Origin of the sequence: Microbispora sp. NPDC046973, from assembly GCF_040644495.1 — a bacterium.
GTDB lineage: Bacteria > Actinomycetota > Actinomycetes > Streptosporangiales > Streptosporangiaceae > Microbispora.
In genome coordinates, this window is the sequence record NZ_JBEYWQ010000005.1 from 8,373 (window position 1) to 63,835 (window position 55,463).

A 55,463-nucleotide genomic window follows, 5' to 3' on the forward strand; every position below is an offset into this window, starting at 1 on the left:
CGCATTACGATGAAGCGCTGGCCATTCTTCGTACTCTTGTGGCCGCTGATCCCGCCAAATATGGTCCCGCATTTCTTGCGTGGGTGCACGATCCCGTCGGCTGGCAACTTCGTGGTGCCGGGCAGAATGTCAAAGCGGAAGCGCTCGCGAATGAGGCGGTCGCCATCGCCCGTGGGCTGGGTGATCGATATCAAGAGGCCAATGCGCAGTTGAACATCGGCGCCGCCTTATGGGGGATCGCGGAGCGGCGTGCTGAGGCGTTCGCGCATTACGATGAAGCGCTGGCCATTCTTCGTACTCTTGTGGCCGCTGATCCCGCCAAATACGGTCCCACATTTCTTGCCTGGGTGCACGATCCCATCGGCTGGCAACTCCGAGGGGCCGGGCAGAACGCCAAGGCTGACGCTTTGGCGGCAGAAGCTGCTGCAATGGCAGGGGGAACTCCACTAGGCGCCCGAGACTCGGGAGGGGCCTGACCCTCGCTCACTATGGAAAAGCCCGGCGCCGAATTACAGATCAGCGCCGGGCTCCCCGATCTCGCCCCCGCCTCCAGGGGCGAGGTGCAGGCTACGTGCCGCGCCTGTCCCGGCCGCCCTCGGTTCCGGTGGTTCGCCGGCTTCCCGTCGGGTTGGTCTCGTCGTGCTCCGGCGGGTCCTCGTCCGCCGGGATTCTGCCTCTGGGGCTGTCCTCGGCCTCCGGGATTCTGCCTCTCCCGCCCACGTCGTGTCCCCCGTGGTGAGGTCGAAAGTGCATGCGCTTGCATCGAGTCTCCTCATGCTGCATAGTTGGTTTGGCACAACCAACTATTGGAAATGGTGCGGGGATGGAGCAAGTGTCGGCCGGCAAGGACGGCGTGTCTCGCCCACAGCGTGAGGCCGTCGACGGAGTGGCGGCAGCGCTGGCCACGGTGGGCAACTGGATGTTCTCTCCGGCCACGCGTCGTAAGATCATGGCGTCCTCCGGGCTGGAGCTGTCATTGGGGGACTACACCCTGCTGGCCCAGGTGTCGCTGCACGCGCCGGTGCGGCTGTCGGTCCTGGCTGAGCTGATGGAGGTGGACAAGTCCACCCTGTCACCTCCGGCCAAACGCCTTGAGTCACGCGGATTCATCGAACGTCGGCCCGATCCGGCCGATGCCCGCGCGCAACTGGTGAGTGTCACACGGGCTGGGAAGCTGGCTATCGGCAAGCTCTGGAAGGCGCGTGCGGCCGCCGTCGCAGCCTTGCTGGCGGACTGGGAGGCGGCCGACATCGAGCAACTGGCCACGAGCCTCAGCGCGCTCAGCGAAGCGATCAAGAAAGGGCAATGAGCCCATCACGGGTTTTTCCGTCCGCACCGGGACGTAGAACTGCGGCCACCTAGAAGTCCGGTGCCACTACTGCTCTACACCCTTGCGGCTCGTGGCATCGTGCTGCCGCACGCTGCCTGCCGGCCTCGATACCTTGCTGCGCTTCCATCCGCGGCGGCTGACCTTCATCGCCCCGGGCCAGGGCTGCCGTAGTCCCTGCTGGTCCCGGTTCTTGCGCCCCGAACGCGGCGCGGCCGTCTGCACGTCCCCGTCGTCGCGCACACCCAACACTGCAAGGAAGTGATGTCACATGCGTGCCGTTTTGCTGCACGAATTCGGGCCACCGGCCCACCTGCGGGTCGCGGACGTGCCCGCACCGAGGCCGACGGCAGGCGAGGTCGCGGTGCAGGTGGCCGCGGTCGGCGTCCAGTTCATGGAGACGCAGATCCGAGCGGGGACGATGCGCGGCGCGCTCGGCGGCGCGCCTCTGCCGGTGATCCTCGGCAAGGAGATCGCCGGACTGGTCGCCGAGGTCGGTCCTGGCGGCGATACCGCCCTGATCGGCGCGCGGGTCCTGGCCAGCACCACGGGCTTGGGCGGGTACGCCGAGACCGCCGTAGTCCCCGTCGGCACCCTCGTCCCGGTCGACGACGGCATCGGCCTGCCCGAGGCCGTCGCCCTCTACCGGTACGGAGTCACGGCCCAGGGTCTGATCAGGGCGGCCCGCGTGACCGCCGGTGACCGGGTCCTGGTGCTGGCGGCCGCTGGTGCCGTCGGCACAGTCCTGGTGCAGTTGCTCAAGCGGGCCGGGGCGACGGTCGTCGCGGCGGCGCGCGGGGAGCACAAGCTCGCCCTGCTCGGCAAGCTGCGTGCCGACCACGTGGTGGACTACACGCTCCCCGGCTGGACGGGCCGGGTTCGCGACGCCGTAGGCGGTTCGATGGACGTGGTCTTCGACCATGTCGGCGGAGCGCTCGGACGCGAATCGTTCGAACTGCTCACACCGGGCGCCGGGCGCCAGATCGCCTTCGGCTTCTCCAGCGGCACGCCGCTGGAGGTCCGGCCCATGGAACTGGTCGGCCGGAGCCTGACCCTGACCGGCTTCAGCGCGGGCCTCACCTGGAGCAGGCCCGCCCTCGCCCGCGACCTGGTGACCGAGGTCCTGGAACTGGCCGCGGCCGGACAGCTCATGCCGGTGATCGGCCAACGCCTCCCTCTGGAACGGGCGGCCGACGCGCATGCCGCCATCGAAGCGCGCGACACCGTCGGCAAGACCCTGCTCATCCCCTGACCGAATCCCGAAACGCCCCCGCAGTTCCGTCACGGGACCTACGGGTGAACGTCCAACTCATCCGGCAAGGAGTCCACACACATGTCCTCTTTCCCCAAGATCTTTGTGGCCGGTGCCACCGGACTACTCGGTGGTCAGATCGTCCGAGCCCTTCTCGACCAGGGCGTCCCCGTGCGGGCCCTGGTGCGGCCCGGCACCAGCGAGGAGAAGAAGAGTTCCCTGACCGCCCTGCGGACCGGCGGCTTGGAACTGGTCGAGGGCGACATCACCGATCCGGCCGAGCAACTGGCCGAGGCCGTCGGCGACGCCACGACCGTGATCTCGGCCGTCCAGGGCGGCCCCGAGGTGATCGTGGACGGGCAGGCCAACCTCCTGCGCGCCGCAGAGAAGGCCGGCGCCCAGCGGTTCATCCCGTCAGACTTCGCCATCGATGTGACCAAGCTGGACGACGGCGACAACTTCATGATCGACTGGCGTCGGCAGGCCGCCGCCGCGTGCGCCGGCACCCGCCTTGAGGTGGTCTCCGTGCTCAACGGCGCCTTCTACGAGGTGATGACCGGCTTCATGGGGCTCATTGACTGGGAGCAGGGCACCCTGTCCCACTGGGGAGACCCCGACCAGCCGCTCGACCTGACCTCGGTGGCCGACACCGCCGCCTACACCGCCGCCGTCGCCCTCGACCCGGCCGTCAGCGGCACACTGCGCTTCGCCGGTGAGGTCATGTCGATGCGCCAGTTCCACGATGCGGTCCAGCGTGGCTCCGGCCGCACCCTGCGACTGCGCCACCTCGGCACCGCCGACGACCTGCGTGCGGAGATCACCCGTCAGGCGGCGCTCACTCACAACCCGTTCGACTACGTGGCGCTGCAGTACCAGTGGTGCATGGTGAGCGGCAAGGCCAAGTTCGACAGCCTGGACAACGCCAGGTACCCGCAGGTCACGCCCCTATCGTTGACCGACTTCGTGCGCGTCACCGCACCTGCGCTCTGACGCGCCGTCCGATAGTCCCGGTACGCGGTCACAGCCTGCGGCGGAAGACCGCGTACCGGCTTGCCTATCGGCCGGCACATCGAACTCCGAGTGACACAGAATTCCGCATTCTCCGTCGTACAGCCGATGACTTACCTCGCCCGGCCTACTGCCGCAGTCAGGAGTGGCCGACCACCGACCCGGCCGGCATCTGGAACGGCGCAAGGCCACCCACCGCCTGTACCTGCACCGGATGGCGTGGTTCTTGCACTTCAAGGAGATCGCCAAGCAGGTCACTGTGCAGGGGACACCCTCTATGTCGTGGTGCCGACGCTGGGCACCTCGGCCCGTAAGCGGGCGTTCGAGGCCGCCATCAGGGAGGTGTGCGAGGACCACGCGCCGTCACGCCGCGACGTGGTGGTCTGCCACTGGGACTCCTGCACGAGCAGCGGGCTGTTCGGACAGTACTGCGCGGTGATCGCCAGGCAATCTTCTGCGGAGGCGTGACGGCCTCAGCGGGGAGGACTTCGGCCCGGGTGCTGCATCCGTCGTGGTCGGCGTCGATCCAGTGTTTGAACGAGCTGCGCTTGTACCCGGTGCGGTCTTCGCCGGACAGGGGCAGGGAAGCGATGGCGTCCCACAGCAGGGGCGCGGGCCGCTGAGGTCTGTCCGGCGCGGACGCTGAGGTACGGGCGGCAGGGGTTGTGGCCATCGCGCAGCGCGACGGGCTGGATCAGGCGAGCAACCGGTCGACCAGCCCGTCGAGGTAGTCAGGGGTGAGCGGGACCGCGCCGAACAGGACGCGCATGTAGATCGGCGCCAGGAGATGGTCCAGCACCTCCAGTGCCTCAGGCGGGTCCTCGCCGCGTTCGCGGGCGCGGGCGAGCATGGCCTGCAACTGCCTGGTGCGGTCGGCCAGGAGCTCGTCGCGCGCCTGAAGGCCCTGCTGACCCTCGCCTGTCAGCGCGATGGTCAGCCGCACCAACGCCAGGCCGTCGGGTCCGGTGACCTCGCGGGCCACGATGGCGGCGTAGGTGCGCAGGTCGCCGGCCAGGCTGCCGGTGTCGGGCATCGGCGCCTGCGCGTTGAGCCGGGTCAGCAGCACATCGCTGAGCAGGGCTTGGAGGTTGCCCCACCGGCGGTAGAGGCTGGTGTCGGCCACGCCCGCGCGGGCCGCGATGTCGCCGACGGTGAAGTTTCCGTAGCCGCGCTCGCTGACCAGGTCGGTAACGGCCTGGTGCACTGCCGCGCGGACCCGGGCGCTGCGCCCGCCGGGCCGCCTGGCCCGCCCCTGCTCATCCATACCCCAACCTTAACGCAGTCCAGACTTGCGTTAGAGTCTCCCTAAACGCAGTCATCAACTGCTTTTAGGAAGGATGTACGTGAAAGCGTTGCTCACCCTGACCTGCGCAGGTCAGTTCATGGTGCTGCTCGACAACACGATCGTCGGCGCCGCCCTGCCCGACATGCAGCAGCGGCTCCACACCGGGCTGACCGGCCTGCAATGGATCGTCGACGCCTACGTGCTGCTGGTGGCCATGCTGCTGCTGTCGGGCGGTGTCTTCGCCGACCGGTTCGGCCGCAGGCGGGTGTTCCTGGCCGGGGTGGTGGTGTTCACGGCCGCGTCGGTGGTGTGTTCGCTCGCGCCCTCGATCGGCTGGCTGATCGCCGGGCGGGTGCTGCAGGGCGTTGGGGCCGCGGCGCTGAGCCCCGCCTCGCTGGCGCTGCTCGCCGCCGCGTATCCCGCCCCGAGGGAGCGCGTCAGAGCAATCGGGTTGTGGGCCGGGTTCAGCGGCATCGGCCTGGCCGTCGGACCGCTGGCTGGCGGGATCCTGGTGGAGGCCTTCGGCTGGCCCGCCATCTTCCTGGTCAACGTGCCCATTGGGGCGGTCCTGCTGCTGGCCGGGCTGCGCGTGCTGGGGGAGTCCCGCAACCCGAGCGCGCCGCCGATCGACGTCCCCGGCACGGTCCTGTCCGTCGCGGGCGTGGGCGCCGTGACCTACGGCCTGGTCGAGGGCGGTTCCCGAGGCTGGACCTCGCCGGTGATCCTGGGCGGCTTCGCCGCCGGGCTGGTGCTCCTGGCCGCGTTCGTCGTGGTCGAGGGTCGTGTGTCGGCGCCGATGCTGCCGCTGCGGCTGTTCCGTCAGCGGCTGTTCACGGTGTCCAACACGGCGATGGTCGTGGTCGGATTCGCGCTGATGGGGTCGTCGTTCTTCTTCTCCCAGTTCTTCGTCTACGTCCAGGGCACTTCGATCCTGGTCGCCGGGCTGCGGACCCTGCCCGCCTCGCTGGCCATGGTGATCGTCAGCCCGTACGCGGGCCGGTTCGCGGCCAGGTACGGCTTCCGCGTCGTCGTCGGCATCGGCCTGGCGCTGGCCGGGCTGGGGCTGCTGGCGCTGGGCTTGGTCCACGCCGATACCGGCTACGGGAACGTGTGGTGGCGCCTGGCGGTCGTCGGTATCGGGTTCGCTCTCACCATGTCGCCGCTGACCGGGGCCGCCATCCAGGCGGTCAGCCCGCAGGAGGGCGGCCTCGCCTCCGGCGTCAGCAGCACCACCCGGCAGATCGGCGCGGTGCTCGGCGTGGCGGTGCTCGGGGCGATCGTCCACACGCGGCAGTCCGGCGGCGCCTCTTTCGAATCCGGCCTCAACAGCGCCTTCCTCGCGGCGGGTGCCGTGACGCTGGCCTGCGCCGTATTCACCGGCCTGTGGCTGACCGGCTTCCGGGCGCCGAGGGACGTCCGGGCGGAACAGTCAGGAGGCCAAGCAGTCAGCGCAGTTAGTGGGCCGCCGCTGACAGCTCCTCCCAGTCGGCCCACGTCTTGAGCCGCTCGACGTAGGCCTGCTTGGTCATCCGCAGCCCTTCGGTGCCGAAGAACACCCGCAGCGGCGAGCGAGCCGCCGGTTATGGGCGAAGAGGACGTGGGACTCGAGGTCGAGCCGGGTGGTGGGGTTGGTGGCCGGCGGGTCAGGTTGACGATCCAGTTGCCGAACCGGCGGATGACGGGGTGATGTAGGGCGAGATGCGACCACCGCCGCTCTCGCCCATGGTCTCAGCTGCGAGGACGACGGCGCGCGAGGCATCGCGGTCGACGCGCTGCTGGTCCACGCGGCCCGCGGCGACCCGAACGGTGACGACCTCGGAGTATTCCTGTCCGTGCTCGTCGCGGCGGACATGGTCAGGCTCGGGTGCGTCGTCACCGCGCTCGCGGACGCCCTGGCGGCCGGTGCGCACACCCAGGTCTGGGGCACCGCGGCGCGCATGCTCGCCGAGCACCTCCCCCAAGCGCGGGAGCGACCTCGCGCAGCGTGTGGCCGAGCGCAGGCCCGCGCGCGTGGCGGCGCGCAGCGCCGCCCTTGATCCTCTACGAGCGCAATCCGGCAGAGGAGGATGCCGAAATCATCAACCAGACAGAACCTCATTCTGTCTGCTCACAAAGCTGATCACCTTCCCTTTACCGATCATCATGAAGCCCACCACGGCTAAGAGCTGGTAACGCAACAAGCTGAGGCGGCCCCAGCTGCCTGGCGGCCTGCGGGGTGCCGAGCCCAAGGCCGAAGGCGATCTCCTGCCACGTCATGCCGCGCCTCCGCGCCATCTGGAGGAGCGCGGCCTCCAACTCGTCCATCTCGGCCCGGGCCTGAGGGACGAGAGTCAAGGCGGTCGTGATGTCGGCCTGGTCCACCTCCGGCTCGCCGTCATCGAGCTGCGCGGCCCCGCTCAGCAGGAACGACACGAGCCTGACGGCTTCGTGGGGTCCCATCACGGAGGGGGTCCAAACCTGCGGACGTAGGCTCTTTGCGCAGACGGGTGGCCGACATGACCTGTGGCGAGCACCGACCGAGTCCGGGTGACACCCCGACGCTGCCCAGCAGAATCGACCGGAAAATTATCGACCGGAGTTGTCGTATCTCGGCCGCGTCGTTCGTAGCCAGGGTGAACGGTCGCCCACGAGGGCGCTGTCACGACCAGCTGTCACGACCAAGGGAGATGCCGACCGATGCAGCAGCACCCACAGGCCAAGGTCCACCGCATGTTCGAGCTCGTCGAGCCGATCGCCACCGTCACCTTCTCCGAGGTGGCGAACGAGGCGTTCCTGGCCGTCGGCATGCGCAATTACTGGGACGGATACTTCGCGGGCCGGGCCGCACCGCTGGGGCTGGCACCGGCCGAGGTGGTACACGCGGTCTTCTACAACTTCGCCGACGGCGAGGTGGCACGCCACATCCCCTGGGTGTGGGGAAAGATCACCCCGCAGGAGGCAATCGCCGTGCGCGAACGGGGCAGCACCGCCGCCCTGCGGCAAATAATCGGAGAGCTCGCCGACTCGCCCGGTCTGGTGCGGGCCGCCGACCTCGCCACCAGAGCAGCGGTCAGCGCGCCGATCGAGGGCCGACCACTGTACGCCGGGCTGCGGGCGCTCGACGTGCCCGAGGAGCCGGTGGCCAGGCTCTGGCACGCGGCGACGCTGCTGCGAGAGCACCGCGGGGACGGCCACAACGCCGCCCTTCTCGCCCACGGCATCGGCGGCACCGAGGCCCACGTCCTCATGGCTGTTTCCCTCGGAATGAGGGCGGAGGAGTTCGGCCGGATCCACCACCTGCCCAAGGCACGGCTGACCGCCGTGGTCGACGGGCTGCGCGGTCGCGGCCTCGTGGACGCCGCCGGCGGGTTCACCGACGTCGGCCGGGAGACCAGGCAGCGGATCGAGGCGCTCACCGACGAGCTGGCAGCCCCGGCGTACGACGTGCTCAGTGCGGACGAGCTCGACGAACTGGCCGCGGGGCTCGAGCCGATCGCCGCCGCAGTATGGGCCTTCGGCAACTGAGCGGGCGCATCACGCTGCTGGGTCGGCCACGATCCCAGCCCGGCCACCGAGGTGAGCAGGTCGTTGCGCGGGATCACCCGCCTGGCGTAATCGAAGGCGCCGCCGCCAAGCGGCGCGAGGCCGCCGACGCCTGGCTGCCCGGCAAGAAGAAGACCGACCTGGCGGGTCACCTACAAGAAGACCAGCGACACGGCCGCCAGGTTCGCCCCGGCCGCCGGCGAACTGCGCACAGCGGCCCCGGCCGCCGCGCAGGGTCATCGCGAGTTCATGGCGAAATGGGGGGCTCACCGGTGTGCGGCGCCTTTCCCGACCTCGCCGCCGCCCTGGCCGAGCTGGTCGAGACCTACCCGACCGAGGACCCGACCGCCCCGGCCTACCCACTCACGCTGACCAACCCGCAGACCGGCCGTGCCCGGACGATCCTGTTGCAGCCCAGGCACGTCGCGTGGCTGACCACGCTTGTACAGGCCGAGCTGACCGCGTGCCGCATTTCGGCCCGCTGAGCCCCTACAGCAAGCTCCTCGTGAGTGGCTACAACAGCGAGGAGGCAGAGGCACAGGTGGACATCGTCGCGGCGTGCCTAGCCGTCATTGATGTGGAAAGCGGCGTGCGTCTAAATCAGGAATTGATGGACGGGCCCCGATTTAGTAGTGTCGATTTCCCTCTAGACTGTCCGGCCTGGGCCCGGGAGCGGCAGGAGAAGGAATCGAACCCGCGCTGTCAGCTTGGGAATAGGCTACTGATCATGCCGTGCTGAGCTGCGAAAACAGGGGTGCAGGTCAGGGTTGGCCGAGTAACCCTGAGTTCCCGCGATTCACCGCTGATCGCCGTCCGTTCTGGCACGCGATCAAGGCTCAACCGTCGTACTAGAAAGACGTGCCGGCACGCGATAAAGGAAGGCCGACGATCTGGGAAATGTCTAACCTGTCGGCGTGGGTACATATATCTACGGCTTCATCGAGGCTCGTCACCCGTGCGCTGACGAGGACTGGTACGAGTGGGATGCATGGGTGGTGTCCATGCCTCTCTCCCCGCTCTACGAGTCGTTCGGCTGTCTCTTCGGTGTTCGTAACCGGCTCGGATGGAATCCGGTCGCGGCCGCCCGTGGTCTCCCTGCCGACGTGTCGGAACTTGTCCGTGCCAGGTATGAGGAACACGTGCGGATCGACGCCGCCATGCATGGCTGTACGTGGGTTACATGGGCGGAGTTGCGTGATCTGGATATGACTGTCCGTCCCGCCGCCCGGGGGGTGCTTGATGTTCAGTCACGACATGGCTCCTCGATCAGCCGGTATCGGGTCGATGACCAGTGGCCCGAGGATGTCGTGGAGGAGTACGGCATGCCGCCGTTGGGCGCCTCGCCCGTCGAGGCTCCGATGGGACGCTGGGACGTATCTGGAGTGACGCTCGAGTATCGCCCCATGACACGACTGGACGCACTTGGACCCGGCACCGGATGGGAGCACGTCTTCGGGGTGATGCAGGCATTGGCGAGGCGGTTCGGGCCCGAAGGCGTGCGCTTGGTCGTCTGGTTCGACTGACGGCACGGTCGTGTCGACCGGTGGCGATACATCACGACCCAGGTAAGGGACGATCACCTGACCTGGGCCTTCGTGTGTGGAGCGGGTGACGGGAATCGAACCCGCGCTGTCAGCTTGGGAATTGCATGGATCACGGCCCGTAGGGGCGTTGACCTGCGTGTGCAACCGGTCATGAGTGACCGTGGTTGCTTCTCGTTCCCCTGGCTGATTGCACGCTGATTGCACGACGATCAAGAATGTGACCTCGTGGAGGACTACCAGCGAGCGCTGATCGGCCGCATGGTCGAACTCCTCGACCTGTACGCCTCGGGCCGGACATCGCTGCCCAAGCTGGTTGAAGATCTCTGGGCACTGTTTGCGGCATCGGACCCTCGCGAGCTTGAGATCAGAGACTCGTTCCATTGGCTGTGGTCCGATCTCGATGGGGAGTGTGAGTTGCGGACTCAGCCCTGGGCGCCGGCCGGGGTGGCTGACGATGACCGCTTGGCCGGCGTCATCGGTGAACTGCGCTTGTGGGCTGTGCAAGTAGCTGCGGGCGAACTTCCCGCGCGCCCGCGCACACCTCCGCCTTCCTGATCACCCCGTCTGCCTCGACCCGCCGCGAAGCGGCAGCGGGCCGGAGACGGACGCCGCTGCGGCGGGACGGGTACGGCCCCGTTCTTGGCGCTCCGTCGATCAAGAAGGTGCCCCTCCACGAGGACGATCAGACGCTCACCACCGAGTTCATCGGGGCTCAGACCACTGGGCCTTGCGGCGCGGACTACACCGCCCGAGCCGTTGAGTCTGCGCATGTGGCCTTGATCGTGGTGGAGGAGCATCCACACGAGAGGGGAAGTACCTGGGATTGCCTGGATGTGGGATACCGCAGGCAGGTGATCGTACGGCTCAGCCGTCCCCTGGGTGAGCGTGCGGTGCTGGAGGCTATGCGCGGGATGCCCGTTCTTGTCGATCTCATGAGGTGACGCGGGGCCGATCGCGCCAGCCCGTAGCGGTGGTCGGCCGGGCGATCGTACGGCGCCGAGCGGGCGCAGCGCCGCCCTTGATGGACGTCCCCCTGTGGGCGATCCGGCCCGAGGCCCCTGGATGGTTTGCTGTGGCTCGCCCCGGAATCGGCGCGCGGCGCAGGCCGGGGCGCGTCCCCATTCGCCGGCCGCATTCCCGCGTGGTGACCGCGGCCCCAGGGGCGGGGAGCGTGCTGTCTCGGGCGTGATCGCCCGAGTGATCGCGTGGGGACCAGATCACTGACGGTCCGGAGACGGGCTGTCCCATGACGTGCGCTGCCGGACGCGACCAGATGGGAAAACGACGAAGCCCCGGCCGAGGCCGGGGCTTGTGTGGCTGGTGGACGATACTGGGATTGAACCAGTGACCTCTTCCGTGTCAGGGAAGCGCTCTCCCGCTGAGCTAATCGTCCGTGCCCGAATGTCGTCCGGGCTCCGAGCGGAAGACGGGATTCGAACCCGCGACCCTCACCTTGGCAAGGTGATGCTCTACCACTGAGCCACTTCCGCAGCCATCGCTCGGGGTTCTTCCCGGCGACGCGTGAACAACTCTAGCGGATCCCGGAGGGTGCCGGTGCCAACTGCCTTCAATCCCCTGGCGGGCACGCGGCACGTGACCCAAGCCGGGCGAGACGTTGACCTGCGGGGGAGGCCGCGCGCAGGATGAGGCGGCAACCGTACGCACGAGGGGGTTACGCGATGGCGAAGGTGCTCATCATCACCGGCGACGCGGCCGAGGACCTGGAGGTGATGTACCCGTACCAGCGGCTTCTCGAGGAGGGCTACGAGGCGCACATCGCGGCCCCGTCCGCCAAGAAGCTGCAGTTCGTGGTGCACGACTTCGTCGAGGGCTTCGACACCTACACCGAGAAGCCGGGCCACACCTGGGCGGCCGACGTCGCCTTCTCCGAGGTGAACCCGGACGAGTACGCCGCGCTGGTGGTCCCCGGCGGTCGCGCTCCCGAATACATCCGCGGCGACCGCGACGTCCAGGAGATCGTCCGCCACTTCGCCGACGCCGGCAAGCCGATCGCCGCGCTCTGCCACGGGCCGCTGGTGCTCGCGGCGGCCGGGGTGCTGAAGGGCCGCGAGAGCAGCGCGTACCCCGCCTGCGCGACCGACGTCGAGAGCGGTGGCGGCACGTGGGTCGACAGCGAGGCGCACGTCGACCAGAACCTCGTGACCGGACGGGCCTGGCCGGACCACCCGGCGTGGATGCGCGAGTTCATGAAGGTGCTGCGCGCCGCCGCTCCGGCGACCTGAGCGCCCGCGCGACCTGACCGCCCGCGCCGGCCCGCGGGGGGCGGCTGTCCGGGACCCGCCCCCCGATCGCCCGCGACCCGCGCGCGCGACCCGTCCGGCGGTCGGCGCGGCGTGGGCCGAGGCACTAGAGTCACCCGCCATGACCGAATCCGCCCCCTATCTCACCGCGACGGCGGAGGCGTACGACGCCGTCGCCGTCCTCTACGCCGAGCTCTTCCGAGACTCGCTCGACCGTCTGCCACTGGACCGCGCGGCGCTCGCCGCGTTCGCCGAGTCCGTGCGGGCCGACGGCGCCGGGCCCGTCGCCGAACTCGGCTGCGGCCCGGGCTATGTGACGGCGCACCTGCGGGGCCTGGGGCTGGACGCCTTCGGCATCGACCTGTCGCCCACGATGATCGAGCTCGCCCGTGAGGCGTATCCGGACCTGCGTTTCGAGATCGGTTCCATGCACGCTCTGGACCTCGCGGACGGCGAGCTGAGCGGCATCGTCTCGTGGTACTCCCTCATCCACACGCCGCCGGCTGAACTGCCGCCGTACTTCGCAGAGTTCCGCCGCGTGCTCGCTCCGGGCGGCCACCTCCTGCTCGGTTTCTACGAATCCGAGGGGGACGCCGTGTCGGCGTTCGACCACAAGGTGACGACGGCGTACCGATGGCCGATCGACGACCTCGCCGAGCTGGCGCGCGAGGCGGACTTCGTCGAAGTGGGACGGATGCTGCGCGAGCCTCTCGAAGGTGAGCGGTTCCGCCAGGGCCGTCTGCTGATGCGCAGGCGGTAGATCCCCGCGGGGGCCCGCCGCCGATCCTTCACGGCGGGCCCGCCACGGTGCGGCTACCACTCGCGCGCCGAGGCGAGCAGCACCTCCCGGACGAGGGAGACATGGGGGCGCTCCGGCGCGCCCGCGCGGCGGGCGAGGAACGGGGTGTTGATGGGCGGGTCGCCGGGGTCGAGGAGCGGCACGACCTCACCCGCACGCAGCTCACGAAGGCACAGGTAGCGGGGGAGGACGCTGATCCCGGCACCGGCGGCGACCGCGGCCAGCACGCCGCGAAGGTCCGGCACGACCACGGCCGGTGACATCGGCGGGCGCGTGCGGAACACGTGCCTCCAGTACCGGCGGATGATGGGCAGGTCCTCGGCGTAGGCGACCAGCGGGGCATCGCGCAGGGGGCCGGGATCGTCGCAGCCGACGGGACCGATCCGCGCGGCCCAGGACGGCGCTGCCACCAGCACGAACTCCTCGTCCATGAGCGGTTCGGCGACGACCGATCGCCCTCGCGGACGTACGGCGGACAGGACCAGGTCGAAGCGCCCGGCGCGCAGGCCGTCGAGCAGGTCGTTGGCGAGGCCGCTGGTCACCCGCAGCCGCACGCCCCGATCCACCAGCGGTGCCAGGGCGGGCAGCGCCCGTACGCACAACAGTTCGGCGGGACCGCCCAGATGCACCGGCTCGGAGGAATCGCTTCCCGGCAGGCCCCGTTCCGCGACCGCGGCCAGCGCGTCGAGAGGCCCGGCGACCTGTGCGGCCAGTTCGTCGGCCACCGGGGTGGGCGCCACCCCTCGGGGCAACCGTTCGAACAGCTGACGCTCCAGTTGCTGTTCGAGACTGCGTATCTGGGCGGTCACGGTCGGCTGGGACAGCCCCAGCAACTGCGCCCCGCCGGTGAGGGAACCGGCCCGGTGCACGGCGAGGAACGTGCGCAGCAGCGTGAGGTCCAGCGGGCCCCGATCGGAGACCTGCCCATCGGAATCCCTATGGGTCATAGTGGAAAAGCTATTGGTACTCCGATGGCAGGGCGACTTACTGTCCGACTGTCGTCGTCGGCGAGGCCGCCGACTCACCCGCGCCTCGTGCACAGGCCGAGGCCCGTCGAGAGAGTCACAGCAATGGCACAGATCCTTTTCGTCATGACCGGCGCCGGCCAGCTGAGGCTGGCCGACGGCACCTCGCACCCCACCGGCTACTGGGCGGAGGAGTTCCTCGCGCCGTACCGCGCGTTCGCGGAGGCGGGGTACGAGGTCGTCGTCGCGACCCCGGGCGGTGTCGTGCCGCCGGTCGACCGGGCCAGCTTGGCGCCGGAGTTCAACGGCGGGCAGGAGGGCGCGGACGCCGTCGCCGCGGCGCTGGAGGCCGCCGTGGAACTTCGCCGTCCGATCCCACTGGAGAAGGCCGGCCCGGGCGAGTACGCGGCCGTGTTCTACCCGGGTGGGCACGGGCCGATGGAGGACCTCGCGTCCGACGCCGACTCGGCCCGGTTGCTCGTCGCGGCGATCGAGTCCGGCACGCCGCTCGGCCTCGTCTGCCACGGTGTGGCCGCTCTGGCCGGCGCCGCGGACGCTGACGGGACCTCGCCGTTCGCCGGCTACCGTGTGACCGGCTTCACCAGGGCGGAGGAGGAGCAGGCCGGCCTCGCCGACCGGATGGAGTGGGTGCTGGAGGACCGGCTGGTGGCGCTGGGCCTGCGCTTCTCCGCCGGCGAGCCGTGGGCGCCGCACGTCGTCGTCGATCGCACCCTCCACACCGGGCAGAACCCGGCGTCGTCCGCCCCGCTGGCCGCCGCGCTGCTGAAGACGCTGAACTGACCCCCGCCCGGTCCCGCAGCCGACGTTGTGGGAAATCCAAATTTCCCGAATTCGCCGCCATCCGGGACTCCTGATTGTTCGGCGGCGTTGCGACGGGGGTAACACCGGCCGCGCCGAGCCCCGCGCCCGGCGCGGCTCCGCAACCGGCGACTCCACCGCTGGCGCGACTTTCGACCAAAGGACTCAGACGCTCCTTCACGCGGTGCGACCGCGATCCGTTCCCGATTGCTCGGCGGACCGGGTGTTCGACGTCATGCGGCGGGACTCGGGTGAGCCCGCCCTCCGCGTCTGCCTTGCACGGACATGACGCCGCTCCTCTTCGGTGCTCGCCGAAGGGCGCGACGTCATGCGGGGCGATCTCGGGACTGATCCTGCCCGAAAACGGGCAGGAAACTTGTTAGTCGGCATCAGTGCTGCGTTAGGGTCCTGCTCTGTGTCCACGGCACGGCATCCCTTCGAGGATCTGATCGGCCACCTCACCCGGACCACCTCACTGGGGCCGGGGGAGGCGGCTCGCGTGGTGGCCGACGTCCTGGCGTACTTCGGCGAGCCCGCGGAAGAGTACGTGCGGCGCCGCCACGGCGAACTCAAGTCGAGGGGGCTGACCAACGACCAGATCTTCCCCAGAATCTCCGCCGAGCTCGCGGGAAGACGTGTCGCGGCACCGGAGCTGACCCTGCGCCAGCTCCGGCGGATCGTTTACGGATAGGAGCGGTTATGTGCGGAATCGTCGCTTATGTCGGGCCGAAGGATGCGGCACCCATCCTGCTCGAAGGTCTCCAGCGATTGGAGTACCGGGGCTACGACTCGGCCGGCCTCGCCGTCGTGAACGCCAAGAGCCTCAGGACGCGCAAGGTCAAGGGCCGGGTCGCCGACCTGGCGGCGGCGGTACCCGCGAAGTTCAAGGGCACGATCGGCATCGGCCACACCCGGTGGGCCACGCACGGCGCGCCCAGCGACGTGAACGCCCACCCGCACCTCGACCAGGAGCAGCGGATCGCCGTCGTGCACAACGGCATCATCGAGAACGCCGACGAGCTGCGCCGCCGCCTGGAGGGCGAGGGCGTGAAGTTCGAGAGCGAGACCGACAGCGAGGTGCTCTCGCAGCTCATCGGGCGCTTGGTCAAGGACACCGACTCGCTGCGGGAGGCCGTCCTGCGGGCGCTGAAGAGCGTGGTCGGCACGTACGGCATCGCCGTCGTCGACGCGCAGCGGCCCGGCGAGATCGTGGTGGCCCGCAACGGCAGCCCGATCGTGCTCGGCCTCGGCGAGAAGGAGATGTTCGCCGCCTCCGACGTCGCCGCGCTCATCCGCTACACGCGCCAGGTCGTCCACCTGGAGGACGGCGAGCTCGCGGTCATCAAGGCCGACGGCTTCAACACCTTCACCAGCGACGCCAGGGAGACGGCCAAGGAGCCGTTCACGGTCGACTGGGACGCCGGCCACTACGACAACGGCGGCTACGAGCACTACCTGCTCAAGGAGATCTCCGAGCAGCCCGACACCGTCGCCCGCACGCTGCGCGGCCGGATCGACGACCGGTTCCACATCGCCCACCTCGGCGGCCTCAACATGGACGCCCGCGAGACCCGCTCGTTCCGGCGCGTGAAGATCATCGGCTGCGGCTCCGCGTACTACTCGGGGCAGATCGGCGCGCAGCTCATCGAGGAGCTGGCCCGCATCCCCGCCGACGCCGAGCCCGCGTCGGAGTTCCGCTACCGCAGCCCCGTCGTCGAGTCCGACACGCTGTACGTCGCGATCAGCCAGTCGGGGGAGACGTACGACACGCTGGCCGCCGTGCAGGAGCTCAAGCGCAAGGGCGGCCGGGTGCTCGGCATCGTCAACACCGTGGGCAGCGCCATCGCCCGGGAGACCGACGGCGGCATCTACCTGCACGCCGGTCCCGAGGTCTCGGTGGCCTCCACCAAGGCGTTCACCTCCACGGCCGTGGCGTTCGCGCTGCTCGCCCTGCACCTCGGCCGCGTACGCGACCTGTCGCCGGCCGACGGGCGCAGGATCTGCGAGGGCCTGCGCCGGCTGCCCGAGCAGATCAAGGAGATCCTCACGCTGGAGGACCGGATCAAGGAGCTGGCGAAGAAGTACGCCGACTCGCCGGGCATGATGTTCGTCGGCCGGGTGCGCGGCTACCCGGTGGCCCGCGAGGGCGCCCAGAAGCTCAAGGAGATCTCCTACGTCCACGCCGAGGCGTACCCGGCGAGCGAGCTCAAGCACGGCCCGCTCGCGCTGATCAGCCCCGAGCTGCCCACGGTCGCGATCGTCCCCGACGACGAGCTGCTGGACAAGAACCTCACCACGCTGGGCGAGATCCGGGCCCGGCACGGGCGCATCCTCATGGTCGGCCACCGCACCTCCGAGGCGGCCGACGACTGCATCGTGGTGCCCAAGAACGAGGTCGAGCTCGACCCCATCCTGCTGACGATCCCGCTGCAGCTGTTCGCCTACCACGCCGCCGTCGCCCTGGACCGCGACGTCGACCGCCCGCGCAACCTCGCCAAGAGCGTGACGGTCGAATAACCCCGTGCACGCCGTACGGCCCGCGCCCGCCGGTGCGGGCCGTACGGCGTCGCGGGCGCTCTCGCCGCCCCCGGTCCTGGTCCATGCAGGGGTCGTCCGGGCGACGCCGGTGGTCAGACCGAGGACGCCGTGCGCGACCGGGTGGCGGCGACGACCTCGCTCGTGTCCAGGCAGGCGATGCCCATGCCGGTCATCTCGCGGTCGGCGTCGGTGGTCCAGCCGGACAGCGCGTCGCGGACGGCGACGGCGCGCAGGTCGCGTTCTGTCGCGTCGACGAGCGTGGATCGCGGGCAGTTCGGGTAGTTGCAGCCGGCGACGACCACCGTGCTCACCGCGCGTTCGGCGAGGTGTTCCAGCAGCCGGGTGCGGAAGAAGGCGCTCCAGCGCGGTTTGTACAGGATGTGCTCGTCCGGCCCGATCTCCTGCGCCTGTCCCGCCAGGAGCAGGTCCGGGTCGAGCTCGCTTCCGGGCGCCAGTCCGTCGGCGAGCTGGGAACCCGGCGAGTGCGGGTTGACCGTGCCGCGCAGCGTTCGCCGGCACAGGTCGGCGTTGCTGCCGTCGGGCAGGTAGAGGCGCACGACATGCACGATGGGCCGCCCCGCTTGACGGAACGCGTGCGTCAGGCGCCGGACCGCGGGCAGCACCTCGGCGGTGCCGGCGATGCCGGCGACGAAGTCGCGTTGCAGGTCGATGGTGAGCAGAGCGCCGCGGGAGAACTCGGGGCTGGTGTATTCGTCCACGCCGGCCACGCTAGGCGGGCGAGCCGCGCCGGTCTTGTACGTCGTTGCGCGCGAACCGGCCCGGGGTGGCCGCGAACGTGCGGCGGAAGTGGCGGTGCAGATGTGCCTGGTCGTAGAAGCCGCTGTCGGCGGCGGCGCGCGCGACGGTGTGCCCGGCGGTCAGGAGCTGCTGGGCGCAGCGCAGGCGTAGCTGGAGCAGGTAGCCGTGCGGGGTGACGCCGGTTTCGCGGCGGAAGGCGCGCAGCAGCTGGAACCGGGGCAGGCCCGCCACCTCCGCGAGCTCGTCCAGGGCCGGGGTGCGCCGGAGGTCTGCGGCCAGGTGCCGCTGCACCTTCGAGACGGGCGCCGGTGGGGCCGCGGCGATCCCGCGGCGGGTGTAGCGGGCGAGGATCTCGGTGCACAGCGCCTCGAATTCCTCCTGCGCCGCCAGGGAGTTCTGGTCCCGGCGGCGGTGCAGCCGGATCAGGCGGGCGGCCAGACGCGGGTCGTGCGGAGTCGGTGAGGGAAAGGTGGGCCGGTGCCCGGCGAGTTCCGCCAGCAGCGCCGGCGGCAGGTAGAAGACCCGGTAGTCCCAGCCTTCGGCGATGCCGGGGCGGCCGGCGTGGATGGTGTCGGCGTCGAGAAGGAGCAGGCTGCCGGCGCACGCGTGCTCGGTGGCGCCGCGGTAGCGGACAGCCTCCACGCCGCGCTCGATCGCCGCGACGGCGTACTCGCTGTGCGCGTGAGGGACGAAGCGATGCGTACGGAAGGACGCTTTCACCAGCCGCATGTCGTCCCGGCCGTAACGGTGCTCGACGAGGTCCTCCATGGCTCCTTTGTATCGGACCGCCGGCATCGATCGCCGCAGCCGTAACGTCCGTTATGTGGTGACATGGTGTAGTTACTCATAGTCTGTGCGTGTAAGGGACTCTTCGGGTAGGAGGGTGCCGACATGCGACGCCGTACGGTCCTCGCGCTGGGAGTCCTGGCACTCGCAGGCGCGTGCGGCGCCCAGGCGCCGCCGCGCCGCGGAGAGCTCTCCCTGGCCGTTCCCGGCCCGCCCGGAGGATGCGGGGACGACGTCGCCGCCGGGTTCAAGTCGCTCATCGAGGGGCGTGGCTGGGCCCGGGCCGTACGGATCAGGCGAGAGGCCGGCGACGGCGGGACGGCTCTCGCCCGGGCGGGCGGGCCGCGGACCGATCTGGTGATCGCCGATCCCGCGCTGCTCGCCGCCTGCGCGCTGGGCCGCGACCCGCTCCTGGTCGCCAGGGCCGTCCCGCTCGCGCGGCTGGCGGGGGAGTGGGAGGTGCTCGTCGCCTCGCCCGACTCGGGCTACCGCACGTTCGAGCAGTTCGCCGCCGCGCTGCTGCGCGACCCCGGAGGGCCCAGAGTGGCGGGCGGCGCCGACCGCGGTCCGGAGCACCTGCTGCTCGGCATGACCGCGCAGGGCCTGGGAGCCGATCCCCGCCTGCTCGACTACGTCGCGTTCGACAGCAGGGCGCAGGCCGTCGCCGCGGTCCTCGACGGACGGCTCGCGCTCGGATTCGGCAGCAGGCGCGAGGTCGCCCCCCACATCCGCGCCGGACGTCTGCGGCCGCTCGCCGTCTCCTCCGCCGAGCGGCTGCCCGGGGTGGACGCGCCGACGCTGTCGGAGTCGGGCGTGCGGGTCGTGTACGCCGACTGGACGGGGCTGATCGCCCCGCGCGGCACGCCCGAGCGGGACTCCCTTCTCGACCTGTGCCGGGCCGTCGCCGACACTCCGGGCTGGCGGAGCCTGTGCGACCGCAACGGCTGGACGCCGATGTGGCTCGACGGCGACGACTTCCGCCAATGGCTCGCGGGCGAGGCGCGCCGTACGGCCCTGCTCCTCAATGATCTCGGACTCCGCTGAAAAACACAACTTGTGGGGCCGGTTGCGAGAAGGGCCACAAGATGTAGGATCCATCGCGTTGCTGGTTCACCTCAGGTGAGGCAAGAGGGAACCCGGTGCGAATCCGGGACTGCCCCGCAGCGGTGAGCGGGAACGACCGCCGTCACACGGCACCGACCGTGCTGTGACTCCAAGCACTGGGCGCGAGCGCGCCCGGGAAGCGACGGCCAGTAGGACCGGCGGGCGCGAGCCCGTCCGGACGCCCGCGAGTCCGAAGACCTGCCAGTGACGCGTGCGCACAAGCGCGCCCCGCGCCGGGTCCCGAGGGAGGGCTCGCCGCACCGTCACCGCACGGGGTCGGTCATCCGGCCCTCTCGTGCGTGTGCGCCGCGGCATGCCTGTCCTCCGGTCCGGCCGGGACACGAGACGACGAGGAGAGGGCATCCGATGACCATCACCGACCCGGTCTCCGCGTCCGCGGACCCCGCGTCAGGGGAACGCGGCAGGCCGCGGGCCGCAGCGGGAGACCCCGGACCCGACGCGCCGCCCGGCTCCGTCCCCGCCGCCGGCTCCGTACGGCGGGCCCCGGCTCGCGCGGACGGCGCGTCGGACGCGGCGGGCGTCTGGCAGGCCATCGAGGCGGCGGCGGCCGGGGTCATCGCCGACCCGGAGAACTCGCGGCGGGCGGCGCGGCTGCTGAGCGGCCTGATCGCGGAGGAGGCGGCGGCCGAGGGGGTGCGCGCGTTCTCCGAGTCGGTCGCCGCCGCCCACGCCGCCGGGCTGCTGGGCGACGCCGTCGCCGCGTTCGTGGCCGGCGAGGCCGAGGCGCTCGACGCGCTGATCGACCCGGCGGCCGACGACCGGTTCGAGTACTTCGGGCTGCGCACGGTCTACGACCGCTACCTGCTGCGCCATCCGGTCACCCGGCGCGTGCTCGAGCGTCCGCAGCACTTCCTGCTGCGGGTCGCCTGCGGCCTGTCGGCCACGGTGGCCGAGGCGGCCGAGCTGTACGGCCTGATGTCCACGCTGGCCTACCTGCCCAGCTCGCCGACGCTGTTCAACTCGGGTGCGCGCCGGCCGCAGCTGTCGTCGTGCTTCCTGCTCGACTCGCCCGGGGACGAGCTGGAGAGCATCTACGAGCGGTACGGCCAGGTGGCGCGGCTGTCGAAGTACTCCGGCGGCATCGGCATCGCCTGGACGCGGGTGCGCTCGCGCGGCTCGCTGATCCGGGGCACCAACGGCCTGTCCAACGGCATCGTCCCCTGGCTGCGCACGCTCGACGCGTCGGTGGCGGCCGTCAACCAGGGCGGCAGGCGCAAGGGCGCGGCCTGCGTCTACCTGGAGACCTGGCACGCCGACATCGAGGAGTTCCTGGAGCTTCGCGACAACACGGGCGAGGAGTCGCGCCGCACGCACAACCTCAACCTGGCCAACTGGGTGCCCGACGAGTTCATGCGCCGGGTCGAGGCGGACGGCACGTGGTCGCTGTTCGACCCCAAGGAGGCCCCCGAGCTGACCGACCTGTGGGGCGAGGCGTTCGACGCCCGCTATCGCGAGCTGGAGGCCGCCGGGCGATACGTGCGGCGGGTGCCGGCCCGCGCCCTGTACGCCCGGATGATGCGCACGCTCGCCCAGACCGGCAACGGCTGGATGACGTTCAAGGACGCCGCCAACCGCGCCTCCAACCAGACGGCGCGGCCCGGCAACGTCATCCACCTGTCCAACCTGTGCACCGAGATCCTGGAGGTCACCAGCGACGGCGAGACCGCCGTGTGCAACCTCGGCTCGGTCAACCTCGCCGCGCACCTGACCCCCGGGGGCGACGCCGTCGACTTCGGCAGGCTGCGCGCCACCGTCCGCACCGCCGTACGGTTCCTGGACCGGACGATCGACCTCGGCTTCTACCCGACGCCGGAGGCGGAGGCGGCCAACCGGAAGTGGCGGCCCGTGGGGCTCGGCGTCATGGGCCTCGCCGACGTGTTCTTCGCGCTGCGCCTGCCGTTCGACTCGCCGGAGGCGCTCGCGCTGTCGACCCGCATCGCCGAGGAGATCGCGCTCGCGGCGTATGGCACCTCGGCCGACCTGGCCGTCGAACGCGGGCGTCACCCGGCGTACGAGGAGACGCGGGCGGCGGACGGCGTCCTGCACCTCGACCACTTTCCGTGCGCCCCGGTCCACCCGGAGGAGTGGGCCGCGCTGCGGGCCAGGATCGCGGAGACCGGGCTGCGCAACAGCCTGATCGTCGCGATCGCGCCGACGGCCACGATCGCCTCGATCGCGGGCTGCTACGAGTGCGTCGAGCCGCAGGTGTCGAACGTCTTCAAGCGCGAGACGCTGTCGGGGGAGTTCCTCCAGGTCAACCGGTATCTCGTGCGGGACCTCCAGGCTCTCGGCCTGTGGACCGGGCCGATGCGCGACGCGATCAAGCTCAACGACGGCTCGATCCAGGACATCGCCGCCATCCCGGACGAGCTCAAGGCGCTCTACCGCACCGCCTGGGAGCTGCCGCAGAAGGCGCTCATCGACCTGGCCGCCGCGCGGCAGCCGTACGTCGACCAGTCGCAGTCGCTCAACCTCTTCATGGCCGCACCCACCATCGGCAAGCTCTCCTCGATGTACGCCTACGCCTGGCGGTCGGGCCTGAAGACCACCTACTACCTGCGCTCCCGCCCGGCGACGAGGATCGCCCAGACGACCGTGCCGGCCGTCGCCCCCGTTGAGGCGGTCGCCTGCTCCCTTGAGAACCCCGAAATCTGCGAGGCATGCCAATGAGAACGATGCTGCTCGACCCCGGCATGGACCTGACCCTGCGCCCGATGCGCTACCCGGGGTTCTACGAGAGGTACCGCGCGGCGATCAGGAACACCTGGACGGTCGAGGAGGTCGATCTCGCCTCCGACCTCGCCGACCTCGCGACCCTCGACGAGGGGGAGCGGCACCTGATCAACCGGCTCGTGGCGTTCTTCGCGACCGGCGACTCGATCGTGGCCAACAACCTGGTGCTGAACCTCTACCAGCACGTGAACGCCCCCGAGGCGCGGCTGTACCTGAGCCGCCAGTTGTTCGAGGAGGCGGTGCACGTCCAGTTCTACCTGACCCTGCTGGACACCTACCTGCCCGACCACGACGAGCGGGCCAAGGCGTTCGCCGCCGTCGAGCACATCCCGTCGATCCGCGCCAAGGCAGAGTTCTGCTTCCGCTGGATCGACTCCATCAGCGAGCTGAACCGGCTGGAGACCCGCGAGGACCGGCGGGCCTTCCTGCTCAACCTCGTCTGCTTCGCCGCCTGCATCGAGGGACTGTTCTTCTACGGCGCCTTCGCGTACGTCTACTGGTTCCGCTCGCGCGGCCTGCTCGGCGGCCTCGCGACCGGCACCAACTGGGTGTTCCGCGACGAGTCGATGCACATGGAGTTCGCCTTCGAGGTGGTGGACACCGTACGCCGCGAGGAGCCGGACCTGTTCGACGACGAGTTCGGGGCCCAGGTGACGCGGATGATGGAGGAGGCGGTCGCGGCCGAGCTCGCCTTCGCCCGCGACCTGTGCGGCGACGGGCACGGCGTCATGAGCGCCGGCAACATGCGGCGCTACCTGGAGTACGTCGCCGACCGCAGGCTCACCCGGCTCGGCCTGCCCGTGCGGTACGGCACGGACAACCCCTTCCCGTTCATGGAGTTCCAGGACGTGCAGGAGCTGGCGAACTTCTTCGAGCGACGGGTCTCGGCCTACCAGGTGGCCGTCGAGGGAGACGTCAGCTTCGACGAAGCCTTCTGACCGATCCGGTTTTCGGCGTACCCATAAAGGGCAAAGGGAACGCCATGACGACGACAGGGGGCGCCGTCACAGCGGCAGCGTGGAACTGGGCGACCTTGGCGATCGCCGTGGCCGCCGCGATCGTCGCGGTGGAACTGGTCCGGCGGGTGCTGAAATCGCGCCTGATAGGGGAGCGGTGGGCGCTCGCCGGGCCGTTCGTGCGCCGGTGCACCTGGCCGGGCTTCGCCTCGGCCGTGACGGGCACCGTCAAGGCGGCCTACGACCCCGACATGCCCGGATCGGACTCCCACGGCTTCCAGCGGCTGCTCTCGCTGCTGCTGATCGCCTGCGTGACCTGGCTGCTGATCCAGGCGGCGTACGCGGTGACCGACGTCGTCCTCGACCGGCTCACGCGGGTCGAGGGCGAGCGCAACCGCCGCGCCCGGCGCATCCGCACCCAGATCGCACTGGTGCGCCGGGTGTCGGCGGCGGTCGTCGTGGTGCTCGCGCTGGGGGCGATGCTGTTCACCTTCCCGCAGGTGCGGGCGCTCGGCGCGGGACTGCTCGCCTCCGCAGGGATCGCGGGCGTGGTGGGCGGCATCGCGGCCCAGTCCACCCTCGGCAACATGCTGGCCGGGCTGCAGCTCGCCTTCAGCGACGCGCTGCGGCTCGACGACGTGGTCGTGGTGGAGGACGAGTGGGGCCGCATCGAGGAGCTGACCCTCACCTACGTGGCGCTGCGCCTGTGGGACGAGCGGCGGCTCATCCTGCCCGTGTCCTACTTCACCGGCAACCCCTTCGAGAACTGGACCCGCCACGAGAGCCGCATCCTCGGCAGCGTGTACCTCCGCGTGGACTGGTCGATCCCGGTCGAGGAGGTGCGCACCGAGCTCTACCGGGCGCTGCGCGAGAACCCGCTGTGGGACCAGAAGGACTGGACGCTGCAGGTCACCGACATCACCCCGCAGGGGCTGGTCGAGCTGCGCGCCCTGATGAGCGCGGCCGACTCGGCGAGCGCCTTCGACCTGCGCTGCGACATCCGCGAGCACCTGGTGACGTTCATCCGCGAGAAGTACCCCGAGAGCCTCCCGCGCCTGCGCGTCGAGACCTGGGCACGCTGAGCGCCTCAGCCGCCCCCCAAACCAGGTCGTCGGAGCGGCGACGGCGTCACGGGGCGTTGGACGGCCGCAGCAGCCTGCTCGCGCCGGCGATGAGCGCGGTGGCGAGGATCCAGCCCGCGGCGATCAGGCCGTTCGCCAGCCACTGGGTCCATCCGGCCGGCTCCCAGGCGCCCCGCTGCTCGAACACGCTCACCGGCACGAGCAGGTCGAGCGTGTAGACGAAGGCGTTGAAGTGGCGCGACTCGTCCAGCCCGATCTGGTGCGGCGGCCACTGGGTGAAGATCGCCGTGCCCGTCGCGAGGAGCAGCGCGGCCCACAGACCGGCGAGCCAGGGCCGGTAGCCGTACCCGACGAGCCCGTCGAGCAGCCGGCCCCACAGCCGCCCGGGCAGCCGCAGCGTCCGCCGCCGCGCCCGCTGCCTGGCCAGCAGCACCCGGCGCGCGTCCGGCTCGTGCCCGATGCGCCGGCAGTAGGCGGCCAGCTGCTCGTACGGCTGAGGGAGGTAACCTCCGGGGTCGCGCCGCAGCCAGGACAGCCGGTCGGCCAGCGACGCGGGCCCGCGCAGCGACTCGTACGTCAGCCCGTTGAGCCGCACGTCGCCCGGGTAGCTCTCGGGACGGTCGAACAGCACGCCGAAGCGGGAGTAGCCGAGGTTGACCTCACCCTCGATCGACTCGGGCAGCAGGATGAGCTCGTCCGCCTGCATGTGGCTCAGGTGCAGGGCCCGGCCCTGCGCCCGCAGCACCGCCCGGTGGAACGACAGGACCCCGCCGATGCGCGCGCCGCGCAGCCGTACGGTGCCGTGGGCGGTGAAACCCGCGCCGAGTTCGGCCGCGGCGGCCTGCAGGTGGTCGGCGTGCACTGCGGGGGTGCCGTCCGCGGTGACGACGGCGCCCTGGAGGTAGAGCCCGCTGGAGAAGCGGGCGCCGATCAGCCGCAGGCCGCCGGTGGCCCGCATGTCGCGTAAGAAGGCGCTGCCGTCCACCACGAGGCCGCCGGCCCACAGCGCGACCGACTCCCAGGTGCGCGGCTCCTCCGATCCCTCGGGCCCGTTCCAGGAGCTCGCTCCCAATGGGGCCGCCCCCGGTTCCCGGTACGGCGCCTCACCGGGGGTGCCCAGCCGCGTGCCGGAGAGCCGGAGCTGCCCGGTCACGTGGGCGTTGTCCAGGCGCACCCCGGCATGGACGACCGATCCGTCGAGGTCGAGGAGCCCGTCGACCGTGGCCCGGCTGGCCCGGAAGCGGAAGATGTCGCAGCGCCGCAGCCGCACGCCCCTGGTCCTGGCGTCGTTGAACGAGACCGTTCCGGCGATGTGACAGCCGAGCAGGTGGACCTTCGCCTCGATGGTGGCGTCGGACAGGTTGAGGTCGCCGACGATCCGGGCTCCGGCGAGCCGGACGCCCGGCACCCGGGCCGATCCGCCGGTGCCCCGGTCGAGCACCAGGGCGGAGATCACCTCCGCCCGGACGATCCGGGAGCGGCCCCACAAGCCCCCCGAGGCGGCGGAGGAGGAGTCCGCCTCCCGGCCCTGGCGCAGGTCGACCCAGGCGCCGGAGGGGTAGGCGTCCCAGAGCCGTCGCTCGGCGGGGGTGAGCCGGCGGAAAGGGGGCCGCGATCTTCCCATGGGGCGACGATATCGCCGATCTTCGAAGGGGCCGGCGCTCCGGCGGACCGGCCCGCGTATCGGGCAGAGCGTGACACCGACAAGAGGAACGTCATGGACAACCATCTGAACCGGCGCGTACGGGCGCGCTCGCTGGGCCTCGTCGTCGGCGCGTCGCCGACCGGGCCGTTGAACGCGATCACCGACGTCGAAGGGGTCCTGGTGGGCCACACCACGATCGACGACGGCGCCGATCTCCACACCGGGGTCACCGCCGTCGTCCCCCGGCAGCTGGTCGCCGGACGGCGGGCGCTGCCCGCGGCCGTCCACGCCGGCAACGGGTACGGCAAGCTGGTCGGCTCGACCCAGGTGGACGAACTCGGCGTCCTGGAGTCACCCGTCGTCCTGACCGCCACGCTGTCGGTGTTCCGGGCCGCCGACGCGCTGCTCACCTACCTGATGGACCGCCGCCCGGACGGACTGTCCTTCAACCCCCTGGTGGGCGAGACCAACGACGGCTTCCTGTCCGACATCCGGCGCCGCCCCATCTCCGAGCGGCACGTCCTCGACGCGCTGGAGGGAGCGTCCGGCGGGCTGCCCGGGGAGGGATGCGTGGGGGCGGGGACCGGGACGACGGCCCTGGGGTTCAAGGCGGGCATCGGCACCTCCTCCCGGCGGCAGGTGGTGGACGGGCTTCCGGTCACGGTCGGTGTGCTCGTCCAGGCCAACTTCGGCGGCGTGCTGACCGTCCGCGGCGTCCCGATGCCGGCCGGCGAGCTCGTCCCGGAGGCCGGACGTCACGAGCAGGCCGGCGGCTCCTGCATGATCGTGGTGGCCACCGACGCGCCGCTCGACGCGCGCCGGCTCGGCCGCCTCGCCCGCCGGGCGATCTTCGCGATGGGCCGGGTGGGCGCGTCGTACTCCACCGGCAGCGGCGACTACGCGATCGCCTTCACCACGGCGCCGCCGCGGCTCCCGCTCCTGCCCGACGAGGAGCTGAACCCCGTCTTCGCCGCGGTCATGGACGCGGTCGAGGAGGCGCTGCTCAACTCCCTGTTCACCGCGACGACCACCACGGGTTTCCGCGGCCGCACGAGCCACGCGGTCCCCTACGACCGGCTTCCGGGCGCGGACGGCAGGCCCGCGCCCGGGTGAGCGCCGCCGGGCCCTGAACGCCGGGGAGCGGTGCCAGGGGCCGACGGCAGGGCGCCTCAGGGGCCCGGCCTCACGAGCCGCAGTCGCAGCAGCAGCCGTCCCCGCAGCAGCCGTCGCCCGAGCAGCAGTCGGAGCACGACGAGCAGCAGTCGCAACAGTCGCAGCAGCCCGAGCAGTCGGGGCAGTCGCAGCTGTCGCAGAAGCAGCGCTCGGTCCACGGCGCGTTCCGGTGCTCGCTCCACGGCGGGCGGTAGAGCCCGCAGGTCAGGAAGACCGCCACCCCGGCCGCCGCCGCGAGCCCGAGCCCCGGAGGCCCGGCCGGCGGCTCCCCGAGAGGCCCCGGCGGCCCCTCGGGCGGCGCGGGGGAGGTTACCTCGGAGTGGGCACGGCGCGTCGTGCAGGCGGCGCCGCGGGCGCGCGGCCCGAACGCCCGGTCGACGGCGCGGCGGGTTTCCCCGCACAGCAGCGCCTCGACCAGGTGCCGCTCCTCCAGGTCGAGGTCGCGTACGGCCAGGCGCAGCCCGTGCAGCGCCTCCTCACACACGCGCCGGGCATCGGCGGGCGAGGTGCCCGTCGCGTCCAGCGGGTTGTACGCCCCGCGGGCCCGGTCCTCGGCGAGGTCCTCGACCGCGTCGATCAAGTGCGCGATCCGGCCGAAGAAGCGGCCGGCCTCGCGCAGGCTCTCGGCGTTGCCCGGACGGCCCGCGAGCGTGGCGGTGTGCGCGAAAGCCGCGGCCACGGCGGTCTCGGTGGGCTCGGTGACGTCGAGCAGACCGCGTCCGGGGGACGCCTCGAGCAGCGCCTGACGGGCGGAGACCTCGGTCAGGACGGCCGTGTCGAAGCCGATCGACTCCGCGCCGCGCCGGGCGGCCGAGGCCCAGGCGGCGGCCGTGGCGCGCATCGGGACGCCGGCCACCCGCCGGGCCGCGATCCCGTCGCCGTCGGACGCGTGGTCGCGGATCTTGCCCGAGGCGAGGGCCAGCGAGACCACGGCGGCCAGGCGGGCGCCCCGGTCGTCCGACCGCACCACCTCCGCCGACCGGAAGCCGCGCAGCGCGCAGGGCCCCGCGGTCCGCCGGTTCGACGCGGCCCCTGCCTCTGATTGGGCCTCTGATTGGGCCTTTGATCGGGCCGCTGACTGGGCCTCGGTCAGGACGGACAGGATGAGGCCGTCGTAGTTGGTCGCCATGCGGGCCAGATGTCCGTGCCGGTCCCGCAACGTCAGGCAGAGCCCGCACAGGTGCGCGCGCCAGGCCTCGTGGACGGACGGGCAGGAGTGGCGGGCACACGGCCGGAGGATCCCGAACACCCAGAGACTCCTAGGGGGTCATGCGTACGGGATCATCCCGTTGCGCGGCGATTATGCCATCACGCGTCCGGACCCTGCCGGAGCAGCCGGATGGGCGACCTGGAGAATCGAGAGATGGAAGTTACCGACGGGTTCGAACTGACCCTCGACGAGCACGTCGCCACCCTCACCCTCAACCGCCCCGCCAAGCGCAACGCCGTGACCGCCGCCATGTGGCGGGCGCTGCCGGGCATCCTCGCGGATCTCGCCGCCGATCCGAAGGTACGCGTCCTCATCCTTACCGGAGCGGGCGGAACTTTCTGCTCCGGTGCTGATATTTCAGAAATTCATGAGCTTGGCGATAACGAGGATGACACCGGTCTTACCGTTGTCGCGGAGCGCGCACTCGTGACCTTTCCCAAACCCGTGATCTCGATGATCGAGGGATACTGCGTCGGCGGCGGATGCCAGCTCGCGCTCGCCTGCGATCTGCGCGTCGCGGCGGCCGGGGCCCGCTTCGGCGTCACTCCGGCCAAGCTCGGGATCGTCTACCCGCTCAGCTCCACGCGGCGGCTCGTGGAGATCGCCGGGCCCGCCACCGCGAAGCTCCTGCTCTTCTCGGCCGAGCTCATCACCGCAGATCACGCACTGCGCACCGGTCTCGTCGACGAGGTCTGCCCGCCGGAGGACCTGCGCGAGCGTGTCTACGGCCTGGCGGCCACGATGGCCGGCAGGTCCCGGCTGACGCTGGCGGCCGCCAAGCAGATCATCGACGGCCGGGCCGGGGAGGCCGAGGTGCGCGCCTGGCAGCGGGAAGCCAGGGAGAGCGGCGAAATGGCCGAAGGTGTCCGGGCATATCGGGAGGGGCGTTCCCCTGGATTCTCTTGGGATGCAAAATAGGCATAAACGGGACTCGCAGTGGTAATGACCCTGTGAGGTGTGAGATGTCGCAGAATCTATTCGCCAGGTTCGCCCGATGGCTGGGCCTTGACAGGAATCCGCTTCGGCGCCGGTGCGACCGGGTCGAAGCGGTGGTCCGGCTTGCCGCGGTGCTGGGAGTCGTTGCCGCCGTCGTGTTCGGCGTGATGCTCGGCATGCGCGAGTACGGCAACGGCCTGAGGACCGAGGCCCAGCAGGCGCACAGCCGGCATCAGGTCGTCGCCACGCTGTCGGGTGACGTGACGACGCCCCGGCTGTCGGTGGCCGGAGCGGCGGTCGGGCATGCCCAGGCCGCCTGGGTGGCCCCCGACGGCACGGCGAGGGCCGGTGTCATAGAGGTCTCGCCCAGCAGGCACGCGGGCGAGACCGTGCGCATCTGGACCGACGACAGAGGCATGATCACGCCTCGGCCGCAGGACCGGGAGACCACGGTGGTCGCCGCGCTGACCGTCGGCACGGGGGTCCCGCTGGCCGCCGCCGCGATCCTCGCGCTGCTGGTGACCTGCACCCGCCTGGTCAACCAGCGCAGGGCCCGCCGGGTGTGGGAGGCCCAGTGGACCGTGGTCGAGCCCATGTGGCGGATCAACGGCCGCTGAGCCGCCCCGAGCGGTCCGACTCAGCGATCGACGATCTCGTTCTTCCCGATCACGACCACCCCGCTGCGGGTCACCGCGAATCGCTGGCGGTCGTACTCCGGGTCGAAGCCGATCCGGGCGCCGTCGGGGATGATCACGTTCTTGTCGATGATGGCCTTGCGGACGATCGCGCCCCTGCCGATCTTGACCGAGCCCATCAGCACCGAGTCCTCGACGTGCGAGTGCGAGTGCAGCACCACGCCGGGGGACAGGATCGAGCGCAGCGCGGTGCCGCCCGACACGATGACCCCGGGCGACACGAGCGACTCCAGCGCATGCCCCACCCGGTCGCCCTCGTTGTGCACGAACTTGGCCGGCGGCAGCGGATCGTTGCCGGTGTAGATCGGCCACCGGTCGTTGTAGAGATTGAAGACCGGCTGCACCGAGATGAGGTCCATGTTGGCCTCGTAGTAGGCGTCGAGCGTCCCCACGTCGCGCCAGTAGCCGCGGTCGCGCTCGGTGGAGCCGGGCACCACGTTGTTCGCGAAGTCGTACACCTCGGCGCCGCCGCTCTTGACGAACATCGGAATGATGTTGCCGCCGAGGTCGTGCTTGCTGCTGGGGTCGAGGGCGTCCTCGCGCAGGGCCTCGATGAGGGCCTGGGTCTTGAAGACGTAGTTGCCCATCGAGGCGAAGATCTGGTCGGGCGCGTCGGGCAGGCCCACCGCGTCCTTCGGCTTCTCGCGGAACGCGACGATCCGGCGGCCCGAGGGGTCCGCCTCGATGACCCCGAACTGGTCGGCCAGTTCGAGGGGCTGGCGGATCGCGGCGACGGTCACGTCCGCGCCCGAGTCGATGTGCTGGTCGACCATCTGGCGGGGATCCATCCGGTAGATGTGGTCCGCGCCGAAGACGATCACGTGGTCGGGCATCTCGTCGTAGATCAGGTTGAGGTTCTGGAACAGCGCGTCGGCCGATCCGGCGAACCAGCGCGGCCCGAGCCGCTGCTGCGCGGGCACCGGGGTCACGTAGTTGCCCAGCATCGACGACAGCCGCCACGTCCGGGAGATGTGCCGGTCCAGGCTGTGGTTCTTGTACTGCGTCAGCACCACGATCTGCCAGTAGTGCGCGTTCGCCAGATTCGACAGAACGAAGTCGATGAGCCGGTAGATGCCGCCGAAGGGCACGGCGGGCTTGGCCCGGTCCGCGGTCAGCGGCATGAGCCGCTTGCCCTCTCCACCCGCGAGCACGATCGCCAGGACCTTCATAGGCAGGACCTTAACCCGCGAAATGGCTAACAAACACCAGGGACACCGGCAAACAGTGCGGATCGGGGACTCTAAGCTCACTCGTATGCGTGTCGATCTGCTGAGCCGTGAGTATCCGCCCGAGGTGTACGGCGGCGCCGGAGTCCATGTCGAGTACCTCGCGCGGGAGCTTCGCCGGCTGGCCGACGTGCGGGTTCGCTGCTTCGGGGCCCCGCGCGAGGAGACCGGCGTGCGGGCCTACCCGGTCCCCGGGGGACTGTCCGGCGCGAACGCGGCCCTGCAGGTGCTCGGCGTCGACGTCGAGATGGCGGCCGGCTGCGAGGGCGCCGACGTCGTGCACAGCCACACCTGGTACGCGAACTTCGCCGGCCACGTCGCCAAGATGCTGTACGGCGTGCCGCACGTGATGACCACGCACAGCCTGGAGCCGCTGCGCCCGTGGAAGGCCGAGCAGCTCGGCGGCGGCTACACGCTCTCGTCGTGGGCGGAGCGGACCGCGCTCCACGCGGCCGACGCGGTCATCGCCGTGTCCGAGGGCATGCGGCGCGACGTGCTCACGGCCTACCCGGAGGTCCCCGCCGAGCGCGTACGGGTGATCCACAACGGCATCGACACCGAGGAGTACGCGCCGTCCCGGGGCACCGAGGCCCTGGTCAGGCACGGCATCGACCCGGCCGTGCCGTACGTCGTCTTCGTGGGCCGCATCACCCGGCAGAAGGGCCTGGTGCACCTGCTCCACGCGGCCCGGTCGTTCGACCCGGCGGCGCAGCTCGTGCTGTGCGCGGGCGCGCCCGACACGCCGGAGATCGCCGAGGAGGTCACGGCGCTCGTGCGCGAGCTGTCGGCCTCCCGCAAGGGCGTGGTGTGGATCTCCGAGATGCTGCCCAGGCCCGAGGTGATCCAGATCCTCACGCACGCCACCGTGTTCGTGTGCCCCTCGGTGTACGAGCCGATGGGCATCGTGAACCTGGAGGCGATGGCGTGCGAGACCGCCGTCGTGGCGACCGCGACCGGAGGCATCCCCGAGGTCGTCGCCGACGGCGAGACGGGCCTGCTCGTCCCGATCGACCAGGGCCGGGACGGCGAGCCGCACGACCCGGAGGCGTTCGCCGCGGCGCTGGCCGAGCGGGTGAACACGGTGCTCGCGGACCCGCGCCTGGCCGCCGCGATGGGCGAGGCCGGGCGCGTGCGCGCGATCGACCACTTCTCCTGGCGGCGGATCGCCGAGCGCACCCACGAGCTCTACGCGTCGCTCACCGGCCAGGGATGATCATGGTGACGCCCGGGTGCGCGCCCGGCCGGGTCAGCGCGTCCGGCGCGTCGTCCAGGCCGACGGTGCGGGTGACCAGCAGGTCGGGGCGGAGAACGCCCGCCGCGATCAGCTCCAGCATCGGGGGATAGGCATGGGCGGCCATGCCGTGGCTGCCCGCGATCTCCAGCTCGTGCGCGATCACCGGGCCCATCGGCAGGGCCGTCTGCCCGGGAAGCAGGCCCACCTGCACGTGGCGGCCCCGCCTGCGCAGGCTGCCGATCGACGCGGCGCAGGTGGCGGCGCCGCCCAGCGCGTCGAGGGAGACGTCGGCGCCGCCGCCGGCCGCCGCTCTGACCCTGGCGGCCGACTCTTCGGGAGCGTCGCCCTCGCCGGCCAGGACGCACTCGGCCGCGCCGAACCGCCGGGCCAGGTCGAGCGCGGCGGGCGACACGTCCACCGCGACGACCCGCGCCCCCACGGCGGCGCCGATCATCACGGCCGACAGCCCGACCCCGCCGCAGCCGTGGACGGCGAGCCACTGGCCCGCCCGCACCCGCCCCTGCTCGACCACGGCGCGGAACGCGGTGGCGAAGCGGCAGCCCAGGCTCGCCGCCGTGGCGAACGCCATGCCGTCCGGCAGCCGCACGAGGTTCACGTCGGCGTGGTCGATCGCCACCAGCTCGGCGAACGATCCCCAGTGGGTGAACCCGGGCTGGGTCTGCCGCTCGCACACCTGCTGGTTGCCGGTCGTGCACTCGCGGCAGCTTCCGCAGGCGCAGATGAACGGCACCATCACCCGGTCGCCCGGCCGCCAGCGGCGCACTTCCGGGCCGGCCGAGTCGACCACACCCGCCAGCTCGTGCCCGGGCACGTGGGGCAGGACCGTGATGTCCGCGTCGTGGCCCATCCACCCGTGCCAGTCGCTGCGGCACGCCCCGGTCGCCTCGACCCTGATCACGACGCCGTCCGGCGGCGCCACCGGGTCCACCACCTCGCGCACCTCGGCCCGCCCGCCGAACTCCTCGTACACAACCGCGCGCATGTCACGCTCCTTTCCCAGGCCGTACGCTAATCGGGTGATTGCGATCGACCGGGTGCGGATGGCCTTCACCGACAGGAACGGCGGCGTGAGCGCCGGGCCGTACGGCACGCGCAACCTCGGCGGGGCGGTGGGGGACGACCCGGCGGCGGTCGCCGAGAACCGGGCGAAGACGGCCGCGGAGTTCGGGCTCGACCGGGTGGTCTTCATGCGCCAGGTCCACGGGACCGACGTCGCCCACGTGGAGGAGCCGTTCGGGGACGACCCGCCCGCGCTGGACGGCGTGTTCACCGGTCGTCCCGGGCTCGGCCTGGCCGTCCTGGTCGCCGACTGCGCGCCCGTGCTGGTGGCCGATCCGGTGGCCGGCCTGGTCGGCGGCGCGCACTCGGGGCGGCCGGGCACGGAGGCGGGCGTGGTCCCCGCCCTGGTCGAGGCGATGGCCGCGCGGGGCGCACGGCCGGAGCGGATGGTGGCCGTGATCGGGCCGTCGGCCTGCGGGCTGTGCTACGAGGTGCCGGAGGACCTGCGCGAGCGCGTCGCCGCCCGCGTGCCCGAGACCTGGGCGCAGACCCGGCACGGCACGCCCGCGCTCGACATCCGGGCCGGGATCGCGGCCCAGCTCGCCCGGGCCGGCGTGGCCGACGTCCGGCACGACGACCGCTGCACGATCGAGACGGCCGACCTCTACTCCTACCGCCGTGAGCAGCGCACCGGGCGCTTCGCCGGTTACGTCTGGCTCACCGGCGCCTGAGGCCGCTCCGCCGCCCGATTCCGCGCCCGGACGGGGACGGCCGCCGGAGGTCTCTCAGGCCCGTGCCCGCGGCTCCAGCCCGGCGTACGCCTTCCGGAGCAGCGCGTGCAGGGTCTTCCGCTCGTCCTCGTCCAGTGCGGCCAGCAGGTCGTCACGCACCTCGTCCGCCTCGCGCAGGGCGGCCTCCAGCGTGGCCCGGCCGGCGGGGCTGAGGGCGACCCGGTATCGCCGCCGGTCCTCGGGGTCGCGCTCGCGTTCCACGAGGCCGAGCGGCACGAGCGTGTCCATCACCGCCACGAGGTCGCTGGGGTCGATGCCCAGCCGCGCGCCGAGCTGGCGCTGGGACGCCGGGCCGAAGTCGCGCAGCGCGGCCAGCACGGCCATGTCCCACAGGCCGATGCCGTGCCCGCGCAGCCGGTCGCCCATGCGGCGTCGCCCGGCGATGCCCACCTTCGACAGCAGGAACGCGGTGATCCCGAGCAGGGACGGGGGGAGTTGCGGCACGTCGGTCACGGGAGCAGGATAGGGCACAACCAATAGTTGGTTCCTACCAAGGGATTTCCATGGACGCTCTCTATCCCCGCGTGCTCGCCTCCCGTTTCGCCGAGTGTTTCCGCTTCTACGACGGCCTGCTCACCGCGGTGGCGGGTGCGCACCTCGTCAAGGGCGCGGAGACGGGGCCGTACGCCAACTGGGACCGGGACGCGGAGGCGGTGCTGGCTCTGCTCGACCGCGAGATGCTCGCGAAGGTCACCGGTGTGGACCTCGGCGACGGCCGCGACGGGACGATGCTGGTCCTGACCGTGGACGACGTCGACCGTGCCGCCTCCGTGGCGGCCGCCCACGGAGGCCGGCTCGTGGCGCCGCCGAGCGCCCGGCCCGAATGGGGGCCGACCTGCCGCACCGCCCACCTGCGCGACCCCGACGGCAACCTGCTGGAGCTCCAGTCCTACTGAGCGCCGCCGCCCCGCCCACGCAGCGCGGCCAGGAGGCCGAGGGTCCGCGTCCGCTCGCGCGCGTCTCCGAAGGGACTCACCACGAGTTCGGTCGCGCCCGCCTCGGCATAGGCCCGCACGGCGCGCTCGACCGCCGACTCGTCCCCGGCCACGACCGTCTCCTCCACCCCAGACCTGCCCTGGCGGTCCAGGATCGCCCGGTAGCTGGGCAGGTCGCTCGCGGGCCCGAGGGACTCCGCGATCCGCCGCCGTACGCCCTCGGGGTCCGCGGTCACGCTCATGATCACACCGGCGACGACGCGCGGCCGTGGCCGTCCTGCGGCCGTGGCGGCGCGGGTGACCGTCGGCGTCACGTGGTCGGCGATCGTCTCCGGGCCGGTCCAGACGGTGACCACGCCGTCGGCGAGTTCGCCGGCCGTGCGCAGCATGACCGGCCCGAGGGCGGCCAGCAGGACCTGCGGCGGCTCGGCGCCGGGCACCTCGACCCTCCCCGCGGCCGTCAGCGTCTCCCCGCGGTAGTCGACCTGCTCGCCCCGCAGCAGCGGCACCAGCGCGGACAGGTATTCGCGCACGTGCCGGGCCGGTCGCTCGTACGACAGGCCGAAGTGCGTCTCGATGAGCGGCCCGTGGCTCGGCCCGATGCCGAGCGTGAAGCGGTTGCCGCTGGCCGCCTGGGCGGTGAGGGCCTGCCCGGCGAGCGCCAGCGGATGTCTCGGGTAGGTCTGGGTCACCGCCGTGCCGACGGAGATCCCGGACACCTCGCGGGCGGCGAGCGCTGCGAGTTGCACGGCGTCCCAGGACAGGACCTGGCTGAAGTAGGCGCTGTCGAGGCCGGCCACGGCCGCCTCGCGCACCTGCCCCACCAGCTCGTCCAGGCCCAGGCCGTCCCCTCCGGCGAGCACTCCGAGTTTCATCGCATCTCCAATGTGAAGCGGAAATTCCGGTTCCGCTTGTGCACTCTACAATAAGCTGAATCTCGGATTCCGGTTGGGGGAGATCTGATGCGAGCCGACGCCCGGCGCAACCGCGCGCTCATCGTGGACACGGCCGTCGACCTGCTCACGGCCCGGGGTCCGGAGGCCTCGATGGAGGAGATCGCGCAGGCGGCCGGAGTCGGCGTGGGCACGCTCTACCGCCACTTTCCGGACCGGCGGGCGCTGCTGGAGGAGATCGCGGCCGGCGCGCTGCGGACCCTGCTCGAGACCGCGCGGGACCATGCCGCCCGCTCGGTGAGCCGGTGGGACGCGCTGCTGGCGTGCGTCCGATGCGGCGCCGGCCTGCCACTGGCCCTGGCCAAATCGCTGTCGGACGGCGCGGAGGCCCATCCGGAGCTGGGCCCGCTCGTACGCGACCTCGACGCCATGCTCGAAGACCTGGCCGCGGGAGCCCAGCGGGAGGGCGCCGTACGCGACGACATCACGCCGCGCGAGGTCGTAGGGCTGCTCAGCGTCGCCATGTGCCGCCCCGGCGCCCGGGCCGACGACGCGCTGACCACCGTCATCCTCGACGGGCTCAGCACACGGGCGGCCTCGTTTGGAAGATGATTTTTGCGAGCGCCTTGCGAGGGACTTGCACCGGTTGCGGAAAGCCTGCGGCAAGGGACGTGCAGGCGAGCGGGCCTATCCATGAGGTGCACGGACCCGGCGGCGACGGCCGGACCGGGACCGCCGATCAGCACCCTCACCCCGCAGCAGCACAGGAGACTCTCATGAAGCGCACCCTGCTCGGTCTGGCCGCCGCCACGATCGCCGGTCTGGCCGTCACCGCCCCCGTCACGCTCATGGCCGGCCCGGCCTCCGCCGGCGGCGACTTCGGCCCGAACACCTGCCTGGAGGGCTACGTCTGGCGCGAGGCCCGCTCCGGCGACGTCGTCTGCGTGACGCCCGCGACCCGCACACAGACCCTCGCCGACAACGCCGCCAAGGCCTCACGCTGGACCTCCGGCCCGTTCGGCCCGCACACCTGCGTCACCGGGTACGTCTGGCGCGAGGCGTTCACCGGCGACGACGTCTGCGTCACCCCCGCCGTCCGCGCGCAGGCCAAGGCCGACAACGGCAAGGCGGCCGACCGCAGGGTCTCGGCGCGGCTGTGGATCAGCCGTTACACCGTGCCGCCCGTGGACAACGGCGACGGCACCTCCACCAGCACCTCGGTCGACGACATCCCGCGCCTCAAGATCAACGGCGACCACTACAACTTCGGCCAGGTCAGGCTCTACATCCGATACACCACCGGCAGGCTCTACTGGAGCGGCACGGTGAACGCGAGCGCGCACAGCGGCTACGCCGGCGGCAGCTTCGGCAAGAAGACCGGCGTGTTCGACTGCTCCGGAGGCGGCAAGGCGGCCAACGCCTACGCGCAGGCCCAGGACGTCGTGTCCGGCCGCTGGTCGCCCCGCCTTCCCGTACGCGTGGGCTGCGCCGTCCTGTGACGGCGGGCCCGCAACGGCGACACGGAGGACCGGCCCGGTCGGGCCGGTCCTCCGGCGCATAGCGGCAGAGCCGCCGCCCAGGTCAAGGGATCTTCTGCTCGTCCTGGCGTTCCAAGCATCGTGATCGGGGTAGTCGGTGGGCCTGCGGGGACCGCCGGAGGCCGGCCCGCGACCCGGCCCCCGGCGGTCTCCACCACCTGACGATGTGAGGACTGACATGGGAACCGCGACCCCGGTGCCGGAGACCAGGAGTATGAGCGGCGACGAACTGTCGGCCGACGACGCCTACGCCGCCATACGGCGGTACGGCGGCTGGCACCTCGTCCGTGACGCGTACGTCCGGTTCAGATACGGCGACGGCACGAGCAACGCCCGCGCCTTGGCGTTCCAGACCTGCCTCGCGATCATCCCGGGAGCGATCGCCGTCGTGGGTTTGAGCTCGGTGCTGCACCAGGAACACCTCGGCCGGCTCCTCGAGCTCACCCTGCGGCGGCTGACCCCCGGCGCGGGCTCGCAGGTCATCCAGGAGACGCTCGACCAGAGCCACCACGCCTCCGGCGCGGGGGGCAAGCTGGCCCTGTGGCTCGGTCTGCTGACCGCGCTGGTGTCGCTGACCACCGCCATGGGCCAGTTCGAACGCGGGGCCAACCGCATCTACGGCATCGAGCGCGACCGCCCCTTCGCGGCCAAGTACGGCAGGGCGCTGCTGATGGCCGTCACGGCGGGCCTTTTCATGAGCGTCGGCTTCGTCATCCTGGTCGGCGGCGGCGCGGTCGGCGAGGCCGCGGCCCACGTCTACGGCTGGAGCGACACGACCCAGCGGATGTGGGGCTGGCTGCGCTGGCCGATCGGGTTCCTGCTCGCCGTCCTGTCGATCTCGGTGCTGTTCCGCTCCTCGCCCCGGCGCAAGCAGCCCGGCCACACCTGGCTCGCGGTCGGGGCCACGGTCGCGGTGCTGCTGTGGACGCTGTTCACCTGGCTGCTCGCGCTCTACACCGCGAGCAGCCACACCTTCGGCGCGACGTACGGCCCGCTCACGGCGGTGATGGCGCTGCTGCTGTGGTCGTTCCTCAGCTCGATGGCGCTCTTCCTCGGCCTGTCCTTCTCGGCGCAACTGGAGGCCTGCCGCGCCGGCCGCGGAGAGCCGGCCGACCCCGACCCCGGCCCCGCCCCGGCCGCACCCCGGGAGCGGCAGCCGGTCGGGAGCCGCCGATGAGCTGGTGGCGCAGGCGGCTCGACCCCGAGCACGGACTGGGCCTGCGGCTGACGGTGGCGACGGCGGCGCTGGCGCTGATCGTGGTGCCCTTCACGGTGCTGATGGTCTTCGTCAAGACCTCCTTCAGCCCGCTGACCGAGATCGACGAGGGCGCGGCGTGGGACCTGCACGCCTACGCGATCGGCAACCCCGGGTTCGCCCGGCTGATGCAGCTGATCAGCGATGTCTTCGCGCCGCTGACCTGGCGGATCGCGGTCGGCGCCGCGGTCGCCTGGCTGGTCTGGCGCCGCGCCTACCACCTGGCCCTGTGGGCGGCCACCACGATCACGGTCGGCGGCCTGCTCGGCCTCGCCCTGAAGGTCATCGTCGCGCGGGCCCGGCCCAGCCTGCCCGACCCCGTCGCCATCGCCCCCGGCGCGTCGTTCCCCTCGGGACACACGGTCAACGCCACGCTCGGGGCCGGAATCCTGCTGCTGCTCGTCCTGCCGCTCGTACGGGAGCGCGGGCGGGTGCTCGCCTGGACGCTCGCCGTGCTGATCCCGCTGGCGGTCGGCTTCAGCCGGATCGCGCTCGGCGTCCACTGGTTCAGCGACGTGGTGGCCGGGCTGGTGTTCGGCGTGGCGGTGGTGGCCGCCACGGCCGCCGCCTTCGAGACCTGGCGCCGCCGCGACGTGGGCCGTCGCCCCGCCCAGCCGTTACGCGAGGGCGTCGGGCCCGAGACGAAGAAGGAGATCACCCCCCAAGGAGGACGAATTGGACGCCGTTCGTAAACGTGGCACGGACCGGAGCGCCCGGTCGTCCTCGGTGCCCACCGGGCGCGTGGCCGCGGAGACGGCGCGGCGGGTCCTGCTCCCGCTCGCGCTCATGGCCCTGGTGACCCTCGGGCTCGGCCTGCTGCTCACGAAGGTCCTGGAGCACTCGACGCTCGTCGCGCAGGACGAGGCGGTCAGCCGCGAGATCGCCCAGGAGCGCACGCCGTTCTGGAACGAGGTGACCCACTACGGCTCGATGCTGTCCGACACTCCCGTGATCATCGTGGTGACGACGATCATGGCGATCCTCTTCCGCCTCGTCTACCGGCGGTGGCGCGAGTCGGTCTTCCTGGTGGCCGCCGTCTGCGCCCAGTCGGCGATCTTCCTGCTGGCGACCGTGTTCGCGCAGCGGGCCCGCCCGCACGTGCCGCACCTCGACCCCGCCCCGCCCACGTCCAGCTATCCGTCCGGGCACACCAGCGCGGCCGTGGCGTTCTATTGCGGCACCGCGCTCGTGCTGACCCTGCACACGCACCGCCACACGATCCTGAACGCGCTGTGGTGGCTGCTCGGCGCGGGAGCGGCTCTGGCGGTCGGCCTGTCCAGGCTCTATCGGGGCATGCACCACCTGACGGACGTGAGCTGGGGCTACGTGCTCGGGATCTTCTGCGTGGTCGTGCTCGCCCAGGCCCTGCTGCTGCGCCCGATCACGGCGTCGCGGCGCGCCGCGCCGAAGCGGGCCGTACGCGGGGCCGCGCTGACCTGACCGGCTCACACGGCCACCGCGTCATCGGCCACCGGATCTCGGCTGGCAGATCACGGCCACCGGATCTCGGCCACCGGCTCAGCGGCGAGCCGGTGGCCGGGGTGATCCGCCGGGGCGGTCAGGCCGACACGCCGGTGAGACGGCAGGCGTCCGCCCACCGTGCGGGATCGACCGCGGCGGGGGCGGACTCGGCGGCGGTCCCCGCGGCGGATCCGGCCGCGGTCCCGGCGCCGGGTCGCAGCAGGGCCCAGCACTCGTCGATCGCGTCGGCCAGCAGGTCGCGCAGCAGCGGATCGGGGTCGGGCACGCACGCCTGAGCGATGCCCCGCACCGCGAGCTGCACCGTGTTCGGCGCGGCATACCTGCGGAAGCCCTTGGGCGAGACCCGCACGCCGCGCCCGAAGGTGTAGGCCCAGCGGGTGGCGTCCGGCACCTGGGCCAGCGCCTCCCTGCTGCGCTCGTCCAGGTCGCCGGCGGAGCGGCCCTCCAGCTCGGCGAGCACGTGCTCGGCCGACAGGATCGAGACCGCCATCGCGAGCTGGCGCTCGTGCGCGACGACCGGCAGCGCGGCCCTGGCCGCGCACAGGGCGATCCGCGCGTCGAGGCGCGGATCGTCGCCCGTCAGCCCGATGACCGACGGGATCAGCTCGGCCAGGTGAGGCCGGGCGGCGTCGGAGGTGTGGTCGTTGACGAGGCGGGCGAGCCCGGCGAGCAGCGGATGTGTGCACGACGGATGGTCGCTCCACCGCTCACCTGCGAGGTAGGACGCGAACTCCATGAAGCAGGCGCCCTTGCTGGGATTGCGATGCTTGCCACGAGAGAGCATGGGCATCGCTGGAGGCATCTGACCGTGCACGAGCTACTCCACGCTGAATCGCCTGTTGTGTCCCTTTCAGTGTGCGCCCGCTATCGGACGTTGAGAAGAACTCTTACCTCGACTTGTCCGTCGCATGCCGGAACCCGCCAGTGGCGGCCACGGAGGCCGTCCCCGGCGCCCGGCGTGAACACGGGCACGGATCAGGAGCAGAGCGCGGTGTCGACGACCTTCTCGACGCGGCCGAGCGTCTCGAGACTCTCGGGCAGCCGGGTGACGGCGACGGCGGCGGCCCGCCCGTCCTCGGCGACGGCGTTGCCGGTGTGGTAGCCGAAGATGTCGCCGCCGTGGCCCCAGGCGAGGCCGCCGCAGCTCAACGGGGTGCTGACGAGGCCGAGGCCGTACCGCGCGCCCTTGCCGAGGCCGTCCGCCTTCACGGTGGTCCGCATCTGCGCGAGCTGCTCGGGTTCGAGCAGCTCGCCGCCCAGCAGGGCGGTGAAGAAGCGGTTGAGGTCGCTCGGCGTGGAGATCATGGCTCCGGCGGACCACGCCTGCGACGGGTCCCACTCGGTGACGTCGGTGAGCGGCGTGCCCGGGTCGTCGCGGTGGTAGCCCTTCGGGTGCGGCGCGCGGACGCCCTGGTCGCCGACGTTGGGGAAGTAGGTGTGGCGCAGGCCGATCCGCCTGACGACCCGGTCGGTGATCTCCTCGATCAGCGGCCTGCGGGTGACCTTCTCGATCAACAGCCCGGCGACCAGGTAGTTGGTGTTGCTGTACTCCCACTTCGTACCGGGGCTGAAGTGGGACTTCTCCTTCAGGGCCATGTCGAGCAGCTCGCGCGGCTGCAGGTACGTGTGCCGGTAGCGGAGCGCGCCCTGGGCGAGGAAGGCGGTGTAGTCGGGCAGGCCGGTGGTGTGCTGGAGGAGCTGCCGCACGGTGATGCGGCGGCCGTCGCCGCCCCTGCCGCGCACGAGCGCCGGCAGGTAGGTCTCGATCGGCTCGTCGAGCCTCACCTTTCCCTCGCCGGCGAGCTGCAGCACGACGACGGCGGTGAAGGTCTTGGTGTTGCTGCCGATGCGGACGTAGCCGTCCACCGGCACCTTCGCCCCGGTCCGCAGGTCCGCCACCCCGGCGGTGTAGTCGCGCACGCGCCCGTCCCGGCCCCGTACGGAGGCCAGCGCGGCGGGGAACCCGTCCGCGCGGACCAGGGCGTCCAGCGACTTCTGCACGGCATCCGATGCCGGGGCGGCTTGCGTGGCCGTCTCGGCCTGCGCCGCACTCGGGGTGGCGGCGAGGCCGCTCGTCAGGGCGAGTACGGCGGCCGGCAGGAGGAGCCGGCGGCGGGAACGGACGCGGTCGGTCGTGTGATCGGTCATGTCGTGATCGGTCATGGCGACGATCCTGCTGGGGAGCGCGTGCCGCATCGAGAGTGCAGGCATGCCTGTCCGTGGTGGTGCCAGACCCCCCGGGAAGCGGCAGCCGAGCACCATCGATCGGGGGCGACGATGGTGGAAAAAGAGATGCCGTGCGTCGCATGACGCACGGCATCGGCATCCGGAACCGGATCGGGAAAACAGAGGTGGAGACGGGATTTGAACCCGTGTACGCGGCTTTGCAGGCCGCTGCCTCGCCTCTCGGCCACTCCACCAGAGCGAGGCCCGCAGTCGTGACCTCTCGGAGCGGAAGACGGGATTCGAACCCGCGACCCTCACCTTGGCAAGGTGATGCTCTACCACTGAGCCACTTCCGCGTCCGCCTTGCGGCGACGTGGCTACTGTACCGGGTTTTCGGCTGCGGTGTGTACTCAGAAAGGCCGGGCGCTCGGTTTGCGGAACGCGCGGTCGGCCCCCCGCTCGATCGCGGGCAGGGTCAGGAAGATCTCCAGGATCCGCGTGAACCGGTGCACCTCGTTGCGGTGGAAGTCCGGCCCCTCCGCCCTGGCCAGCATCAGCGACAGCGCCAGCGGCGGCAGCGGCGCGACGATCACGTGCAGGCCGGACGGCAGCGTGGAGGCCGTCGGCCGGGGCGGGGTCTCCTCGGGGAACGGGATGTCCTCGGGCGCCCGCCAGCTCGCGTACACGGTCACGCGCGGGTCCTTCTCGGTCGTGGCCGCCGCCCAGTCGGCGCTGAACAGCACCGGCATGGAGTCGATCAGCGTGCCGAGCGCGCGGTCGCCCGCCGTGGTGAGGAACTTCAGGATCTCCAGCTCGGGATAGGTGCCGGGCGCCTCCCTGGTGCCCCAGATGCCCTCGATCCTGATCTCGTCCACGCCTTCCAGGGCCCGTACGAGGTCCTCGCGGGGGACGGCGTCGGGCCAGTAGACGGTGAAGTCGTCGAGGGCGCGGCCGTCACCCCGGTCGAGCACCGTCACCTGCGTGATGTCGGCGCCCGCGGACCCGAGGATCCCGGTGACCTGGCTCAGCGAGCCCGGACGATCGGGCAAGGCGATTCTCAGCCGCAGCAGCATGACGACCTCCCCCACCGTTGGTCCAGGTCAGATTAACCGGGGCAAAAGCCTCGCGTCCATGATCTTGTACGGCTCACCGCCGGCAGCGGGGAGAATGAACGGGTGAAAGTCGGCGCGCTCGAGGTCTGGCCCCCGGTGGTGCTCGCTCCCATGGCGGGCATCACGAACATCGGTTTCCGCACGCTGTGCCGGGAGCAGGGCGGCGGCCTGTTCGTCTCCGAGATGATCACCTCGCGGGCGCTGGTCGAGCGGGTGCCGCTGACGTTCCAGATGATCCGGTTCGGCGCGGACGAGTCCCCCCGGAGCATCCAGTTGTACGGCGTCGATCCGGCCGTCATCGGCAAGGCCGCGCGGATGATCGCCGAGGAGGACCTGGCCGACCACATCGACCTGAACTTCGGCTGCCCGGTGCCCAAGGTCACCCGCAGGGGCGGCGGGTCGGCCCTGCCGTACAAGCGCAACCTGCTGCGCGCCATCCTGCGCGAGGCGGTGACCGGCGCCGGGCCGCTGCCGGTCACGATGAAGATGCGCATGGGCATCGACGAGGACCACCTGACCTACGTCGAGGCGGGACGCATCGCCGTGGAGGAGGGCCTCGCCGCCGTCGCCCTGCACGCCCGCACGGCCCGCCAGCACTACGGCGGCACCGCGCACTGGGACGCGATCAAGCGGCTGAAGGACGCGGTGCCGGAGATCCCGGTGCTCGGCAACGGCGACATCTGGAGCGCCGACGACGCGCTGCGCATGGTGGCGGAGACCGGCTGCGACGGAGTGGTGATCGGACGGGGCTGCCTGGGGCGGCCGTGGCTGTTCCGCGACCTCGACCTGGCCTTCCGGGGCTCGGCGGAGCGCGTCCGGCCCCGCCTGGGGGAGGTCGGCGCGATGATGCTGCGCCATGCCGAGCTGCTCTGCGAGGTCATCGGCAGCGAGCCGCACGGGCTCGCCGACTTCCGCAAGCACGTCGGCTGGTATCTCAAGGGCTTCGTCGTCGGAGCCGAGACCCGCCGCGCCCTCACGTCGGTCACCCGGCTGTCGGAGATGGCCGAGCGGGTGGCCGAGCTCGACGCGGACCAGCCCTGGCCGGACGAGGCCGACGGCCCGCGGGGCAAGAGCGGCGAGAGGTCGAAGGTGTCGCTGCCGCACGGCTGGCTCGACGACCCCGACGACATGACGATCCCCGGCGCCGGGGCCGAGGACCCCACCTCCGGCGGCTGAGCCGCGTTCCCGGCGCCCGCGCGTAGGCTCTGGGCATGACGAACGCGATCATCACGGCCCGCGGGGTCGGGCTGGACCTGGGCGGCGTGCCCGTGCTGCGCGGCGTCGATCTCACCGCCGCTCCGGGCGAGATCGTCGCCGTCATGGGGGAGAACGGCGTCGGGAAGTCGACGCTGCTGCGATGCCTGGCAGGTCTGCACTCCTCGCCGCGCGGTGAGATCGACGTCCTCGGCGGGCCGCCGGCGGACCTCCCCGACTTCTGGCGGCGGGTCGCGCAGGCCGGCGACGAGCCCGCCTGGTATCCGGGCCTGAGCGTCCGCGAACACCTGGAGCTGATGAGGGCCGTCCAGCAGTACGCCCGTCTGACGGTCGACGAGGCGCTGGAGACCTTCGAGCTCAGCGCCCGGGCCGATCTCGCCCCGTTGTCGCTGTCCACCGGCCAGCGGCAGCGGCTGTCGCTGGCCATGGCGCTGCTCCGGCCGAGCCGCCTGCTCCTGCTCGACGAGCCGGAGCGCGGCCTGGACGCCGGGTTCAGGCAGCGCCTGGCGGGGATCCTGCGGGGCTACGCCGCCGAGGGCGGCACGGTCGTGATGGCCACCCACGACGCGCGGCTGGCGCAGGAGGCGGGAGCCCGCGTGCTCACGCTGAGGGCGGCGTCGTGATCCCGGCGACCGCGCGGACGCATCCCGCCCTCGCCTACCTCCGCGCCCGCCGGGCGCGGCCGGCGACCTGGTCGGACCGCTACACCAGCGTCTTCGGCCTGCTCGTGGCCGCCGCGGTGCTCGGCCGCCCGGTCGCGGAGGCGCTCGCCGGGCTGGCCCGTCACGCCGATCCCGCGCGGCTCGGCCCCGGGCTCGCGCTGGTCGCGGTGGCCTACGCGGGCTTCCTCGCCCTGGCGCGGGCGGTCGGCCCCGTCGTGCTGCCCGCCGCCGACGCCGCGTGGCTGGTGACGTCGCCGCTGCCCCGCCGGGCCGTGCTCGGCCGTACGGCACTGCTCCTGCTGGCGGCGGCGGTGCTCGCCGGGGCGGCGCTCGGCCTGACCGCGCTGTCGGTGTTCGGAGCCCCCGATCAGCTCGGTGCGCGTCTCGCGGCGGCGCTGGTGCTCGGTGCCGCGGCGGGCGTGGGCGGAATGGCGACGGCGGTGCTCGGCCAGCAGTCCCCGGCGTCGGACGCCCGGCTGCACTTCCTGATCGCCGGGGCCCTTTCCGCGGCCGTGCTCGCGGCCGTCCTCGGCGCGGGCCCCGGCCGCAGGATCCTCGCCGCCGTCGCCGAGGCGCCGGCGTCCCTGGGCGCGGCGGTCGCGGGCGTCGCCTCCGTCGTGGCCGCCTTCCTCGTACGGCGGGCCTGGGCGGCGCTCGACCGCATCCCCGCCCGCAGGATCCTGGCCTCCTCGACCAGGACGGCGCGGGTGACCTCGGCGGCGACCATGCTCGATCCCGGGATGTTCACCTGGGCCGCGGAGGACGCCCACTGGCGCGGCCGTGCCCTGCGTTCCCGCCCCTGGCCCCGTCTCGTGTCACGGCTCGGCGCCGCGCCCGCGCTGGCGTGGCAGGAGTGGCTGCGGGTGGGCCGGCGGCCGGGCCGCCTGGTGGCGCTGCTCGGCGCGGCGGCCCTGCCCGCCGTCTGCGCGAATGCCACCGGAGGCGGGTTCGCGCCGGTCGCCGCGATGCTGGTGTGCGGGGCGCTGACCGCGGCCGCGATGTGCACCGGAGGGGTCCGGCGCGACGGCGGCGACCCGGCCCTGGCCCGGATGCTGGCCGTGGACGGCAGGGCCGCGACGGCCGCCCGGGCGGTGCTGCCCGCGCTGCTGGCCGCCTCCTGGTCGGCGCTCGCCCTCGCGGGCCTCCAGGCCGCCGGCACGCTGCCCGCGGGGGCCTGGTGGGCGCTCGGGCCGGCCGCCGCCCCCGCGCTCGCCGCGGGCGCGCTGCGGATGGCCAGGCGGCGGCCCGTCGACCACTCCATGCCGGTCATCGACACTCCGGGCGGCGCGGTGCCGACCGGACCGCTGATCTGGGCGGCGACCGGCGTGGACCTCGCGCTGCTCGGGTCCCTGCCCGCGCTCGCCGCGCTGGCGTCGCGGCCCGCCTCGGTGGCGCCGTACGTCGCGGCGCAGGCCGTCGCCGGGGCCGCGGTGCTCGCCGCCTACATCCTGCGGCCGAGCCGCGGGAACCGTCCATGAAAGCGGGGTTCGGGTCACCCCCGGGCCCGCCGTGCCGGCTGCCGGGCAGGCCGGACAGGCCGGGCAGCCGGGCGGCCCTGCCACGGGCCGGGGTCGCAGACGCAGCAGCGGTCGAAGCGGAACGGCCGGTCGCCCGACTCCTGCCAGATCCCGGCACTGTAGGGATCCGTGGACGCCGGGTTCACGAGCCTTGCGATCACGAGGGCCACCACCGCCGCGGCGCCTCGGCCGATGAGCGCGGACGCGGCGCTCTGCACGTGCGCGCCGGACACGAACAAGTCATCCACCAGCAGCACCCGCGCGCCCTTCACGTCGCCGAGCACGCGGAACGCGGCCGGGTGGGACGCCCGCGCGGCGAGCACCGGGGCGTACGCGTCGTCCGCCTGCAGCAGGAGGGGCCGATGGAGGCGGGCCCAGGCACCGACCTTGCCGATGACCTTGTCCATGGGATGGAACGCCTCGATGGGGCGCTCGGTGCGCGTGCTCGGGATCGAGGCCACCACGGTGAAGGGCCCGCCGGCCGGCCCCTGGAGGCAGCCGGCGTGTTCGCGGAAGAACCGGGTCGCGGTCGCGGCGAGGAAATCCAGTCGGTTGCGCCGGCCCGCGACGCCGAAGGGTTCTTTACCGCGGACCAGGACGTCGTACAACTGCGTGTCCTTGGCGGTCAGCGAGATCGGCACGACGTGCTCGGTGTGGCCGTTCAGGTTCCCGGTCGTGCGTCTGCAGCTGGCGCAGACGGGCCACGGCTCGCCGTCCCCGCGGTCGTTCGGCCCTGAATGACAGATTCGGCAGACACCCGGCCGTGTGGGCGGGACGGCACGGAACAGCGGCAGGAAATCGCGAGTGAACGCCTGGGCGTCACCCATGATCAGCAGGTGTTCGTTCGGGGGGCCATATCTACGAGATTCACCGCCTGCGCGCACAGGTCGTCAATGTCCTGAACGGCAGTCATGCCTCCCCGCGCGGCCACTCGCCGCGCCCACGGCTGTTCCTGGTGGAGCCGCTGGGACACGAACACATGCTTGCCGGTGTTCAGCGCCTCCTCGACGTGCCGGGAAGAAGGGCCGCCGTCGGCGCCGTCGACGACGTACAGGCAGTCGGCCAGTCCGCAGGTCACGACCCGCGCGCAGGTGGCGGCACTGCCGCCGGGGGCGGTGCCGGGCCAGCAGGAGGAGACGAGCGCGCCGCGCTCGGCTATCCGCTCGGCCACACTGGCGTACTCCTCGGCGGCGGCGGGGGCGTCGACGCCGCCCTCCGGGACGCCCACGGTGCGCCCACCGGCGGCCAGCGCCGCCCGGTGGACGGCGGCGTCCAGCGGGGTGCGCAGGGGCGCGACGACGATCAGTCCGGCCTCGGCCAGGGCCCGCGCCGCGTCGGCGGCGTGGCCGGCGTCGTGGTCGCCGATCACGGCGACGGCCCGATGGTCCCCGGCCCGCAACCCGCCGCGCACCCAGAGGAACGGGGGCCGGTCGTACGCCCAGAGCAGGTTGCCGGGGTAGGCCTCGTCGGCCACGGTGACGAGGTGGACGCCCTCGGCTCGCATGGCGGTGACCAGCTCGCGTCCCCAGGCGAGGTCGGCGGGCCGGACGCGGGCGGCGACGGCGGCCGCGTGCGCCCGGTCGTCCTCGTCCCGGCTCGCGCACCCGCCGTCGAGCAGCTTCAGCGCGCCGCCGGCGTCGAGGATGACGCGCGCGGTGTGGAACCAGGGCTCGTCGCGCGTGGCTCTGGTCAGGGCGAGGACGGCTGCCTGCTCGTGGATCGTGGTCATGTCATCACCAACTCGGACGTGCCTGCGGCGTGAACGTACGCCCCGGCACCGACATTCGCGGACGGGATCGTGGTGGTGCGGTGGCTATCGTGCCGGGACCGGGGGGACGGCACGTCCCGATTGCCGCGAACGGCTATGCGTTCCGGGCCTAGGGGCGGGACCCGGACGCCTCGGGTGGGGACAGCGCCGGTCCCGGACAGAGATCGGTCGGGGTCCGCGCCGTGCGCGGGCGAGGCTCGTCCTCTTGGCGACCGGCCGGTGAGAGCGGGGCTACGGCCTGTGACCGGACTGTGATCCGGATGATGACTCCGCGAAGTCAACTTCGGCGTACCTTGCGGTCAAGGGCTTGCCGCACCGCAAGGGAGACGCGTGACCGAAACCCGGCACGAGACGTCGGCGGAGAACCTCGTCGCCGAGTTCGACGCGGAGCGTCCCGCCCGGCGCCTGTCCGGCCGCCCGGCGGCACTCGTCACGATCGTCGCGCTGGCCCTGTCGCTCTACGCGCTCTACCAGACCTTCCGGCCGGGGGCGGTCCTGCCCTACCGGATGGCGTTCCTGGCCGTGGTGCTTCCGCTGGCCTTCGTCTGCTACAAGGGTCGGCGCGGGGGCCGGGACCGGCCCAGTGGTGATCGGATCGGCGCGCTCGACTGGGTGCTCGCGGCGCTGTCCCTGGCCGTCTGCGTGTATCCGCTCGTCGTCTTCGACGACCTCATCCGCCGGGCGTACGCGCCGACGCCGCTCGACGTGGCGGCGGGCGCGCTGCTCACGCTGCTGCTCCTGGAGGCGTGCCGGCGGACCGTGGGCTGGATCCTGCCCGTCGTGTGCGCGGTCTTCGTCGCGTACGCCTACTACGGCGGCTACCTGCCCGCCGACTGGGCGCTGGGCCACCGGGGCTACGACCTGGACCGGATCGTGGCGGCGTTCACGATGGGCACCGAGGGCGTGTACGGCGTGCCCCTCGACGTGGCCGCGACCTACATCATCCTGTTCACGATCTACGGCGCGGTGCTCGACCACTCGGGGGCGGGGCGGTTCTTCGTCGACGTCTCCTTCGCCGCGTTCCGCCGCTCGCGCTCCGCGCCGGGGCGGACCGTCACGCTCGCGGGATTCCTGCTCGGCACGGTGAGCGGTTCCGGCGTGGCGACCACGGTGAGCGTGGGCAGCGTGGCCTGGCCGATCCTGCGCCGGGCCGGCTATCCGCGCGAGCAGGCCGGGGGAGTGCTGGCGGCGGCCGGCATCGGCGCGATCCTGTCGCCCCCCACGCTGGGCGCGGCGGCGTTCATCATCGCCGAATACCTGAGGGTGAGCTACCTGACCGTGCTCGTCTACGCCACGATCCCGACCGTCCTGTACTACCTGGGCGTCTTCCTCGCGATCGAGACGGACGCCCGCAGGTACGGCACGCGGGCCGTGCCCGTGGAGACCGGCGGTCCCTGGCCGTTGATCAGGCGCTTCGGCTACCACTTCAGCTCACTGTTCGTGATCATCATCCTGATGGCCCTCGGCCAGTCGCCGTTCCGCGCGGTCGTGTACGCCTCGCTGCTGGCCTTCGCGCTGTCGTTCCTCGACCGCACTCCCGGCGGCGAGAACCGGCTGACCCCGCGCCGTGCCGTACGAGCCCTCGCGGCGGGCGCCACCGGCGTGCTGCCGGTCGCGGTCACCTGCGCGGCGGCGGGCACGATCGTCGGCGTGGTGACGCTCACCGGGCTCGGGCTCAAGGCCGGCTCGCTGATCGTCGGCCTGTCCGGGGGGAACCTCGCGGCCACCGCCCTGGCCTGCGCGCTGGCCGTGCTGCTGCTCGGGCTGGCCGTGCCGGTCACGGCGTCCTTCGTCATCGCCGCCGTGATCATCGGTCCCGCGCTGCTGAACCTCGGCGTCACCCCGGCCGAGGCGTACATGTTCATCTTCTACTACGCGGTGCTGTCCGAGGTGAGCCCGCCGACGGCGCTGTCGGCCTTCGCCGCCTCGGCGATCACGGGCGGCAACGCGCACCGCACGATGTGGGCCACGTGGAAGTACACGCTCCCGGCGTTCCTCGTGCCGTTCGCGTTCGTGCTCACGCCGTCCGGCGCGGCCCTGCTGGCCCAGGGCCCGATCGGCGGGATCCTGCTCGCCGCGGCCGTGTCCGCGCTGGCCGTGGCCGTCCTCGCGGCGGCCACCGGCGGCTGGATCGCCGGGCCCGCCGGCCCGATCGAGCGGGGCCTGTGCGCGCTGGCGGCGGTCCTGCTGCTCGTCCTGTCGCCCTGGCCCGTGCTGGCCGGGCTGGGCGTCGCGGCCCTGGCGCTCGCCGTCCACTTCGTCCGCAGACACAGGGAGGCGCATCCGTGAGGTTGAGGCTCGTGACGGCGCTGGCCGTCACCACGGCACTGCTGGCCGGCGGTTGCGGGGGCGACCGCTCGGCCGCCGGGGGCGGCGCGGGCGGCGGAACCCGCCTGTCGATCGCCACCGGCAACACCACCGGCGTCTACTACGTGCTGGGCGGCGGGATCGCCGAGCTGATCGACAAGCACCTGCCGGGCCACCGCGCGACGGCGGAGGCGACCGGCGCCTCGGTGGAGAACATCCAGCGGGTGGTCAGGGGGCAGTCGGACATCGCCTTCACGCTCGCGGACACGGCCGCCGACGCGGTCAAGGGCACCGGCGCCTTCACCGCTCCGCAGCCGATCCGCGCGCTCGCCCGGCTCTACGGCAACTACACGCACGTGATCGCGCGGGCCGACGCCGGGATCACCTCCGTCGCCGGCCTGCGCGGCAAGCGCGTGTCCACGGGCTCGCCGAACTCGGGCACGGAGGTGATCGCGCTGCGGCTGCTCGCCGCCGCCGGGCTCGATCCCGGCAAGGACGTCAAGCGGCAGGCGCTGTCGCTGCCCGAGACCGTGCAGGGGCTCAAGGACGGCACCCTCGACGCGCTGGTGTGGTCGGGCGGGCTGCCCACCTCGGGCATCACCGACCTGGTGACGAGCATGGGCGACGAGGTGACCTTCGTGCCGCTGAACGACGTGCTGCCCGCCATGCGCGCCGCCCACGGTCCCGTCTACGCGGACGGCGTGATCCCCAAGGCGGCGTACGGCACGCCGTCCGACGTGCCGACCATCGTCGTGCCGAACCTCCTCGTGGTGAACGCGGGGATGGACGCGAAGCTCGCGGAGGACCTGACCCGGCTGATCTTCGACCACAAGGCCGAGCTGGAGAAGGTGCACGCGTCGGCCAAGGAGATCACCCTCGCCGACGCGCCGAAGACCGACCCCGTGCCGCTCCACGAGGGCGCCAGGAAGTTCTACGGCTGACCGCGGACGGCGCTCGCCGGTCCGCGCTTCTCATCTCGCGTGACGACGTCTTGAACCTGACATCGATGTCAACTTCTACCATCGCGGCGTGATGAACAGGCCGTCAAGGAAGGAAGCATCGATGAGCGACCTGACAGGCAAGGTGGCGCTGGTGACCGGCGGCAGCCGCGGGATCGGCGCGGCGATATCGAAACGGCTGGCTCAGGCGGGGGCGGCGGTCGCGCTGACCTACGTCGAGGCCGCGGACCGAGCACGTGAGGTCGCCGAGCAGATCGAGGCCCATGGGGGCAGGGCCGCGGTCATCCAGGCGGACCTGGCCCAGCCGCAGGCGGCGGCGGAGGCGGTGGAGCAGACGGTTCGAGAGCTGGGCCGCATCGACATCCTGGTGAACAACGCGGGCTTCCTCGCCTACGGCCCGCTGGCGGAGGTGTCCCCCGCGGACCTGGACCGGGCGCTCGCCGTGGACGTCCGGTCGGTGTTCCTGGCCGCCCAGGCCGCCGCCCGCCACATGGGCGACGGCGGACGGATCATCAGCATCGGGTCGTGCTTCAACGGGCGCGTTCCCGGTTCGAACTTCGTCCTGCAGGCGACGGCCAAGTCCGCGCTCGTCGGGCTGACGAAGGGGCTTGCCCGGGAGCTGGGACCGCTCGGCATCACCGCCACCATCGTGGACCCGGGCCCGATCGACACCGACATGAACCCGGCCGACGGCGAGACCTCCGAGTTCCAGCGCTCCCTCACGGCCCTGGGGCGGTACGGCGAGGCCGAGGACATCGCCGCCGCCGTGGCCTACCTGGCGGGCCCCGGCGGCGGCTACGTCACCGGCACCGCCCTCGCCGTCGACGGCGGGTACACCATCTGACGCCGGAGCCGCCCCGGGTCACCTGGAGTGTGACCGCGACGACCCCGGGGACGGCGACGGCCGCCGTAACACCCGCGCGGTGCCGGCTTCCCGGCGTCGTGCGGAGGCTGGGATCGGCTTCCTCGACTAGAGGCGGGTGAGGCCGGTGACGTGGAGGACGGCGTGGCCCTCCTCGTCGGAGGCGGCCAGGTCCACCTCGGCGCCGATGCCCCAGTCGTGGTTGCCGGCCGGGTCGTCGATGATCTGACGCACCCGCCACAGCTCCTTCTCCTCCTCGATGAGCAGGAGGGCGGGACCGCGGGCGGCCGGGCCGGTGAGGATCTCGTCGTGCTCCTCGTAGTAGGCGTCCAGGCCAGCGCTCCAGTCGACGTCCGGGTAGAGCTCGACCAGCTCCTCCTCGCGGTCGAGCGCGGCGAGCTCCACCATCCGGAACATCGCGTTGCGGACCAGCACCCGGAAGGCGCGGGCGTTGGCGGTGACCGGGCGGGCCTTGGTCTCCAGCTCCTGCCCGGCCTCCAGCGCCTCGGCGGGGTTGGCCAGCTTCTCCCACTCGTCGATCAGGCTGGAGTCGACCTGGCGCACCAGCTCGCCGAGCCATTCGATGAGGTCCACCAGGTCGTCGGTCTTCAGGTGCTCGGGCACCGTCTTCGACAGCGTCCGGTAGGCGTCGGCCAGGTAGCGCAGCACCGTGCCCTCCGAGCGGGCCAGCTCGTAGAACTGGATGTACTCGGTGAAGGTCATGGCCCGCTCGTACATGTCGCGCACGATCGACTTGGGGCTGACGACGTGGTCGCCGACCCACGGGTGCCCGCGCCGGTAGGTCTCGTACGCGCCGAAGAGCAGGTCGGCCAGCGGCATCGGATGGGTGATCTCGGCGAGGCGCTCCATCCGCTCCTCGTACTCGATGCCGTCGGCCTTCATCTGGGCGACCGCCTCGGCCCTGGCCTTGTTGAGCTGGGCGTGCAGGATCTGGCGGGGGTCGTCCAGCGTCGACTCGACGATCGAGACCATGTCCAGCGCGTACGTCGGGGAGCCGCGGTCGAGCAGCTCGAAGGACGCGAGCGCGAAGGTGGACAGCGCCTGGTTGAGCGCGAAGTCCTCCTGCAGGTCCACGGTGAGCCGGGCCATCCGGCCGTGCTCGTCGGGCTCGGCGAGCTTCTCCACGATGCCGCCGGCCAGCAGCGAGCGGTAGATCGCGATGGCGTGGCTGATGTGGCGGCGCTGCGCCTTGCGGTCCTCGTGGTTGTCGGTGAGCAGCCGCTTCATCGCCTGGAAGCAGTCGCCCGGCCGGTTGATGATGGACAGCAGCATGGCGTTGCTGACCTTGAACCGGGAGGTCAGCGGCTCGGGCTCGGCCGTCTGGAGCTTCTCGAACGTCTCCTCGCTCCAGCCGACGAACCCCTCCGGGGGCTTCTTGCGCGCGTAGCCGCGGCGCCGCTTGGGGTCGTCGCCGATCTTCGCCAGCGCACGCTCGTTCTCGATCACGTGGTCGGGCGCCTGGCAGACGACGTATCCGACGGTGTCGAAGCCGGCCCGGCCGGCCCGCCCGGCGATCTGGTGGAACTCCCGCGCCCGCAGCCGCCGCACCTTGGTGCCGTCGAACTTCGACAGCGCGGTGAACAGCACGGTGCGGATCGGGACGTTGACCCCCACGCCGAGCGTGTCGGTGCCGCAGATGACCTTCAGCAGGCCCGCCTGGGCCAGCCGCTCCACCAGGCGGCGGTACTTCGGCAGCATGCCCGCGTGGTGCACGCCGATGCCGTGCCGTACGAGCCGGGACAGGGCCCGGCCGAAGCGGGTGGTGAAGCGGAAGTTGCCGATGAGGGTGGCGATGGCCTCCTTCTCGGCCTTGGAGCACATGTTGATGCTCATGAGCGCCTGGGCGCGCTCCATCGCCGCGGCCTGCGTGAAGTGCACTACGTACACCGGGGCCTGCTGGGTGGACAGCAGTTCCTCCAGCGTCTCGTGCAGGGGAGTGGTGCGGTAGGAGTAGATGAGCGGCACCGGGCGCTCGGCGTGCTTGACCACGCTGGTGGGGCGGCCGGTGCGCCGGGTGAGGTCGGTCTGGAAGCGCTCGACGTCGCCGAGCGTGGCCGACATCAGCACGAACTGCGCCTGC

General features: G+C 71.9%; 53 protein-coding genes, 4 tRNA genes, 1 pseudogene and 1 riboswitch (1 of these 59 only partly in view). Of the genes and pseudogenes, 36 read left to right on the forward strand and 22 right to left on the reverse strand.

Features of this window, described 5'->3' with window-relative positions:
* From ABZ860_RS12320 to ABZ860_RS12340, 5 genes are all read left to right on the forward strand, one after another.
* Positions 1-476: tetratricopeptide repeat protein (locus ABZ860_RS12320; protein WP_357218827.1), on the forward strand; the 476-nt coding region annotated here is incomplete at its 5' end.
* A gap of 347 nt (positions 477-823) precedes the next feature.
* Positions 824-1,309 carry a MarR family transcriptional regulator gene (locus ABZ860_RS12325; protein ID WP_357218830.1) on the forward strand — a complete coding sequence of 162 codons (486 nt, stop codon included), beginning with the start codon at positions 824-826 and terminating at the stop codon, positions 1,307-1,309.
* Positions 1,310-1,598: 289 nt separating this feature from the next.
* Positions 1,599-2,579 (forward strand): zinc-binding dehydrogenase, encoded by a 981-nt coding sequence (locus ABZ860_RS12330; RefSeq protein ID WP_357218833.1) that lies wholly within the window; start codon positions 1,599-1,601, stop codon positions 2,577-2,579.
* 81 nt (positions 2,580-2,660) lie between these two features.
* Positions 2,661-3,569, forward strand: coding sequence for an NmrA family NAD(P)-binding protein (locus ABZ860_RS12335; RefSeq protein ID WP_357218836.1), 909 nt, complete (start codon positions 2,661-2,663; stop codon positions 3,567-3,569).
* 300 nt (positions 3,570-3,869) lie between these two features.
* The gene (locus ABZ860_RS12340) at positions 3,870-4,055 is read left to right on the forward strand and encodes a hypothetical protein (protein WP_357218839.1); all 186 of its coding nucleotides are present in this window, start codon (positions 3,870-3,872) and stop codon (positions 4,053-4,055) included.
* Between the two features lie 226 nt (positions 4,056-4,281).
* On the opposite strand, the gene ABZ860_RS12345 is transcribed toward ABZ860_RS12340, so the two are convergent.
* Positions 4,282-4,851, reverse strand: a complete 570-nt coding sequence (locus tag ABZ860_RS12345) for a TetR/AcrR family transcriptional regulator (protein ID WP_357218842.1) — start codon at positions 4,849-4,851, stop codon at positions 4,282-4,284.
* A gap of 79 nt (positions 4,852-4,930) precedes the next feature.
* On the opposite strand from ABZ860_RS12345, the gene ABZ860_RS12350 reads away from it, so the two are divergent.
* Positions 4,931-6,373, forward strand: coding sequence for an MFS transporter (locus ABZ860_RS12350; protein WP_357218846.1), 1,443 nt, complete (start codon positions 4,931-4,933; stop codon positions 6,371-6,373).
* 142 nt (positions 6,374-6,515) lie between these two features.
* Here ABZ860_RS12350 and ABZ860_RS12355 read toward each other — a convergent pair whose 3' ends face one another.
* Positions 6,516-6,833 carry a hypothetical protein gene (locus ABZ860_RS12355; protein ID WP_357218849.1) on the reverse strand — a complete coding sequence of 106 codons (318 nt, stop codon included), beginning with the start codon at positions 6,831-6,833 and terminating at the stop codon, positions 6,516-6,518.
* Positions 6,834-7,002: 169 nt separating this feature from the next.
* A pseudogene (locus ABZ860_RS12360) lies at positions 7,003-7,311 on the reverse strand (hypothetical protein); the annotation flags it as partial.
* A gap of 237 nt (positions 7,312-7,548) precedes the next feature.
* Between ABZ860_RS12360 and ABZ860_RS12365 the strand changes: the two are divergent.
* The 4 genes from ABZ860_RS12365 (at position 7,549) to ABZ860_RS12380 (ending at position 10,493) form a co-directional block, all read left to right on the forward strand.
* Entirely contained in the window at positions 7,549-8,376 is an 828-nt protein-coding gene (locus tag ABZ860_RS12365) for a hypothetical protein (protein ID WP_357218852.1), read from the forward strand.
* Between the two features lie 275 nt (positions 8,377-8,651).
* Positions 8,652-8,879, forward strand: coding sequence for a hypothetical protein (locus tag ABZ860_RS12370; RefSeq protein ID WP_357218855.1), 228 nt, complete (start codon positions 8,652-8,654; stop codon positions 8,877-8,879).
* 429 nt (positions 8,880-9,308) lie between these two features.
* A complete protein-coding gene (locus tag ABZ860_RS12375; protein WP_357218858.1) occupies positions 9,309-9,917 on the forward strand; it encodes a hypothetical protein in 609 nt (202 codons plus the stop codon).
* Positions 9,918-10,163: 246 nt separating this feature from the next.
* Positions 10,164-10,493, forward strand: a complete 330-nt coding sequence (locus tag ABZ860_RS12380; protein ID WP_357218861.1) for a hypothetical protein — start codon at positions 10,164-10,166, stop codon at positions 10,491-10,493.
* Between the two features lie 763 nt (positions 10,494-11,256).
* Here ABZ860_RS12380 and ABZ860_RS12385 read toward each other — a convergent pair.
* Together ABZ860_RS12385 and ABZ860_RS12390 are read right to left on the reverse strand one after the other, a co-directional pair.
* Positions 11,257-11,331: transfer RNA gene (locus ABZ860_RS12385), tRNA-Val, on the reverse strand.
* A 25-nt stretch (positions 11,332-11,356) separates the two neighbouring features.
* Positions 11,357-11,428 (reverse strand) — tRNA-Gly (locus ABZ860_RS12390).
* Positions 11,429-11,617: 189 nt separating this feature from the next.
* On the opposite strand from ABZ860_RS12390, the gene ABZ860_RS12395 reads away from it, so the two are divergent.
* Positions 11,618-12,181 (forward strand): DJ-1/PfpI family protein, encoded by a 564-nt coding sequence (locus ABZ860_RS12395; RefSeq protein ID WP_357218864.1) that lies wholly within the window; start codon positions 11,618-11,620, stop codon positions 12,179-12,181.
* Between the two features lie 139 nt (positions 12,182-12,320).
* A complete protein-coding gene (locus ABZ860_RS12400) occupies positions 12,321-12,959 on the forward strand; it encodes a class I SAM-dependent methyltransferase (protein WP_357218867.1) in 639 nt (212 codons plus the stop codon).
* A 53-nt stretch (positions 12,960-13,012) separates the two neighbouring features.
* Here ABZ860_RS12400 and ABZ860_RS12405 read toward each other — a convergent pair whose 3' ends face one another.
* The gene (locus tag ABZ860_RS12405) at positions 13,013-13,945 is read right to left on the reverse strand and encodes a LysR family transcriptional regulator (protein WP_357218870.1); all 933 of its coding nucleotides are present in this window, start codon (positions 13,943-13,945) and stop codon (positions 13,013-13,015) included.
* A 123-nt stretch (positions 13,946-14,068) separates the two neighbouring features.
* Here ABZ860_RS12405 and ABZ860_RS12410 point away from each other — a divergent pair, with 123 nt between their 5' ends.
* The 3 genes from ABZ860_RS12410 (at position 14,069) to glmS (ending at position 17,299) form a co-directional block, all read left to right on the forward strand.
* On the forward strand, positions 14,069-14,764 hold the full coding sequence (locus tag ABZ860_RS12410) for a type 1 glutamine amidotransferase domain-containing protein (RefSeq protein WP_357218873.1): 696 nt from the start codon (positions 14,069-14,071) through the stop codon (positions 14,762-14,764).
* Between the two features lie 433 nt (positions 14,765-15,197).
* Positions 15,198-15,473 carry a hypothetical protein gene (locus ABZ860_RS12415; RefSeq protein ID WP_030505148.1) on the forward strand — a complete coding sequence of 92 codons (276 nt, stop codon included), beginning with the start codon at positions 15,198-15,200 and terminating at the stop codon, positions 15,471-15,473.
* A gap of 8 nt (positions 15,474-15,481) precedes the next feature.
* Positions 15,482-17,299 (forward strand): glutamine--fructose-6-phosphate transaminase (isomerizing), encoded by a 1,818-nt coding sequence (glmS, locus tag ABZ860_RS12420; protein WP_357218876.1) that lies wholly within the window; start codon positions 15,482-15,484, stop codon positions 17,297-17,299.
* A 113-nt stretch (positions 17,300-17,412) separates the two neighbouring features.
* Here the strand turns inward: glmS and ABZ860_RS12425 are convergent, their stop codons facing one another.
* Both ABZ860_RS12425 and ABZ860_RS12430 read right to left on the reverse strand, forming a co-directional pair.
* Entirely contained in the window at positions 17,413-18,039 is a 627-nt protein-coding gene (locus tag ABZ860_RS12425) for an isochorismatase family cysteine hydrolase (protein ID WP_357218879.1), read from the reverse strand.
* 10 nt (positions 18,040-18,049) lie between these two features.
* Entirely contained in the window at positions 18,050-18,847 is a 798-nt protein-coding gene (locus ABZ860_RS12430; RefSeq protein ID WP_357218882.1) for an AraC family transcriptional regulator, read from the reverse strand.
* Positions 18,848-18,970: 123 nt separating this feature from the next.
* On the opposite strand from ABZ860_RS12430, the gene ABZ860_RS12435 reads away from it, so the two are divergent.
* The 4 genes from ABZ860_RS12435 to ABZ860_RS12450 all read left to right on the forward strand — a co-directional run bounded on the left by ABZ860_RS12435 (position 18,971) and on the right by ABZ860_RS12450 (position 24,761).
* The gene (locus tag ABZ860_RS12435; protein WP_357218885.1) at positions 18,971-19,909 is read left to right on the forward strand and encodes a tripartite tricarboxylate transporter substrate-binding protein; all 939 of its coding nucleotides are present in this window, start codon (positions 18,971-18,973) and stop codon (positions 19,907-19,909) included.
* Between the two features lie 45 nt (positions 19,910-19,954).
* Positions 19,955-20,190, forward strand: a riboswitch (cobalamin riboswitch).
* A gap of 145 nt (positions 20,191-20,335) precedes the next feature.
* A complete protein-coding gene (locus ABZ860_RS12440) occupies positions 20,336-22,660 on the forward strand; it encodes a ribonucleoside-diphosphate reductase subunit alpha (protein ID WP_357218888.1) in 2,325 nt (774 codons plus the stop codon).
* Positions 22,651-23,661, forward strand: coding sequence for a ribonucleotide-diphosphate reductase subunit beta (locus ABZ860_RS12445; protein WP_357218891.1), 1,011 nt, complete (start codon positions 22,651-22,653; stop codon positions 23,659-23,661). Before ABZ860_RS12440 ends, ABZ860_RS12445 begins: the two co-directional genes overlap by 10 nt.
* A 44-nt stretch (positions 23,662-23,705) precedes the next feature.
* Positions 23,706-24,761: a mechanosensitive ion channel domain-containing protein gene (locus ABZ860_RS12450; RefSeq protein WP_357218894.1), complete on the forward strand. Its 1,056-nt coding sequence runs from the start codon at positions 23,706-23,708 to the stop codon at positions 24,759-24,761.
* A 46-nt stretch (positions 24,762-24,807) separates the two neighbouring features.
* Here ABZ860_RS12450 and ABZ860_RS12455 read toward each other — a convergent pair whose 3' ends face one another.
* Positions 24,808-26,385: a hypothetical protein gene (locus ABZ860_RS12455; RefSeq protein WP_357218897.1), complete on the reverse strand. Its 1,578-nt coding sequence runs from the start codon at positions 26,383-26,385 to the stop codon at positions 24,808-24,810.
* Between the two features lie 93 nt (positions 26,386-26,478).
* Here ABZ860_RS12455 and ABZ860_RS12460 point away from each other — a divergent pair, with 93 nt between their 5' ends.
* Entirely contained in the window at positions 26,479-27,519 is a 1,041-nt protein-coding gene (locus tag ABZ860_RS12460; protein WP_357218899.1) for a P1 family peptidase, read from the forward strand.
* Between the two features lie 70 nt (positions 27,520-27,589).
* On the opposite strand, the gene ABZ860_RS12465 is transcribed toward ABZ860_RS12460, so the two are convergent.
* Positions 27,590-28,828, reverse strand: a complete 1,239-nt coding sequence (locus ABZ860_RS12465; protein WP_357218902.1) for a DUF5685 family protein — start codon at positions 28,826-28,828, stop codon at positions 27,590-27,592.
* 90 nt (positions 28,829-28,918) lie between these two features.
* Between ABZ860_RS12465 and ABZ860_RS12470 the strand changes: the two genes are divergently transcribed.
* Positions 28,919-29,707, forward strand: coding sequence for an enoyl-CoA hydratase-related protein (locus ABZ860_RS12470; protein ID WP_357218905.1), 789 nt, complete (start codon positions 28,919-28,921; stop codon positions 29,705-29,707).
* Between the two features lie 149 nt (positions 29,708-29,856).
* The gene (locus ABZ860_RS12475; protein ID WP_357218908.1) at positions 29,857-30,342 is read left to right on the forward strand and encodes a hypothetical protein; all 486 of its coding nucleotides are present in this window, start codon (positions 29,857-29,859) and stop codon (positions 30,340-30,342) included.
* Positions 30,343-30,362: 20 nt separating this feature from the next.
* Here ABZ860_RS12475 and glgC read toward each other — a convergent pair whose 3' ends face one another.
* Positions 30,363-31,670, reverse strand: coding sequence for a glucose-1-phosphate adenylyltransferase (glgC, locus tag ABZ860_RS12480; protein WP_357218911.1), 1,308 nt, complete (start codon positions 31,668-31,670; stop codon positions 30,363-30,365).
* Positions 31,671-31,674: 4 nt separating this feature from the next.
* On the opposite strand from glgC, the gene glgA reads away from it, so the two are divergent.
* Positions 31,675-32,859 (forward strand): glycogen synthase, encoded by a 1,185-nt coding sequence (gene glgA / locus ABZ860_RS12485; RefSeq protein WP_357218914.1) that lies wholly within the window; start codon positions 31,675-31,677, stop codon positions 32,857-32,859.
* Here the strand turns inward: glgA and ABZ860_RS12490 are convergent.
* A complete protein-coding gene (locus ABZ860_RS12490) occupies positions 32,843-33,883 on the reverse strand; it encodes an alcohol dehydrogenase catalytic domain-containing protein (RefSeq protein WP_357218917.1) in 1,041 nt (346 codons plus the stop codon). The two genes, glgA and ABZ860_RS12490, sit on opposite strands and share 17 nt — an antisense overlap.
* Positions 33,884-33,941: 58 nt before the next feature.
* Here ABZ860_RS12490 and pgeF point away from each other — a divergent pair, with 58 nt between their 5' ends.
* On the forward strand, positions 33,942-34,631 hold the full coding sequence (gene pgeF, locus ABZ860_RS12495; RefSeq protein WP_357219657.1) for a peptidoglycan editing factor PgeF: 690 nt from the start codon (positions 33,942-33,944) through the stop codon (positions 34,629-34,631).
* A gap of 54 nt (positions 34,632-34,685) precedes the next feature.
* Here pgeF and ABZ860_RS12500 read toward each other — a convergent pair whose 3' ends face one another.
* Positions 34,686-35,144: a MarR family winged helix-turn-helix transcriptional regulator gene (locus tag ABZ860_RS12500; protein ID WP_357218920.1), complete on the reverse strand. Its 459-nt coding sequence runs from the start codon at positions 35,142-35,144 to the stop codon at positions 34,686-34,688.
* A 50-nt stretch (positions 35,145-35,194) separates the two neighbouring features.
* Between ABZ860_RS12500 and ABZ860_RS12505 the strand changes: the two genes are divergently transcribed.
* Positions 35,195-35,587 carry a VOC family protein gene (locus tag ABZ860_RS12505; protein ID WP_357218923.1) on the forward strand — a complete coding sequence of 131 codons (393 nt, stop codon included), beginning with the start codon at positions 35,195-35,197 and terminating at the stop codon, positions 35,585-35,587.
* Here ABZ860_RS12505 and ABZ860_RS12510 read toward each other — a convergent pair.
* Positions 35,581-36,501 (reverse strand): TIGR03564 family F420-dependent LLM class oxidoreductase, encoded by a 921-nt coding sequence (locus ABZ860_RS12510; protein WP_357218926.1) that lies wholly within the window; start codon positions 36,499-36,501, stop codon positions 35,581-35,583. The two genes, ABZ860_RS12505 and ABZ860_RS12510, sit on opposite strands and share 7 nt — an antisense overlap.
* 87 nt (positions 36,502-36,588) lie before the next feature.
* On the opposite strand from ABZ860_RS12510, the gene ABZ860_RS12515 reads away from it, so the two are divergent.
* The 5 genes from ABZ860_RS12515 (at position 36,589) to ABZ860_RS12535 (ending at position 40,752) form a co-directional block, all read left to right on the forward strand.
* On the forward strand, positions 36,589-37,131 hold the full coding sequence (locus ABZ860_RS12515) for a helix-turn-helix domain-containing protein (RefSeq protein WP_357218929.1): 543 nt from the start codon (positions 36,589-36,591) through the stop codon (positions 37,129-37,131).
* A gap of 164 nt (positions 37,132-37,295) precedes the next feature.
* The gene (locus ABZ860_RS12520; RefSeq protein ID WP_357218931.1) at positions 37,296-38,018 is read left to right on the forward strand and encodes a hypothetical protein; all 723 of its coding nucleotides are present in this window, start codon (positions 37,296-37,298) and stop codon (positions 38,016-38,018) included.
* Positions 38,019-38,235: 217 nt separating this feature from the next.
* Positions 38,236-39,234, forward strand: coding sequence for a YihY/virulence factor BrkB family protein (locus ABZ860_RS12525; protein WP_357218933.1), 999 nt, complete (start codon positions 38,236-38,238; stop codon positions 39,232-39,234).
* Entirely contained in the window at positions 39,231-40,004 is a 774-nt protein-coding gene (locus ABZ860_RS12530) for a phosphatase PAP2 family protein (protein ID WP_357218936.1), read from the forward strand. Before ABZ860_RS12525 ends, ABZ860_RS12530 begins: the two co-directional genes overlap by 4 nt.
* A complete protein-coding gene (locus tag ABZ860_RS12535; protein WP_357218939.1) occupies positions 39,988-40,752 on the forward strand; it encodes a phosphatase PAP2 family protein in 765 nt (254 codons plus the stop codon). The genes ABZ860_RS12530 and ABZ860_RS12535 overlap by 17 nt, the downstream gene beginning before the upstream one ends.
* A gap of 118 nt (positions 40,753-40,870) precedes the next feature.
* On the opposite strand, the gene ABZ860_RS12540 is transcribed toward ABZ860_RS12535, so the two are convergent.
* From ABZ860_RS12540 to ABZ860_RS12560, 5 genes are all read right to left on the reverse strand, one after another.
* Positions 40,871-41,578 (reverse strand): hypothetical protein, encoded by a 708-nt coding sequence (locus ABZ860_RS12540; protein ID WP_357218942.1) that lies wholly within the window; start codon positions 41,576-41,578, stop codon positions 40,871-40,873.
* Between the two features lie 191 nt (positions 41,579-41,769).
* Positions 41,770-42,957 (reverse strand): serine hydrolase domain-containing protein, encoded by a 1,188-nt coding sequence (locus tag ABZ860_RS12545; RefSeq protein ID WP_357218945.1) that lies wholly within the window; start codon positions 42,955-42,957, stop codon positions 41,770-41,772.
* 186 nt (positions 42,958-43,143) lie between these two features.
* Positions 43,144-43,214 (reverse strand) — tRNA-Cys (locus ABZ860_RS12550).
* A gap of 30 nt (positions 43,215-43,244) precedes the next feature.
* Positions 43,245-43,316: transfer RNA gene (locus tag ABZ860_RS12555), tRNA-Gly, on the reverse strand.
* Between the two features lie 54 nt (positions 43,317-43,370).
* The gene (locus ABZ860_RS12560) at positions 43,371-44,033 is read right to left on the reverse strand and encodes an ACT domain-containing protein (protein ID WP_357218948.1); all 663 of its coding nucleotides are present in this window, start codon (positions 44,031-44,033) and stop codon (positions 43,371-43,373) included.
* 102 nt (positions 44,034-44,135) lie between these two features.
* Between ABZ860_RS12560 and dusB the strand changes: the two genes are divergently transcribed.
* From dusB to ABZ860_RS12575, 3 genes are read left to right on the forward strand one after another with little or no spacing between them, the layout of a single operon-like run.
* The gene (dusB, locus tag ABZ860_RS12565) at positions 44,136-45,248 is read left to right on the forward strand and encodes a tRNA dihydrouridine synthase DusB (protein WP_357218951.1); all 1,113 of its coding nucleotides are present in this window, start codon (positions 44,136-44,138) and stop codon (positions 45,246-45,248) included.
* Between the two features lie 35 nt (positions 45,249-45,283).
* Positions 45,284-45,910 (forward strand): heme ABC exporter ATP-binding protein CcmA, encoded by a 627-nt coding sequence (gene ccmA, locus ABZ860_RS12570; RefSeq protein ID WP_357218954.1) that lies wholly within the window; start codon positions 45,284-45,286, stop codon positions 45,908-45,910.
* Positions 45,907-47,427, forward strand: a complete 1,521-nt coding sequence (locus tag ABZ860_RS12575) for a DUF6297 family protein (protein ID WP_357218956.1) — start codon at positions 45,907-45,909, stop codon at positions 47,425-47,427. The genes ccmA and ABZ860_RS12575 overlap by 4 nt, the downstream gene beginning before the upstream one ends.
* Before the next feature lie 14 nt (positions 47,428-47,441).
* Here ABZ860_RS12575 and ABZ860_RS12580 read toward each other — a convergent pair whose 3' ends face one another.
* The gene (locus tag ABZ860_RS12580) at positions 47,442-48,107 is read right to left on the reverse strand and encodes a hypothetical protein (protein ID WP_357218959.1); all 666 of its coding nucleotides are present in this window, start codon (positions 48,105-48,107) and stop codon (positions 47,442-47,444) included.
* Between the two features lie 188 nt (positions 48,108-48,295).
* Positions 48,296-49,195, reverse strand: coding sequence for a DNA-processing protein DprA (locus ABZ860_RS12585; RefSeq protein ID WP_357218962.1), 900 nt, complete (start codon positions 49,193-49,195; stop codon positions 48,296-48,298).
* Positions 49,196-49,564: 369 nt separating this feature from the next.
* Here ABZ860_RS12585 and ABZ860_RS12590 point away from each other — a divergent pair, with 369 nt between their 5' ends.
* The 3 genes from ABZ860_RS12590 to ABZ860_RS12600 all read left to right on the forward strand — a co-directional run bounded on the left by ABZ860_RS12590 (position 49,565) and on the right by ABZ860_RS12600 (position 53,344).
* Positions 49,565-51,523 carry a TRAP transporter fused permease subunit gene (locus ABZ860_RS12590; RefSeq protein ID WP_357218965.1) on the forward strand — a complete coding sequence of 653 codons (1,959 nt, stop codon included), beginning with the start codon at positions 49,565-49,567 and terminating at the stop codon, positions 51,521-51,523.
* The gene (locus ABZ860_RS12595; protein ID WP_357218973.1) at positions 51,520-52,482 is read left to right on the forward strand and encodes a TAXI family TRAP transporter solute-binding subunit; all 963 of its coding nucleotides are present in this window, start codon (positions 51,520-51,522) and stop codon (positions 52,480-52,482) included. The genes ABZ860_RS12590 and ABZ860_RS12595 overlap by 4 nt, the downstream gene beginning before the upstream one ends.
* Before the next feature lie 121 nt (positions 52,483-52,603).
* Positions 52,604-53,344 carry a 3-oxoacyl-ACP reductase family protein gene (locus ABZ860_RS12600; RefSeq protein WP_357218976.1) on the forward strand — a complete coding sequence of 247 codons (741 nt, stop codon included), beginning with the start codon at positions 52,604-52,606 and terminating at the stop codon, positions 53,342-53,344.
* A 126-nt stretch (positions 53,345-53,470) separates the two neighbouring features.
* On the opposite strand, the gene ABZ860_RS12605 is transcribed toward ABZ860_RS12600, so the two are convergent.
* Positions 53,471-55,463 carry the 3' portion of a DUF3516 domain-containing protein gene (locus ABZ860_RS12605; RefSeq protein ID WP_357219659.1) on the reverse strand. Its footprint extends 497 nt past the window's final position, so only the last 1,993 of its 2,490 coding nucleotides appear in the window; its start codon lies off the right edge, out of view; the stop codon is at positions 53,471-53,473.

What these genes read in the sequence shown, in the direction of transcription:
- ABZ860_RS12325 (WP_357218830.1), top strand. Translation starts at nt 824, where the DNA reads ATGGAGCAAGTGTCGGCCGGCAAGGACGGCGTGTCTCGCCCACAGCGT.
- ABZ860_RS12330 (WP_357218833.1), top strand. Translation starts at nt 1,599, where the DNA reads ATGCGTGCCGTTTTGCTGCACGAATTCGGGCCACCGGCCCACCTGCGG.
- ABZ860_RS12335 (WP_357218836.1), top strand. Translation starts at nt 2,661, where the DNA reads ATGTCCTCTTTCCCCAAGATCTTTGTGGCCGGTGCCACCGGACTACTC.
- ABZ860_RS12345 (WP_357218842.1), bottom strand. Translation starts at nt 4,851, where the DNA reads ATGGATGAGCAGGGGCGGGCCAGGCGGCCCGGCGGGCGCAGCGCCCGG.
- ABZ860_RS12365 (WP_357218852.1), top strand. Translation starts at nt 7,549, where the DNA reads ATGCAGCAGCACCCACAGGCCAAGGTCCACCGCATGTTCGAGCTCGTC.
- ABZ860_RS12370 (WP_357218855.1), top strand. Translation starts at nt 8,652, where the DNA reads ATGGGGGGCTCACCGGTGTGCGGCGCCTTTCCCGACCTCGCCGCCGCC.
- ABZ860_RS12395 (WP_357218864.1), top strand. Translation starts at nt 11,618, where the DNA reads ATGGCGAAGGTGCTCATCATCACCGGCGACGCGGCCGAGGACCTGGAG.
- ABZ860_RS12400 (WP_357218867.1), top strand. Translation starts at nt 12,321, where the DNA reads ATGACCGAATCCGCCCCCTATCTCACCGCGACGGCGGAGGCGTACGAC.
- ABZ860_RS12405 (WP_357218870.1), bottom strand. Translation starts at nt 13,945, where the DNA reads ATGACCCATAGGGATTCCGATGGGCAGGTCTCCGATCGGGGCCCGCTG.
- ABZ860_RS12410 (WP_357218873.1), top strand. Translation starts at nt 14,069, where the DNA reads ATGGCACAGATCCTTTTCGTCATGACCGGCGCCGGCCAGCTGAGGCTG.
- glmS (WP_357218876.1), top strand. Translation starts at nt 15,482, where the DNA reads ATGTGCGGAATCGTCGCTTATGTCGGGCCGAAGGATGCGGCACCCATC.
- ABZ860_RS12430 (WP_357218882.1), bottom strand. Translation starts at nt 18,847, where the DNA reads ATGGAGGACCTCGTCGAGCACCGTTACGGCCGGGACGACATGCGGCTG.
- ABZ860_RS12435 (WP_357218885.1), top strand. Translation starts at nt 18,971, where the DNA reads ATGCGACGCCGTACGGTCCTCGCGCTGGGAGTCCTGGCACTCGCAGGC.
- ABZ860_RS12440 (WP_357218888.1), top strand. Translation starts at nt 20,336, where the DNA reads ATGACCATCACCGACCCGGTCTCCGCGTCCGCGGACCCCGCGTCAGGG.
- ABZ860_RS12445 (WP_357218891.1), top strand. Translation starts at nt 22,651, where the DNA reads ATGCCAATGAGAACGATGCTGCTCGACCCCGGCATGGACCTGACCCTG.
- ABZ860_RS12450 (WP_357218894.1), top strand. Translation starts at nt 23,706, where the DNA reads ATGACGACGACAGGGGGCGCCGTCACAGCGGCAGCGTGGAACTGGGCG.
- ABZ860_RS12455 (WP_357218897.1), bottom strand. Translation starts at nt 26,385, where the DNA reads ATGGGAAGATCGCGGCCCCCTTTCCGCCGGCTCACCCCCGCCGAGCGA.
- ABZ860_RS12460 (WP_357218899.1), top strand. Translation starts at nt 26,479, where the DNA reads ATGGACAACCATCTGAACCGGCGCGTACGGGCGCGCTCGCTGGGCCTC.
- ABZ860_RS12470 (WP_357218905.1), top strand. Translation starts at nt 28,919, where the DNA reads ATGGGCGACCTGGAGAATCGAGAGATGGAAGTTACCGACGGGTTCGAA.
- glgA (WP_357218914.1), top strand. Translation starts at nt 31,675, where the DNA reads ATGCGTGTCGATCTGCTGAGCCGTGAGTATCCGCCCGAGGTGTACGGC.
- ABZ860_RS12490 (WP_357218917.1), bottom strand. Translation starts at nt 33,883, where the DNA reads ATGCGCGCGGTTGTGTACGAGGAGTTCGGCGGGCGGGCCGAGGTGCGC.
- pgeF (WP_357219657.1), top strand. Translation starts at nt 33,942, where the DNA reads ATGGCCTTCACCGACAGGAACGGCGGCGTGAGCGCCGGGCCGTACGGC.
- ABZ860_RS12505 (WP_357218923.1), top strand. Translation starts at nt 35,195, where the DNA reads ATGGACGCTCTCTATCCCCGCGTGCTCGCCTCCCGTTTCGCCGAGTGT.
- ABZ860_RS12510 (WP_357218926.1), bottom strand. Translation starts at nt 36,501, where the DNA reads ATGAAACTCGGAGTGCTCGCCGGAGGGGACGGCCTGGGCCTGGACGAG.
- ABZ860_RS12515 (WP_357218929.1), top strand. Translation starts at nt 36,589, where the DNA reads ATGCGAGCCGACGCCCGGCGCAACCGCGCGCTCATCGTGGACACGGCC.
- ABZ860_RS12520 (WP_357218931.1), top strand. Translation starts at nt 37,296, where the DNA reads ATGAAGCGCACCCTGCTCGGTCTGGCCGCCGCCACGATCGCCGGTCTG.
- ABZ860_RS12525 (WP_357218933.1), top strand. Translation starts at nt 38,236, where the DNA reads ATGGGAACCGCGACCCCGGTGCCGGAGACCAGGAGTATGAGCGGCGAC.
- ABZ860_RS12530 (WP_357218936.1), top strand. Translation starts at nt 39,231, where the DNA reads ATGAGCTGGTGGCGCAGGCGGCTCGACCCCGAGCACGGACTGGGCCTG.
- ABZ860_RS12540 (WP_357218942.1), bottom strand. Translation starts at nt 41,578, where the DNA reads ATGCTCTCTCGTGGCAAGCATCGCAATCCCAGCAAGGGCGCCTGCTTC.
- ABZ860_RS12545 (WP_357218945.1), bottom strand. Translation starts at nt 42,957, where the DNA reads ATGACCGATCACGACATGACCGATCACACGACCGACCGCGTCCGTTCC.
- ABZ860_RS12560 (WP_357218948.1), bottom strand. Translation starts at nt 44,033, where the DNA reads ATGCTGCTGCGGCTGAGAATCGCCTTGCCCGATCGTCCGGGCTCGCTG.
- ccmA (WP_357218954.1), top strand. Translation starts at nt 45,284, where the DNA reads ATGACGAACGCGATCATCACGGCCCGCGGGGTCGGGCTGGACCTGGGC.
- ABZ860_RS12585 (WP_357218962.1), bottom strand. Translation starts at nt 49,195, where the DNA reads ATGACCACGATCCACGAGCAGGCAGCCGTCCTCGCCCTGACCAGAGCC.
- ABZ860_RS12600 (WP_357218976.1), top strand. Translation starts at nt 52,604, where the DNA reads ATGAGCGACCTGACAGGCAAGGTGGCGCTGGTGACCGGCGGCAGCCGC.